The organism is Chimaeribacter arupi, assembly GCF_002858805.1.
Taxonomy (GTDB): domain Bacteria; phylum Pseudomonadota; class Gammaproteobacteria; order Enterobacterales; family Enterobacteriaceae; genus Chimaeribacter; species Chimaeribacter arupi.
In genome coordinates, this window is the sequence record NZ_PJZI01000036.1 from 1 (window position 1) to 54,746 (window position 54,746).

Below are 54,746 nucleotides of genomic sequence, written 5' to 3' on the forward strand. Positions count from 1 at the left end.
ATGGAGAAATGGTCGAGCAGCAGGCCGCCCAGCGCACCGCCCAGCATAATGGCAAGCTGGATACAGGCGACCATCAGCCCGCCGCCGCTTTCCGGTTCGTCACGCAGGGCGCGGGACAGCCAGGTAGACCAGCAGACCGGGATCGCGGCATTAATGCCGCCCCAGAGGATCATCATCACCGCCACGCCCGGCACAAAATGCCCCATCAGCAACAGGCCCGCGGTGGCCAGCGCCAGCAGCACCGGCAAACCGCGCAGCAGTTGCAACAGGTGATCCCGCGCCAGTAACTGCCCGGCAATATAGGTGCCGGCGAATCCGGCAGCGCCCAGCCCCAGCAGCAGCAGGGAGAGCTGTTCCGGCGCGGCACCGGTTTCTGTTTCCAGGAAAGGCCGCAGGTAAGTGAACGAGGCAAACGCCCCGGCGAAGGTCAGCATAATCGCCAGCATGCCAAACCCGACATGGCGGCGTTTCAGCAGGCTGAATACCCGTGACAGCGGAATGCCGGCGCGCGGCGGCATCGCCGGCAGGCTGACCCACTGCCACAGCAGGTTCGCCACCACCATCGGCACCAGCCCCCAGAATACTGCGCGCCAGCCGATCACCGCCCCCAGATAGGCCCCGGCCGGGGCGGCGAATGCCGTCGCCACCGCATTGCCCATATAGATCATGCCCAGTGCTTTCGGCACCAGCGGTTCAGGCACCAGTTGCAACACCGTGGCGGTCGAGAGCGCCCAGAAACCGCCTACCGCCATCCCGAGAAAGGCGCGTGCCGCCATCAGCACCCCAAAACTGGGGGCCAGGGCGATCAGCACCAGCGAGGCCATCATCAGTAAGGTCATCAGCATCAGGATGTGGCGGCGATCAAACCGCCCGGCAAGCGGCGCGATCAGCAGGCTGGTCAGCACGGCAAACAACCCGGATACCGAAATCGCCTGCCCGGCCATGCCCTGTGTGGCATGGAGATCCCGGGCAATCGGCGTCAGCAGGCTCACCGGCATAAATTCAGAGGCAATAAGCATGGCAACACAGAGCGTCATCGCCCCGACGGCGCTCCACATCTGGCGCGGGCGCGTCGCCTCAGTTGTGACTGACATCGTCATCATTCTCCTGGAATAAACATCGCCGGACGCAGGCAAGCCGCGCCGGCCAACATAATGGATATAAGAGGCATAGTGTAGTCAGGGGTGACTCAGCAGAATATAGCGATAATTTGCTGGCAGTTATGAAGTAAGCGCATGAATCGGGGCGTGTTATCGGTTTTATTCATAACAGTTATCACGATCCGCCCCTTCTCTGGCCCGTCGCTGCCCGATACCCTCCCTGTAAGGCTGCGCAGAACGTTCCCACGTTCAGCACCCGACTGCCCACCTTTTCCATGCTGAAACAGGAGATGCCTTGATGATGCGTTTTACCCCTGCCGCCGTGCCCCTGATGCTGGCCTTTGCCCTGCCTGCCCAGGCCGTGGAGACCGAAGCGACCCAGATGCGCCTGACAAAAAGTGAAGACCGCGCCTCTGTCCCAGGGCCAGCGGCGAATTTTACCGGCCGTGTCTGGGTTGATCCGCTGTTCACTTCGCCGGTGCCGCCGCAGCGCGCCACCGGCGCGTATGTCACCTTTGAGCCGGGCGCGCGTTCGGCGTGGCATACCCACCCGCTCGGGCAAACGCTGGTCGTCACTTCCGGCACCGGCTGGGTGCAGGCATGGGGTGGTGAGAAAAAGACCCTTCGCGCGGGGGATGTGGTGCACTGCCCGCCGGGCGTGAAACACTGGCACGGCGCGACAGACAAAACAGGCATGGTGCATCTGGCGATCCAGGAGGCAACGCCGGAAGGAGAGGCCGTGGCCTGGCTGGAAAAGGTGAGTGACGCACAGTACACCCAGTAACCCAGCGTGTGCTGAGGCCGTTAACCGGCGCGATGCCGGTTAATGTACAAGGCGTTACTGGTAGAAGCGCAACGCATTCAGCAGCAGGCTGAAGGCTTTTGAGGGCTGGCGGCGGCTCGGGTAATAGAGGTAATAGCCGTCCCAATAGGGGCACCAGTCCTCCAGCACGCTGACCAGTTCCCCGCGGGCAATGTAGGGTTCGGCGATGTCACGCGGCACATGCGCCAGCCCGAACCCCTCCAGCGCGGCAGACAGGTTCTGGTAAATCCGGCTGAACACCAGTTGGCCTTCCACTTTCACATTGACGCTTTTGCCGTCTTTTTCAAACTCCCAGACATACAGATTGCCGTGGGTAGGAAAGCGCAGATTAATGCAGGTATGTTGCAGCAGATCGTTAGGGTGTTCAGGCACCGGGTGCTGCGTGAAATAGCCGGGCGCGCCGACCACCGCAAAGCGGACATCCGGCCCGATTTTCACCGACACCATGCCGTTGGTAATTTGCTCGCCCAGCCGCGTACCGGCATCAAACCGGTTGGAGACAATATCGGTCAGCGCATAGTCATCAATCAGCTCCAGATGGATCTCCGGGTAGTCGCGCAATAACCCCCGCACTTTCGGCCAGATCACGGTATTGATGGCGTAATCAGAAGTGGAGATGCGGATGGTGCCGGACGGTGTGCCGTTGAGATCCTTAAGCGACTGCAAGGTGTCCTGGATGCCGTCAATGTACGGCCCCAGATCGTTCAGCAGATGTTCACCGGCATCCGTCAGCGACACGCTGCGGGTAGTACGGGTCAGCAACCGGATGCCCAACCGCGTTTCCAGGGTACGCAGGCTGTGGCTTAACGCCGACTGCGAGACCCCCAGTTGCGCGGCGGCCCGGGTAAAACTCTTCTCACGGGCGAGGGTGACAAAGGCTGTCAGATCGTTAAGGTTTTCCCGCGCCAATCGCGTCCTCCTGGGTGATAAGGGTTACCGGGAAAAAAGGCTTATTGACCACCGTATTGTTCATCGGTGACTTTTTCCAGCCACTCCACTGCCTTGCCGTCCTGCGCTTCCTGTAGCGCGATGTGGGTCAGGGCCGTGGTGGCCGAGGCACCGTGCCAGTGCTTCTCATGCGGCGGGATGCAGACCACATCCCCAGGGCGGATTTCGCGGGCCGGCTCGCCCCAGGTCTGCACATAGCCAAACCCGGCGGTGACAATCAGCGTCTGGCCCAGCGGGTGGGTGTGCCAGGCGGTACGCGCGCCGGGTTCAAAGGTGACGCTGCCGCCGCTGGTGCGCGCCGGTTCCTCAGCGGCAAACAGCGGGTCAACCCGCACGGTGCCGGTAAACCACTCTTCCGGCCCGGCATACGAGGCCTGGGAACCCGCCTGATAAATTTTCGTCATGATGAATCTCCTGTCAGCAGAATAAGCAGAGTGTTTAGCTGAACAAAAGCATAGGAAAAACACCGGCAAAGCGTAAGTGCCGGAAGAAGAATGGTGTCATGAGAAAATTTCATTAATCGGCGTGGATTACCGCTACCTGTTGCCGGGCCAGGGCGGCCTCCATCTCTGGTTCCAGCTCAGTATCCACCACTAACGTAGCGGCCAACGCGAGATCCCCGATGGCGAACGGGGAGGCGGAATTGATTTTTTCCTGTGAGGCCATCACCACCGTTTCGGCGGCCCGCCCGGAAAGCGCCCGTTTGATGCCCGCCTCCTCGTAGTTCCCGGTGGTGAACCCGGCCGTTTTGTGCACGCCGGTGACACCCATAAAGAACAGATCGGCATTTATCCGGCGGGTAGCCTCCAGCACAGATGCCCCCATCGTCACCACCGAATGTTTAAACAGCGTTCCGCCGATAAGGATCACCTCAACTGACGGGTGGCTGACCAGCCCGACGGCAATACTTGGGCTGTGGGTGACCACCGTAATGGCGAGATCCGGCGGCAGGAAAGTGATCATCTCTTCCGTGGTGGTACCGCCATCCATCAGCACCACCTGGCCCGGCTGAATCAGGCTGGCGGCCCTTTTCGCCACTGCACGTTTTGAGTTTATCTGCACGCTTTTTCTTACATCGAACGGTGCCAGGGCGGCAGACACCGGCAGCGCGCCGCCGTGCACCCGCTGCACCAGCCCTTCGGCTGCCAATTCCCTGAGATCACGGCGGATAGAGTCCTCAGACAGCCCAAATCGTTGGCTAAGTTCTGAGGAGAGCACCTGTTTTTCTTCGGCGAGAATCTGCAAAATCTGTTGTTTCCGTTGGCTGGCGAGCATCATTTATCCTTCACGAATTTTCTTGATATTGCACGATTGTGCATGATAGCGTGTTTTTTGTCACCCCTTATGAGGCCTGCACTATGGAAAAAGATTGTCAGCGCGTTCGTCACATCCGGGAAACCCTGTTATCTGACAACTGGTACACCCTGAAAACCTACACATTCGACTTTTTGCGCCGCGACGGCACCTGGCAGACGCAGAGCCGGGAAGCGTATGACCGCGGCAACGGCGCGGTGATCCTGTTATACAACAAGGCCCAACGCACTGTGGTGCTGACCCGGCAGTTCCGTTTTCCGGTGTATATCAACGGCCATTCCGGCTTTTTGATTGAGGCGGCGGCTGGGCTGCTGGATAACGCCTCGCCGGAAGCGCGGGTAATGGCGGAGGCGGAAGAGGAGACCGGTTTTCAAATCACAAAGGTCGAGAAAGTGTTCGAGGCCTATATGAGCCCCGGCTCCGTGACGGAAAAGCTCTACTTTTTCATCGGCGAATACACGGCGCGCCATCGCCGCGGGGAGGGCGGCGGCGTGATAGAGGAGGGCGAAGACATCGAGGTGCTGGAGTGGCCGTTTGAACGCGCCCTGAAGGCGATCGACACCGGCGACATCATGGATGCCAAAACCATCATGTTGCTTCACTACCTTGCAATTCATGCGAAGCTCTAGGAGATGATAATGAAAAGAATGATGATCCTGATTGCCGGCCCGGTCAGAAGCGGCACTGACGGTTCGCTCGCGCAGATTAACGAAAACCTGGCGAAACTGGCGCAGGCGGCGCTGGCGGTTTACCAACGCGGGCATACGCCGGTGATTGGCGAATGGCTGGCGCTGCCGCTGGCGCAGACGGCCGGGTCAACCCGGATTGGGGATGAGATCAGCGAAGCGTTCCTCTACCCGGTGGCGCACCGGTTGATCGGCCATTGTGATGCGATCCTGCGCCTCCCCGGCGCATCAGCGGGGGCAGATAAGGATGTGCGCCTCGGGCAATCACTGGGGCTGACCCTGTTTACCCGGATTGAGGAAATCCCGCAGTTCAGTGAGGGGTAAGCGGTCAACACGGCCCGGCTGGCGCTGGATACTGCTGGCATCATGCCGGGCGGATTTTATGGCTCATCCTTAAACACCATCCCGGCATACGGCGACTGACGGCAGGCCGCCAGTCGTTGGGCCAGGCTGCCGACATGGATTTCCAGTTTATGACCATCGGGGTCGAGGAAATAAAAGGACTCCCCTTCACTGCGGTTTTCTTTCCAGATGACTACCCCGGCAGTGCGCAGACGTTCAGTGAAAGGCGTGAAATCCTGTTCCGCTATCGTAAACGCGTAGTGGGTATAATCGCTGTTTCCCGCAGCGACCGGACGGCGGGCCGCATCATAAGAGAGACACAACCATAACGGACCGCAACTCAGGTAAGCGCCGTTCTCCCAGTGCGCCTGAATCTCCAGGCCTAACAGCCCGTGGTAAAAACGCATACTGGCAGCCAGATCTGAAACGGCCAGCGTAAGGTGGTTCAGCCCCTGAAGCACGGTTCCTCCTCTGACGCCACCCCGGCACCCATAATCCGGTTACGGCCGGCGCGTTTGGCCTGATAGAGCGCGGCATCGGCCGCCCGTTTCAGCTCATCGGCGCTGCCGCCGGGGTGGGCGGTGCTGACGCCGCCGCTCAGGGTGACGATTTTTTCCGGCAACGGGCTGGCGCTGTGCGGCAGGGCCGCCCGGCGCAGGGCCGCCAGTGCGCGTTTCGCCACCTGTCTGGCTTCATCGGCGCCGGTGCCCGGCAGGATCAGCGCGAACTCTTCGCCGCCGTAGCGGGTTACCCGGTCGGCACCGCGGCGCGGCAGGTGGTCGAGGATCTCCGCGACCTGCCTCAGGCATTCGTCACCGGCAACATGGCCAAAGGCATCGTTGTAGTTTTTGAAAAAGTCGATGTCCAGCATCACCAGCGACACCGGCAACCCGGACCCTTTCGCACGCAGCAGGCACTGCTCCAGATAAAAATCGAACTGGCGGCGGTTGCCGATGCCGGTCAGGCCGTCCACCAGCGCCAGATCCTGCAAGGTATGGTTGACCCGCGTCAGCTCGTCACGCACTTCCAGCAGCTCACGCTGTTTACGCAAGGTGGTGTTGAACTGCCTCAACCCCAGCAGGCCCAGCACGATCACCAGCAACAGCAGCAGGCCGTTCAGGATGATGATCACCGCATTATTGCTGAACCAGGTGCGCTGTAAGGCATTACGGTCATAACCGGCCACCGCCACCAGTGGGTAGCGCTCCAGCCGGGCATAGCCCGTCAGGCGCGTTACGCCGTCCACCCGGTTTTTCCAGGTGCGGGTGCCGGTGAGCGCACTTTTCAGCAGGCGGGTAAACAGCGGGCTGTGCGCCAGGCTGCGGTTAATCACGCTGTCCGGGAAGGGGCGCATATAAAGGATGGTGCCGTCAGCGTGCAGCAGCCCGAGCAGATCGTTCGGCCCCTGCTCATACCAGCCATAAAAGTGGCGGAAAAAATCGACCCTCACCGTGCCCAGCACCACGCCGCGGAACGCCCCCTGCGCATCATTCAGACGCAGAGACACCGGGATGATCAGCTCCCCACTGGAGCGGCTGCGGATCACATGCCCGACGTGGATCAGCGCGTCGTTATGCTCACGGTGCCAGATAAAATATTCCCGGTCAGCATTATTGGCCCGCGGCGGCACGTGTTTCGCGGTCGTGGTGACCCAGCGCCCCTGCGCGTCATAGACGAACAGCCCATTCAGCTGCGGCAGTTTGCTCTTCTGCATGGCCAGCAGCCCGCCCGGCCCGGCAAAATGGGACGGCGCGGCAAACATCGCGTCTGCGTTGCGCGCCAGCTCCTCCAGGGTGAGTTCCACCTGTAAAAAGGTATCCTGCGCCTGCCGCGAGAGCGACAGCGACTGGTTTTTCGCGTCCTTCTCGGCATCCTGCACGGTGCCGTGCCAGGAGTGCCAGAGCGACCAGGTGCCGGTGAACAGCACCGCCGCGCTGATAATCATCAAACACGCGCGCATGATGCGTTCAGGGGACCGGTTACGGAATAGGGCCAACATTGTCTCCGGAAAGATAATTTGTGTTAAAGGAGGCGTATCCCCCAGCATAACGCGTTCCGGCAAAAACCGTTACGCAGGCATCACCGGCCCGGCGCACATGCACAAAAAAGCGGCCACCTGACAGGGTGGCCGCGTTGTCACGCAGACAAGCTACCGATCCGGTTGCCGGTTACGCAGGCTGGGCCGACAACCGGAACTGCTCTACTGTCTGGGCGAGCTGTTGCGCCTGCGCCTCCAGCGAGCTGGCTGCGGCAGACATCTCCTGCACCAGGGCGGCGTTTTGCTGGGTGGTGCCGTCCATCTCGTTGACCGCCAGCGTCACCTGGCTGATGCCCTTGGCCTGTTCGTCCGAGGCGGTGGCGATCTCGTTGATAATGCTCTGCATGGACGTGACGGCCTGGGTCATCTCCTGCATGGTGTTGCCGGTATCGTGCACCAGTTGCACCCCGCTGCCGACGCGGCGGCCGGACTCTTCAATCAGCGCGGCGATCTCGGTGGCGGCGGTGGCGCTGCGTTGCGCCAGGTTGCGTACTTCAGAGGCCACCACGGCGAAGCCGCGCCCCTGTTCACCGGCCCGTGCGGCCTCCACCGCAGCGTTCAGCGCCAGGATATTGGTCTGGAACGCGATGCTGTTGATGATCGCCGTGATGTCGCCGATTTTCCGGGCGCTGTCATCAATCTGCGTCATCGTCTCCACCACCTGGTTCACCAGCAGCTCGCCGCGCCCGGCGATGCGGGTGGCGTTCTCCGTCAATACCGTGGCCTGGTGCGTGTTCGCGGCGTTATGTTTCACGGTGGCAGTGATCTGCTCCATGCTGGCGGCGGTCTCCTCCAGCGCGGCGGCCTGCTGTTCCGTGCGGGAGGCGAGATCCAGGTTGCCGCCGGCAATCTCGCCTGCGCCCTGGCGCACCGAGTCGCTGGCCTCTTTCAGCTGGCCGACAATACCGCGCAACTGCGCCTGCATGGTGTGCAGGGCAAAAAACAGGCTGCTGCGGTCACCGGCACTGACCGGGATGGCGTTATCCAGCTTGCCTTCCGCAACCGCCAGCGCAATGGTGGCAGCCTGCAACGGCTCGCCGCCGATCGGCCGCAGCACTTTGCGGCTGAAAATTACCCCAAGCAGCGCGCTCACCAGCAGGATGCTCACCACCATCAGGATCACGGCATTGGTTAACTGCCGGTTGGCGGCCGCCATCACCTGGCTGACCGGCACCACCACGCCGAGGTACCACGGCTGGTCGCTGTTGCCGATGGTGACCGGTTGCCAGGTCACCATCACCTCTTCGTCCAGCCGCGCGTCATGTTGTTGCACGATGTCCGCGGTGAAGTTATCGGCCCGGCCGGGCCAGACTTTACCCGCTAACGTTTTATCCGGGTGGGAGACCACTTTGCCGCCATGCGAAAGCAGCATGGCGTAGCCGCTGCCTTCCCAGGGTTTTATCTGATCGACTTTTTTCTGCAACGACGCCAGCGAGATGTCGGAGGCGACCACCGCCCAGAGTTTGCCGTCACTGACGATCGGCGACGAAACGGAAGTCAGCAGCGTCGGCACACCGTTATAGGCGTAGGTGTAGGGTTCGGTGAGGGTATCTTTGCGGCTCTTTTGCGGCACCAGATAGTAGTCGCCCTGGCCGGGCGTGGCATAGGAGAGCAGCGGGTGCATCGCGTACTGGCCCGCCTGGTTTTTGTCGACAAACCAGGCGTAGCGGCCGTTCGGTGCCTGGCCGGGCAGGGCGGCGAACTCGGCGTCGCGCCCGTCGAAGGCATCCTGTTCGAAAATCACGGACATCGACAGGTAATCAGGGTTATCCCGCAGGGCGTATTCCGTCAGCTTATCGGCGGCGGCGCGCTCTTTTATCCCGGCGGCGGGCAGGGCGATCAGGCTCTGGCCCAGGTTGTGCGCCACATCCCTGGCATAGCTCAGCTCCTGCTGGATTTGCAGGGCGCTGGACTGGGCGATCTGTTGCAGGTACTGCCCGGCCAGCAATTTTTGCTCGCGGCCTGACTGCCAGCTCAGCACACCAATGGTGACCACAAACCCAAGGGTGATGGTTAACGCGCCCGTGAGCAGCATCTGTGTGCGGGTACTCATGGGGTGTTTCTGTCGTACTTTTCCGGCCATTATGGCACTCCCGGCGTTGCGCTATCACATAGGCGACATCCTGTACATAAACGTCCTGCTGGTAAGTTATCGGTGGGTTTTTGCCGAAACTTTAGCCAGCGGGAAAAAGAAGCCGGCGGGCTGAAAAAAGCCCCCGCCAAAGGGCAGAGGCATGGCCGGGGCGGAAAGCCGGGCGGGGCGGCTCTCAGGCTTTGCTCGCCCGGCCGCTGGGCACCCGCACATCATGGCGGCTGTGGAACAGCGGGTAGGCGATGCTGGTCACCACCAGGCTGATAATCCAGGAGATATCCACCCCTGGGATCAGGTTGGCATAGGGGCCGGTGAAAAAGGCGTTCTCCACAAACGGCACCTGCACCACAATCCCACCGAAATAGACCAGCAAGGCGCGGGTGTTGACCCGCCCGTAACGCCCGCCGTCCGCGCTGAAAATCGAGGGGATGTCATAGCGCTGTTTATTGATCAGGTAGAAATCGATCAGGTTAATCACGCTCCACGGGATAAGCACGGCGATCAACGCCAGGATCAGGTTCAGGAAAAAGGTGACGAAGTGGGCGGAAGCCGCCAGGGCCGTCAGCACCGAGCCTGCCAGCACCAGCGTGGAGAACAGCACCCGGACACGCGCATCCGGCGTCCAGTGCGGGCGGAACGTCTGGACGGCGGTAATCAGCGAGAGCACCGCGCCATACAGGTTCATGGAGTTATGGCAGATGATGTTGACCAAAAACAGCCCCATCAGCACCGGCCCGAGCCAGCCGGTCGCCTGCCGGACGGAGGCCATTGCATCGCTGCCGGGCACCAGGTTAACCGCCACCAGCCCGAACACAAACGCCAGGATAGTGCCGCAGCACGCCCCCAGATAGGTGCAGAGGAACGGCCGCGCAATGCCGGCGCTGGCCGGCAGGTAGCGTGAATAGTCAGAGGTGTAGGGCGAAAAGCTGATTTGCCACACCGCGCCGATGCAGAAGGTGGCAAACCAGCCGCCGGGGGTGACGCTGCCGCGCTGCCAGAAATCGGCCGGCAGCGGCTGGGTCAGCATCAGCAAAAGCCCGCCCAGCAGCGCCGCGCCCATCACCCAGGCACCTACCTTGTTGATATGGTGGATAAAGTGGTACCCCACCACGCCAATCAGCGTCGCGACCACTGCCCCGGTGAGCGTGGCGGCCGGGAGCGGCAACGCCGGGATGACATTGTTAATCACCCGCCCGGACAGGGAAATATTGGAGATAAAGAAGCCGAGGTAAATCACGGTGGCGAAGATAATCACCAGCAGCGAACCGTAACGGCCGAACTGCGCCCGGCTCTGTACCATTTGCGGAATGCCCACCTGCGGCCCCTGTGCCGACGTCAGGGCCAGGAAAATCCCGCCGAACAGGTGCCCGGCGATAATCGCCGTCAGCGCCGAGGCAATACTGAGGTGGAACGTCTGGCTGGCCATCGCCCCGGTGACCACCGCCAGCGGTGCAATGTTGGTGCAGAACCAGAGCGTAAAGAGGCTGCGTGAGCGGCCGTGGCGCTCTGACGCCGGGACGTAATCAACAGACTTGTTTTCAATTAACCGTTTCTGGTCTGGCTGGGCACTCATTCTAACCTCCGGGAAATCAGGATTTCAGCGTGTAAACAGCGGGTGTAAGGCGGTATTCCCTGAAAAAAGCCCACAGCCATCCTGACAACCGGCGAGGGTTGCCTTAACAGGTGATGACGTCAGAAACAGGCTGGCGGTGTCGTCCTGAAACGCATAACGCGGGCGGCGGGGGCGCGCCGCCCTGCGCACTGGGTCAGCGCATCACAAACGGGTCATCTATCGGCGCATCACTGGTGCGTAACCAGACGGTTTTGGTGGTGGTGTACTCCAGCGCCGCGTCCATGCCGCCTTCACGGCCAAAGCCCGATTTGCCGTAGCCGCCAAAGGGGGCCAGCGGGGAGACCGCCCGGTAGGTGTTGAGCCACACCACGCCGGTGCGCAGCCGGCGCGTCACGCGGTGGGCGCGGGTCAGGTTCTGGGTAAACACCCCGGCCGCCAGCCCATACCCGGTGTCATTCGCCAGGCGCACCGCTTCGGCCTCATCACGGAAGGTCAGCACCGAGAGTACCGGGCCGAACAGTTCCTCCGTCACGCACACGGCCTGCGGCTGGGCCGAGCAGTCGAGGATGGTTGGCGGGTAGTAATAACCGGGGCGATCCAGGTCGTAATGGCCGGTGACCAGCCGCGCGCCCTGTTCCAGTGACTGCGTGACCCGCTGGTGGATGCGCGTTTTTTGCTGGGGGGTGCAGAGCGGGCCGAACTGGGTCTCCGGCTGCTGCGGGCAGCCAATCACAATGTTGCGCACCTTCTGCGTCAGCGCCTCGAGAAACGCGTCTTTGATGCTTTCTGCCACCAGCAGCCGGGAGCCGGCCACGCAGCTCTGGCCCGAGGCGGAGAAGATCGCCGCGACCTGCGCATTGGCGGCGCTCTCCAGGTCAGCATCCTCAAACACGATAAACGGTGATTTGCCGCCCAGCTCCAGCGAGGTGCGCGCCAGGTTTTCCGCACTGTTGCGGATGATGCTTTTTGCCGTTTCCGGGCCGCCGGTAAAGGCGATGTGGTCCACCAGCGGGTGGGTGGTCAGCACCGTGCCGCACGTCGCGGCGAAGCCGGTAATGATGTTACAGACGCCGGGCGGGAACCCGGCTTCGTCGATCAGGCGCGCAAACGCCAGCAGCGGGGCCGGGGCGGTTTCCGCGGCCTTGACCACCAGCGTGCAGCCGGCGGCGATCGCCGGGCCGATTTTCACGGCCGATAAAAACAGCTGGCTGTTCCAGGGGATGATCGCCGCGACCACGCCCACGGGTTCACGCGTGACCCAGGTTTCCATGTCCGGTTTGTCGATGCTGAGGGTGCGCCCCTCCATCTTGTCCGCCAGCCCGGCGTAATAGCGGTAATACTCCGCGACATACGCCACCTGGGCGCGGGTTTCCCGGATGATTTTGCCGGTGTCGAGCGTCTCCAGCCGCGCCAGTTCCCCGGCGTTCTGCTCCAGCAGATCCGCCAGCCGCAGCAGCAATTTGCCGCGCGCACCGGCGGTGAGGCCGCGCCAGCGTTCGTCATGGAAAGCGCGGTGCGCGGCGGCCACCGCCCGGTTGACGTCCTCTGCCTGCGCTTCGGCAATCTCCGCCCAGGGCTGCTCCGTGGCCGGGTTCAGCGAGGTGAAACAGGCGCTGCCCGCCTCAAAGCGGCCGTCGATATAGAGTTTGAACGATTCCATCAGGGTTCCTCAGTGAAATTCGGGCAGCACGCCGTGAATAAAACGCTCCAGTGACGCTTTTTTGCGGGCAAACGGCATCCCGCTGTCGATCCACAACGCGAACTCGTCATAGCCCAGCGCCTCATAATGTTTCAGGCGGGCGATCAGGTCATTGGCGGTGCCGATGGCGAGGTTGGTGCGCATGGCCTCGGCGGAGTAGTAACGGTTGGCCGCAATCTCCTCGTCGGTCAGCGGCTGGATCAGCCCCTGCGTGACCGGGCGCTCATTCTTGAACCAGGCACCGAAATAGTTGTAGAAGCGGTTAAATTCGGTGGCGGCCTGCTGCGCGTCGGCCTCATCCTCCGCCACATAGCCATGTTGCAGCAGCATGATTTTCAGCGGGGCAGGCGGTGGGAATGCCCGGCAGGCCTCTTTGAAGCAGGTCACCAGCCGGACAATCTCCTCCTCGCCCTGATGCAGCGGCGTCACCTGTACGTTGCAGTTATTTTTCACGGCAAACTCATGGCTGTTCGGGTCACGCGCTGCCACCCAGATCGGCGGTGCGGCGTCTTTGGCCGGTTGCGGCGCGGACGTGGTCGACGGGAATGACCAGAACTCCCCCTGGTGGGCGTAATCGCCCTGCCACAGCTTCTGCACCGCCGGGATCAGCTCACGCATCCGCTGGCCCGCCTCCCAGGCCGTCAGCCCCGGCATCAGGCGTTCATATTCGAAGCTGTACGCACCGCGTGCGATGCCCAGCTCCAGCCGCCCGCCGGTGATAAGGTCAGTCATCGCCGCTTCCCCGGCCAGCCGGATCGGGTGGTTGAAGGGGGCGACCACGGTGCCGGTGCCCAGGCGAACCCGGGATGTCCGGTGGGCGATGTCCACCAGGTTGATAAACGGGTTGGGGGCGATGGTGAAATTCATGCCGTGGTGCTCACCCGTCCAGATAGCGTGCATACCGCCGCGATCCGCGATTTCACACAGCGTCATCATCTCGTTGTAGAGCGTTTCCTGCGGCTCATCGGGGGAAATTCTTTCCATATGAACGAATAAAGAGAGTTTCATGGTTGCGTCCTCACGGCGTTCAGCCGGCGAAATGTTTAAGGCTGCCGCGTTGTTCATCGCCGTAATAGATGGCGTAATTACCCACCGCATGTTCCCTGACAAAACGGTTCATCAGCGATTTCAGGGCGGAGTCGGCAATCGGCAAACCGGCCAGATTGCTCAGGGGATACCACTCGGCCTGGTGCAGCGGCGGCTGTGCCTCTGCGGCATCGGTCGGCAGGGCGCACAGGAACACGATGTGCTGGCGGTTTTTGGGGCGCTCGTCGTAAATCGAATAGACAAAGCCGGGGCTGGCGTTCAGAGACAGATCGCGGGTCAGTGCGGCCAGGGTGTCACTGACGCCCTGGCCGCCGACGGTGCGGGCGGGCAGGGCGTAGCCGCCATCCTGCTGTCTGACCATCACCGCCCGGCCGTTGGATTCAATCAGCGCGCTGACCACCACTTCCGGGTTGGTGATCAGGGATTCGGCATTATGGAACGGGGTGAAATAGGCACCGCGGTAGTAACCCAGCCCGGCGGTGCCGCTGGAGCCGAACGCCCCGACTTCCCCGATCAAAATGGCGTGGTCACCGGCATCCACCACCTGATGCAGGCGGCAGTCAAACCAGGCGGAGCTGCCGTCAATCAGCGGCGCACCGGAGGCAGCCGGGTGCCAGTCGATCAGCGCGAAGCGATCCTCAATTTTCTGCGCAAAAATGTTTGAGGTCTCTTTCTGCTGCTCGGCGAGCACATTGATGGCGAAGTGGCCGCAGCCGGTAAACTGGGCAAAATTGGCCGAACGCTTGTCAATGCTGACCAGCAGCAACGGCGGCTCCAGCGACACCGAGGAGAAGGAATTGGCGGTAAAGCCAAGCGGTTGGCCGTGATCACCCGTGGTGGTCACGACGGTGACGCCGGTCATAAAAGCGCCGAAAGCGTCACGTAATTGTCTGCGTTTATCTGCGTCCATCTGTCACTCCTTCTCGTGTGGTCTGCCGGGCAACCGGTGCAGGGGCAGGGCGGAGAAACGCCAGAAGTTCCGCGTTGACCCGCTCTGCGTCTGTCAGGGTGACCATGTGCCGGGCGTTTTCAATAATCACCGCCTGCCCGTGGGGGGCGGCCTGGGCCATCTGCCGGGCCATTGCCGGGCTGGAGTTGGCATCCTGTTCGCCGGTCAGCACCAGTACCGGGCACTGGATCGCCTGCCAGCGGTCGGCGTAGAGCTGGTCGCCCCCGGCAAACGCCTGATAGGCGCAGGCGTAGCCTTGCCGGTCAACCCGGTGCAGCCAGTCGCCCACCTGGCGGCGCAGTGGCTGTTCGCCGGGCGCGTCACTGAACCAGCGCGCCAGCGGCGAGTCGATCTCTCCCTGCCCGGCGGCGAGTTCAGCGGCGCGCTGCACGACGGCGGCGCGGGCCGCGTCACTGCGGCGGAACACCCCGCTCATCACTACCGCGTGGCTCACCAGCGCCGGGCAGTCGATCGCCAGCCCGGCAGTGATCAGCGCGCCCATCGAGTGACCCGCCACGGCAAAACGCGCCTCCGGCTGGGTACGCAGGAACGCGGCCAGCCACGCGACGTACTCGTTCAGGGCGGCGGGGTGGCGGAAGCCCTCGCTTTCACCGTGCCCCGGCATGTCCACCGCCAGCACCCGGAAGTGGCGGCTCAGCGCCGCCATCTGCGGATACCAGGATTCCGCGTTCATCCCGACCCCGTGGATCAGCACCAGCGGCGCGCCCTGGCCCGCTTCCAGATAGCTGACCCGGAGGTTTATCTCAGACAGCTGCTGGGTTTTTCGGATCATGGCCTAACTCTTTCAGGTCAAGGTAACGGTTGCCGATACGGTGGTGTGGCCTGCCGCCCAGCGCAGCGCCCAACGCAATGACGATTTCGTCACTGAAAGGGGCATCATTGATGTTGAACTGGAACGTCAGGTAGTGTTCGCGGCTGCCCTCGTCGTTTTTGCCCATCATCGGGATCAGGATCGGGGAGTTGGCCGGGCCGCGGGTGTTGTTGAACGCCAGGTAACTTTTCCCCTCGACTGCCGAGCGGTAATGGTTGCCGAAGTGCAGGGTGTGGATAAGCGCGGAGGCGTGTTCCAGTTCGCCGTCCAGCCCCACCACGGCACTTTTGCCGAACGCCTGAACCTGCTCGCCCGACCCGGCCTCTTTGATGATCAACGCCGTCAGCAGCTCGCCAAGCACCGGGGCCATCTCGCGGATTTTTGGCGCCAGATCTTCAACGAAGCCTTGCCCGGCCCACGGGTTTTTCACCACGGCTGCGGCCGCGATCATTACCAGCGGCTGGCCGGCTGCCTTGCCGCCGTCGGAATAGATCGTCTCAGTGGAAACCAGTGTCTTACGGATATCCGGATGCATGGAACAACCTCCAAAAGTAAATGAAATGTTAACTCTCTGTGGCGTGAGACGAGGTATAGCACCGGGTTTCGTTGTATGTCAAAAGTTGGTATACCATCATACGGAATACTTAAAATTTTCTGAAAAGGGCGGCGTCTACAGCTGGCAAACCCCGGCAGCAGGCGGGTTTAACCCGCCAACGCTGTTTCAGAAATACCGGTTTACCGGGCTGACGGGTGCAGGAGGGGAAAGGTGAAAAAATAGGCAGAGTGTAAAATAATTGTCGATATTTATCAGATGTATATCTTACATGGCCGGGCTGGCTGGGTGGTGATAATTTGCGCATTCCGGCGAAATAACAGATTTGTGAACTGGCGCGGATTTCCGGCAGTTTCCCGTCAGGTGCCGGTAAAGACGCCATGCAGTTAATCGGATGGCATATGGCATACCAGGATTGCCAAAGCAGGCGAAACAGTGCTAATAGTTAACCGGCAGGCGGTCAGGACGAGGCGGACGCCCGCCCTTATTGTTACGCATACGTTAAAAATTCCGCTCATCAAAGAGAAGCCCATGCTGCCAAACCATTCATTAAAAATAGAGAATACCCCGCAAACCCTGCGTGAACTGGCGCTGACCAAAGTGCGCCAGGCGATTATCGCCGGGTATTTTGAAGCGGGTGACCGGCTGGTGGAGCGGACACTCAGTGAAGAGCTGGGCGTCAGCCGCAGCGTGGTGCGGGAGGTGATCCGCTACCTGGAAGCCGAAGGGCTGATTGAGAACCTGCCGAAAAAGGGGCCGATAGTGGCGGTGCTGACCTGGCAGGTGGCGGAGCAGATTTACGCCATCCGGATGCTGTTGGAGCAGGAGGCGGCGCACGACTGCGCCCGGCTGGCGCAACCGCATGACAAACAGGTGCTGCACCAGAAACTGATGCAGATCGCCGAGGCCTCCAACGAGCATGATGACATCCGGCGGGTTGAGGCCTCCCAGGCGTTTTACGAAACCATTTTCCAGGTTGCCAACCACACCATCGCCTGGGAAATTGTGCAGCGGCTTAACAGCCGCATCAGCCGCCTGCGCGCCCTGACGCTGAAAAGCCATGAGCGCCGTGTCGCGGGCTTTGAGCGCATGTCACGCATCTATGATGCGATTGATAAAAATGACGCCGATCTGGCGCGCAACGAGGTGCTGGCCCACCTCACGGAAGCCGCTGAACTGGCGAAACGCATTTTAACTGAGCAGGAGTAACCCGATGCCCGCCTACTGGATTGCCCATGTCACTGTTCATGATCCCGCACAGTATCAGCACTATATGGCGCTGGCCCCCGACGCATTCCGCCAGTTTAACGCCCGCTTCCTGGCGCGGGGCGGCCAGGCTGAAACGCTGGAAGGGGCAGCCTTCATCAAACATGTGGTGATTGAATTTGACGATTACCCCACGGCGCTGGCCTGTTACCACTCAGAGGCGTACCAGCAGGCACGGGCCAGGCGCGCCGGCGTCGCTGACGCGATGATCACCATTGTGGATGGCCTCTGACCGCGCGCCCTGCGCGGAAACCGCCCTTTTCCGCGCCCACCTTTCGTGTTTCCCCCCCTCGCCCTGCCTTTTTTCCTGCCCTTTGCACAGGGGATCACTCTGATTTTTCTTATAGATACGCTATCGATTGCGGTAATCGTTTACACTGTTAGCGGCACGTTGCCGGTTTGTTTTCATCATTGTTGCTGTCATTTAATTTAATGTTACGGAGTTGTACATGAGTGAAATCACCAGTCTGACCGTTAAGATACCGATTGAGTTAAAAGAGAAGCTCAAAACAGAGGCAGAAGAGAAAAGCCTCAGCCTGAGCCAGTTAACGGCCGCCCTGCTGGACGAGGCGCTCAGCGGCACCGCACCGAGCGCTGATGAGGTGGACGGCACCGAATATCAGGACAACGTGGAAGAGACCATTGAGGCGGGCAGCGCCCCGGCGGAGAACACCTCTGCTGAGCCACCACTCTCTGCCAAAGAACTGCGGGGGCTGAGAAAGTTGCTCAGGAAGAAAAAATGACAGAACTGAAGACTTCAGGGAATGGCGCATCGGCCGAGGGTGTCAATGAAGCACTTGAGATGCTGCATTCCGGGCAACACCGCTATATCCGGCTCGACTGGAATATTGGCAGTGATGAATTTTTCCGGCTCGCCTCTGCCTGTGCAGATGCCGGCGCGGAAGTGAAGAAAGAAACCGGGGCATTCGTGATCGTGACGGAAGAGGCGTAAGCCGTGGCCTGCCGGGCCATGACGACCTTTTCTGTCGATGGGGCAGCCGCGCCGGTGTTGGCGCTTCTGCCCCTGTTTTTTTGCAGGGTACGCGTTCAGCGCGCTGAGCAGGCCGGTCAGTGCTGGTTTTCGGGCGTCACCAGCCGAAAGTCAACATTGCCGGTGACATAGGTGTCCGGGGCGTCACCGGTTTCCAGGTAACGCAACAGGATATCCGTCGCCAGTTGGGCATGTTGGCGCGCATTCTGGTCAATGGTCAGCGTTAATACGTCCTGCGCCAGCAGCGTGCGGGTCAGGCTATACAGCTCATGGGTGATGTAGAGGCAGTGGCCCGCCAGCCGGTGCCGCACCAGCGCCCGGCTGACCTCGGTGTTGCCCATCCCGGTGTTATACAGCCCGACCACGTTATCCGCCCCGGCCAGATGGCGCTCCAGCAGGTCGCTGATGATCGCCCGCTCATCCTGCCCAGCCAGTGCCTCGCGCAGGTGCAGGTGCGGGAAGCGCTGCTGCATCACCTGGCGGAACCCCTCAATGCGCTGCCGGTGCGCCCGGTAATCCCTCCGCCCGCTGACCATGATCACTTCCCCCGGCGTCGCCAGCATTTTCCCCATCATCAGCCCCGCCGTGCGCCCGGCCTGAAGCTGGTTGATGCCGACATGGCAGAGCCGCGGCGCGTCCGGCAAGTCGGTGACCAGGGTGATCACCGGCACGCCGCGCGCCCGGCAGTGCGCCAGCGCCTCATGGATCGCCGGGTCATCGTGCGCGAACACCATGATGCCGTCACGGGTGCGGCTGCACGCCTCAAGGTGGCGCGCCAGCGTCTCCGGCTGGGATTCGGGGATAAAGGTGCGGTGCAACGTCAGGCGGCGGTAGCCCAGCCGGTCGGCGATGTGGCTGAAGTCCGCCGCCAGTTGACGGAAGAAGAAAGAGCCGTTGGCGCTGAGAATCACCTCAATCTGCCACGGGTGGTTATAGGCCTCCGGCAATACCCGTTTCAGCCCGCTTTCGCGCGCTGCCTGCAACACCTTTCTGGCCGTTGCCGGTGAAACGCCGCCCCGTTCATTGAGCACCCGGTCAACAGTGGCGACGCCGACATCCGCCATTTTGGCGAGCATCTCAAGGGTAAGCTTTTTCATGCCCCATCCATAAAAAACCGGCCCTGATCCCGGCCGGCATGTAAAAAATATGATTTATTATGCGGGTGAAAATGTTAACTGAATGGAACTAATTGTTGCTAAACGATTCGCGGTTCACGCTCCTCGTTGAACACGATGCCTAACTGGCGGCGTACCTCATCCATCACCCCTAACGTCATGAGGGAGGTCGCCAGCGGGCGGATCGGCGATTCGGTCAACCCTTGCCCTACGCACCAGGCGACATGCTCCGCCTCATAGCGAAGCTGGGCGTAATGGTGGCCCTCGTCCTGCCAGTGCAGCGTGTTATTGCCCTGGTTGGCCGTCAGGCTGAAGTTGCCGGGCGCATAGAAATGCCCCTCCAGCACCAGCCGCGCCTTGCGCCCGGCAATCACTGCCGTGCCCGGCGTGCTGCTGAACAGCGTGGTGTTCAGTACCGAATGCAGCCCATTGGCATGGGTAAACAGCATCGACGCCTGCCCGTTGACGCCGCCGGGCGCGGCCTGGCCGCGGGCATAAAGGGTGTCGGGCGCGCCGTTCCCCACCTTCACGCTGAACGCCACCAGATAACTGCCGAGATCCAGCATCGGCCCGCCCGCCAGGTCGGGGTTAAAGATACGGTGATCGGGGGTGAAAAACTCCCCGTGATCGGCAATCAGGGTATGCAGCTCGCCCAGCTCGCCCTGTTCCAGCAACTGGCTCAGCACATCATATTTGGGCGTAAAGTCGCACCACATCGCCTCCATGCAGAAGCGCTGTTGCGCCTGCGCCTCCGCCTGCAACGCCCGGCCCTCTTGCGCATTCAGCGCCAGCGGCTTTTCAATCAGCACATGTTTGCCCGCCCGCAGGGCGTGTATCGCATCCGGGAAATGGTGGTTATGTGGGGTGGCAATATAGACCGCGTCCACCTGTTCCAGCGCCAGCAGCGCGGTGATGTCATCACACACCTGCGGGATCGCCCATTTTTGCGCAAACTTCGCGGCTTTTTCGCGGGTGCGCCCCGCCACGGCCACCACCTGCTGCTGGGTATGGCGGCACAATGCCTCGGTAAAGCGCTCGGCTATCCAGCCGGGGCCGATGATCCCCCAGCGCAGAACCGGCAACGGGCCGGGGGCAACCGGGCGGGGGCGGGGCAGAGAGGTTGGAAACATCGTCACTCCTTGTGGGGGCGGAAATCGGGTCGCGCTTTCGCGATGGGTTAACCCCGCGGCATCAGCCGGTTACGCAGGGGCAGGGTTCACTATAGAAAGGGCAGGCAGGAAAGAGATACCCCACCGTTGATGGAAAACCATCAACGGAAAAGTACCCAGGATCGGCGTAAAAATTTAAGATAACTGTAATGTTATATTTTTATTAACAAAATGACTTAGATGTAAAAACAAACACCTGTTCCCACGTCCCGCGCGGTTTTCTCCCCCTGAGAACAGTGGGTGTCGTGCTGAAAACAGCGTGTCCGGCAGTGGAGGCCTTGCCCTCCCGCTTCTCCGGCCACGCTTTTTTAATGATGAAAAAGTAAACCGATTTACCTGCGGCGGCTGACGGCTGCCCGTTATATAAGAGCGCGCCATCACAGGCGCCGTGAACATGTTGAGCAATCTATTCAGTAGCAGGGAAATTGTATGAAACGCAGAGAGTTCCTCACCTCGCTGGCCGCCGTCGGGCTGGCCACCACGCTGCCCGGCGCGAAGGCCGAAGAGATAAGCGGCGGGCAACCCTGGGAGACCGGGAAGATCAATACCCCGCCCCCACCGCCACGCACCGGCGGGTTGCAGTACCTGACCGCCCACGAATTCGACACCGTGGGCGCGATTGCCGAGCGCTTTATCCCGGCGGATGAAATGAGCCTGAGCGGCAAAGAGGCGGGCTGTGCGGTGTTTATTGACCGCCAGCTCGCCGGGGATTACGGCAACGCGGCAGCGATATACCGCCTCGGGCGTTTTGTAAAAGGCACGCCGGAGCAGGGCAACCAGTCCCCGCTGACCCCCGCCCAGCGCTACCGCCAGGGGCTGGCGGCGCTGGATGCCTTCACCCAAAAGCGGTTCGGCAAGCCGTTCGTCCAGCTCAGCGGTGACCAGCAGGATCAGCTGCTGCACGCAATGGAAGCGGACACGCTGGATCTGGGCGCTGACGTGGAAACCAAGGTCTTCTTTGAACTGCTGCTGCAAAACGTCCGGGAAGGGTTCCTGGCCGACCCGATTTACGGCGGCAACAAAGACATGACCAGCTGGAAGATGATCGGCTTCCCCGGCGCACGCTATGACTTCCGCGATCTGCTGGCCAAAAAAGGCCAGAAGCTGAACATCATCCCGACCAGCCTGATTGATAACACCCTGTGAGCAGGCTCTTTTTTACGTCGTACGGTATTTAAAACAATGAAAAATGTTCGTCCAAACGCTGATGTAGTGATTGTCGGCCTGGGGTGGTGCGGCTCCCTGATTGCCGAGGAGCTGACCCGTGCCGGGTTGAATGTGGTGGCTATTGAGCGCGGCCCCTGGTTTGAGACCGCCACCGATTTCCCACCCTCGATTGACACCGATGAGCTGCGCTGGGACACGCGCCGCAGCATGTTGCTGCCGCCCGCCGTGGAGACCACCACTTTCCGCAACACGATCCAGCAGAAAGCGCTGCCTTCCCGTGATTGGAACCTGAACGAGCTGGGCTACAACGTCGGCGGCTCCGGCACCCACTGGGCCGGGATGGCGTGGCGCTTTACGCCGTTTGACTTCGAACCCTACAGCCAGACCGTGGCGCGCTACGGCAAAAAACAGATCGCCGACGGCTTGATCCTCCAGGACTGGGGCGTGACCTATGACGAGCTGGAGCCATTCTACGACCGGTTCGAGAAGATCGCCGGGGTCTCCGGCAAGGCCGGTAAACTCAACGGCAAAACCATCGAAGACGGCAACCCGTTTGAGGGCAACCGCAGCAGCGAATACCCCCTGCCGCCGCTGGAGGGGATGCGCCTGACCGATCTCTTCCGCGACGCCGCCAAATCCCTGGGCCAGCACCCGTTTATGGTGCCCGCCGGGCAGGCTTCCCGCGCTTACGTCAACCCACTCGGCGTGCGCATGGGGCCGTGCACCTATTGCGGCTACTGCCTTTACTACGGCTGCGGCAACTTCTCCAAGTCCAGCCCGAACGCCTGTGTGATCCCGGCGCTGATGCAGCGCGGCAACTTCACGGTGCTGACCGACTCCGCCGTGGTGCGGGTCAACAAAGCGGCGGACGGCAAAACCGCCACCGGCGTGACCTACATCGACCGCAACAAGCAGGAATGGGAACAACCGGCAAAGATCGTGATCCTCTCGGCGTTCCAGATGCAGAACGTGCGCTTGCTGCTGCTGTCGAAAATCGGCCGCCCGTACGATCCGGTCACCAAAAAAGGGGTGGTGGGCCGCGCCTACAGCTTCCAGACTGTCTCCGGCGCCAGCCTGTTCTTCGAGGATGAGAACCTTAACCAGTTCATCGGCGCGGGGGCGCTCTCCCAGCAGGTGGATGACTTCAACGGCGACAATTTCGACCACACCGGCATGGGCTTTATCGGTGGCGCAGGCATTCTGGTGGTAGCGCGCGGCGCGCGGCCTATCGGCAACGCCGATGCCCTGCCGCCCGGCTCACCGCGCTGGGGCAAAGGCTGGAAAGCGGCCTACACCCACGCCTTCCAGAACGCGACCTTTATCTTTGGGCAGGGCACCAGCTTCTCCCACGAAGACTACTACCTGGATCTCGACCCGGAATACGTGGACGACAACGGCAACCCGCTGCTGCGGGTCACCTTCGACTACAACGAGAATGACCGCCGCTCGGCCAAATTCATTGAAGAGAAGAGCGTGGAACTGGGCAAGGCGATGGGCGCAAAAACCGTGATCGGCACCAACTCCGCCTCGGGCCACTACTCGCCCTATAACTTCGCCAGTGACCACACCATCGGCGGCGCGGTAATGGGCACCGACCCGGAAACCAGCGTGCTGAACCGCTACCAGCAGAGCTGGGACATGCACAACCTGTTTGTGCTGGGCGCGTCCTCGTTCCCGAATAACGCCGGGTACAACCCGACCGGCACCATCGGCGCGCTGAGCCTGTGGACGGCGAAAGCGATTATCGAACAGTACCTCAACAACCCCGGCCCGCTGGTGAAGGTGTAACATGAAAAAATTCAGATTAGCCGGCGGCATCGTGGTCGCCGTCGCCGTGGCAGCGGGCGTGATGCTCTGGATGAACAGCTCCACTGCCGCGGATGACGTGGCTGATGGCCAGACGCGCATGGACGCGCCACTGACCGACGCCGATGCAGCGGCGGTGGCGCGCGGCCACTATGTGGCGCTGGCGGGGGACTGCGTCGCCTGCCATACCGCGCCGGAGAGCAAACAGGCGTACTCCGGCGGGTACGCCATCAGTACGCCGTTCGGCGGTATTTTCGCCAGCAACATCACCCCGGATGCAGAGACCGGTATCGGCGCCTGGACAGAGCGTGACTTCTTCCGCGCCGTGCGCCACGGCAAAGGCAAAGAGGGGGAAAACCTCTACCCGGCGATGCCGTACAACGCTTACGTGAAAGTCAGCGATCAGGACATGCACGACCTGTGGATGTACATGCGCTCCGTGAAGCCGGTGCATAACGCGGTGCCGGAGACCAACCTGCCGTTCCCGTACAATCTCCGTCTGGCGATGATGGGCTGGAACCTGTTGTTCTTCAAAAACGCGCCGTTCAAACCGGATCTCACCCAGAACGCCGAGTGGAACCGCGGTGCGTATCTGGTGGAGGGGCTGGAGCACTGCGCCGCCTGCCACACGGCGAAAAACCTGATTGGCGGCGACACCAGCGCCTATTTGCAGGGGAGTAACCTCAGCGAATGGTATGCGCCGGAAATCACCAGCAACAAGGTGACCGGCATCGGCAGCTGGACGCCGGAGCAGATAGTGCAGTACCTGAAGCTGGGCAGTAACCATGTGGCGGTGGCGTCGGGGCCGATGGCCGAAGCGGTGACCAACTCCACCCAATACCTGACCGATGCCGATCTCCATGCGATTGCCGTCTACCTGAAATCACAGCCGGGCTCGGATCGCCGCAAACCGCTGGCGCTGCCGGCTGATGACCCGCAGATGAAGATGGGCGCTAACCTGTATGAGGTGAACTGTACCGCCTGCCACAGCAGCGACGGCACCGGCATTCCGCATCTGGCGGCCAGCCTGGCCAATAACCCGGCGATCATCGGGCCGGACGCCTCCTCCCTGATCTCCACGGTGTTGCAGGGCGGGCGCGGTGCCGTGACCCACGGCAATCCCACCAGCGGGGCGATGCCGAGCTTTGCCTGGAAATTCACCGATGAGCAGGTCGCGGCCGTTACCACTTACATCCGCAATGCCTGGGGCAACGCGGCATCTCCGGTGAAAGCGAGCGAAGTGGCCGGTAAACGCGACGTCCTGAAACTGCCGCCGCAAATGCCTGCACAGAGCGGCGACTCCCGGTAACGCCTGACCCGGCCACCCCCTGTGGCCGGGCTTTTACGCGTCCCGCACCCGCTGATAAACCCAGTCATCATAGGTCTGCCCCCGCAGGGTGTAGCTGGCTTTCAGCACCGCCACACGCCGGAACCCATTTTTCTCCAGTACCCTGGCCGAGGCCGCGTTTTCCGCCACGATCACCGCTTTCAGGGTACGGATGCCCACCTGCCGGAAGGCAAAGTCACACACTGCCTGCAATGCCTCACCGGCAATGCCGCGCCCCTGGGCAGCCACTGCGACCGTATACCCGACTTCCGCGACGTGCGGCCCCTCATCACCGTGACGTAGCCCAATATTCCCCAGCGGCGTGTCACTGCCGTGCGCCCGGATAATAAAATCCAGCGGGTGCGGCGCGCCCGGTGCCCAGGGCTGCAAACGTTGTTCAAATAACGCTCGTGTTTCCGCCTCCGGAATAATCTCTGCCATATAACGCATGATCGCGCTGTCCTGCCGCAGTTGCAGGAAAAAAGGCCAGTCATGTTCAGCCAGCCGGGTCAGGGTAAAACGGGGTGTCAGCAACGTGTCCATGTGCAGCGTTCCATGGTCTGAAGGGGTTCCCACCCTAACCGGTTTGCCCGCCCGGCTCAATCTCCCACGGCAAAGTGGCCCACTGAAATCCCTGCAAAGTGGCTCTGACGCTGTGCCGTCAGGCGCGCCAGAATGGCAGCGAGGCACAGGACATTTTCATTGACGGCGTGGGGAACGGTATGGCGGATAACGCAGCACGGGTGGCGCAGGGGTGGCTGTATGGTTTCATCGGGATGCTGATCTTCAGCGGGTCGCTGCCGGCCACGCGGCTGGCGGTGCTGGCGTTTGACCCGCTGTTCCTGACGGCCGCCAGGGCGGTGATTGCCGCACTGCTGGCCGGCCCGGCGCTGCTGCTGTTGCGCCAGCGCGCGCCGCAGCGGGCGCAATGGCTGCCGCTGGCCACGGTCGCCGCCGGGGTGGTGGTGGGGTTTCCGCTGCTGACGGCATTGGCACTGCAACACACCACCTCGGCCCATTCACTGGTCTACATCGGCCTGCTGCCGCTGGCCACTGCCCTGTTTGGCGTGCTGCGCGGCGGTGAGCGGCCGCGCCCGGCGTTCTGGCTCTTCTCCGCGCTGGGGGCGGCGCTGGTGACGGGCTTTGCGCTGCGTCAGGGTGTGGGCGGGCTGTCATCAGGGGATCTGCTGATGGTGGCGGCGATAGTGCTGTGCGGCCTGGGCTACGCCGAAGGGGCGGTGTTGTCGCGCACGCTCGGCGGCTGGCAGGTGATCTCCTGGGCGCTGGTGTTCGCCCTGCCGTTTGCCTTATTGCTGATGCTGGTGACCGCGCCCGCCGGCTGGCCCCCGGCGGGGGGTGAAGCCTGGGCAGCGCTGGGTTATGTGTCGCTGTTCAGCATGTGGATAGGCTTTATTTTCTGGTATCGCGGGCTGGCGCAGGGCGGGATTGCCGCCGTCGGCCAGTTGCAGTTGCTGCAACCCTTCTTCGGGCTGGTGCTGGCCGGGTGGTTGCTGCACGAGGCGGTTGAACCGGCGATGATCGCGGTAATGGCCGGGGTGATGGCCTGCGTGCTCACCGCCAGACGCTGCTCAGGCTGACGGTTTGTTCCGTGTCGCGAGCAATATGCGGTTCAGCGTGCGGGCGGCGGCGTCCACCTGCTCACGCGAATACCCGCCCAGCCCGAGCAGCAGCCCACTGCGGCCGCGGCCGTCAGCGTACATCGGCGAGATGGCGCGCACCGCCACCCCGGCCGCCAGCGCCCGCGGCAGCACCTCGCGGTCATCGCTTTCCCGCAGCCACAGCACCCGGTGCATGCCCTGATCGCAGGGCTGGAGCCAGGCCAGCGCCGGGTCAATCTGTTCCGCCACCGCGCGGTTCAGGTCATGATGCTTCTCCGCATACAGCGTGCGTAAACGGCGGATATGGCGCGCCAGATGCCCCTCTGCCATAAACGCCGCCAGCAGCGTCTGGTCTGCCCCCGGCGGGTGCCGGTCCATCAGCAGCCGTGCGCCGCAAAAGGCATCAATCAGCGCATCCGGCACCACGGCATACCCAAGGCGCAGCGATGGGAACAGGATTTTGCTGAAGGTGCCGAGGTAAATCACCTGTGACGGCGCAAGCCCCTGCAACGCGGGGAACGGGTGGCCGGTGTAGCGGAATTCGCTGTCGTAATCATCTTCCACAATCCACGCCTGTTGCGCCCTGGCCCAGCTAATCAGGGCGTTGCGGCGCGACATGCTCATCGGCATACCCAGCGGGTACTGGTGTGACGGTGTCACGAAGGCTGCCCGTGCATGTGGGGCGAGCGCCTGACCGGCCTGCACATCCAGCCCTTCGGCATCCACCGGCACGCGGACCATCCGGCGGTCACGGCAGGCGCTCTCAAACAGGGCGGTGATGCCTGGGTAACCCGGATCCTCCACCCAGGCCGCGTCACCGGCGTCCAGCAGGATCTGGGCAGACAGCGCCAGCCCTTGCTGGATCCCGGCGGTGATGATCACCTGTTCCGGCGAGCACTGAACCGACCGGGAGGTGCGCACGTACTCCGCCACCGCCTGACGCAACGGCCACGCGCCATGTGGGGCAGCGTAACCGGCGGGCGCGCCCGCGCCCCGGCTGCGCAGGCGGTTGCCCAGTGTGCGCCAGACCTCATCCGGCGCGGCGGCCCCGACCGGCTCAGAGACGGCAAACGGCGCAGCGGGCAGGGTGACGATGCGTCCGGCGGCCTGGGCAAAGGCGTGCGCCTGGGCAGACAGGGGCGGGGCGGCGCAAGGCGGAACACAGGCGGGCGGCGGCGCGGCCTGCTGAAGCGGGGTGACGCAGGTGCCTGAGCCACGGCGCGACACCAGAAACCCCTCCGCCACCAGTTGCTCATACGCCTCGGTGACGGTGCCGCGCGCCAGTTGCAGCGCCTGCGCCAGCCTGCGTGTGGAGGGCAGCATCTCGCCGGGTTGCAGGCTGCCGTTGTGGATGGCCTGCCGCAGGGCTTGCGTTAACTGGCGGCTGAGTTGCCCGGCCTGCCGATCCAGCGCGCCCAGCGCCGGCACCTCGCTCCGTGTTGCTTTTCTGGTCACCCGCCGTGCTCCCTCCGTGATCTGGTCAGGTATCGTAGCCGATCCGGCGGCTGTTACCGAGAGTTAACCTGCTGATAACCTGCTTATTGGGCGAAACCGCCGGGCGGTGATGTGGCTTTTCCATCTGGTTTTCCATCGCACAACGAAACAATTATCAGGCTAGGAATAATAGTAGGGTGACGGGCAAGACACCGTGGAGAGTACTATGAATTCCGTTATTGACACCCTGACCCGCCATCGCAGTGAAAGAAGTTTCCTCGACACTGCCATTTCTGACGAGATCCTGGATGCGATTATTGCGTCCGCATACCGTGCACCGACCTCGGTGAACTCCCAGCAGGTGTCGGTGATTGTGACGCGTGACAGCGCCCGCCGCCGCCAGATTGCCGGGATCGCCGGTGGCCAGCCGTGGATTGCCCAGGCGCCGGTGTTTCTCACCTTTGTGCTGGATATGCATAAAAGTGAACAGGCGATTGCCATGAACGGCGAGACGCAGATCGCCCACCAGAGCATCGAGAGCCTGGTGTCCGGTTGCACCGACATCGGTATTGCGCTGGCCTCCGCGATGACGGCCGCCCGCTCAGCGGGGCTGGGCGTGGTGCCGATTGGCGGTATCCGCCGCAGCCCGGACGAGATGATTGACCTGCTGGCGCTGCCGTCCCTGACCTTCCCGGTGGTCGGCCTGGCGCTGGGCTACGTCGATGAACCGGCGCACCAGAAGCCACGCCTGCCGATGGAGACCTTCCGCCATGAAGAGACCTATCAGAAAGAGGGTATGCCGGCATTGATCGCCCGTTATAACCAGGAAATCCAGCAGCATTGGGCAACCATTGGCCGCACAGACGGCGACAGCTGGAGTGAGAGCGTGGGTGGGTATTATAAACATATCTATTTCCCGAACGTGCTGCCGGCTGTGATCAAACAGGGCTTCGGCACCGAGAAATAAGCGTAGCGCGGCAGAAGGGCGACCTTTTGCCGCGATTTCTTTCCCCTTTACCTTCCCCCCTTCACCTTTCCCTCGTCCTTTTCCTGCGGTGCTTCCCCCCGCGTCTACCCCCTCTTGAGTGTTAAAAAAATGTTGCGCCTGCGCTATACTGCGTCGCCGTCAGGGCATCCGCCCGCACGGGGTTCACACGGGATTATTAACAGGAGGGAGCCATGTCAGGCATCAGGGTATCACCCGCGACCCGCGTTTCCGATGAGGTCTTCCGGGGCGTGGTGGCCGCGCTGCCGGTGATGATCGGCATCTTGCCGTTCGGGCTGCTGCTCGGCGCGCAGGCCGCGCAAAAAGGGTTCACGGCGGCCGGGCTGTCGCTGTTGACCGGGCTGAACTTCGCCGGTGGCTCGGAGTTTGCCGCCATTGCGCTCTGGGCGTCACCGCCGCCGCTGTTGACGATTGTGCTGGTGAGCCTGTTGGTCAACAGCCGCCACTTGCTGATGGGGGCGTCGCTCGCGCCCTACCTGCACCATCTTCCCGCCCGGAAGGCTCTGCCTGCGCTGTTTTTCATGTGTGATGAGTGCTGGGCGATGGGTATGGCGGACGCCCTGGATCGCCGCGCCCGCGGGCTGGCCCCGGCGCTGAGCATGGGCTTTTACGCCGGGGTGGCGGGTGCGCTCTGGCTGCTCTGGGTTTTCTCTACCGGGGCGGGGGTGCTGGTCGGCCCGCTGCTGGGGGACATCACCCGCTTCGGGTTTGATATGGCGTTCCCGGCGGTGTTTCTGGTGCTGCTCAAAGGCATGTGGCGCGGCACCCGTGCGGCGCTGCCGTGGCTGGTCAGCCTGGTGAGCGCCGGGATCACCTGGCACCTCTTTCCCGGTACGGCCTACTATGTGCCGGCCGGGGCGCTCAGCGGCATCGCCGCCATTCTGCTGGTGGGGAAAAAAGCATGAGCACCACGACGATTCTGACCATCCTGCTGATGGCTGTCAGCACCTACCTGACGCGGATTGGCGGCTACCTGCTGCTGCGTGACCGTACGCTTGGCCCGCGCACCCGCGCCGTGATGGAAGCCGCGCCGGGCTGCGTGCTGATCACGGTGATCGCCCCGCATTTCGTCACCCGCGAGCCTGCTGAGATCCTGGCGCTGGCGATCACCCTGCTGGCCGCAATGCGCTTTTCGCTGCTGCCGGTGGTGGTCATCAGCGTGGTGGCCACCGGGCTGCTGCGCCACCTGATGTAGGGGCGTCAGGCGTTCTGGTAGAGATCCCAGCGGTTGCCGTAGAGATCTTCAAACACCACCACCAGGCCATACGCCTCCTCGCGCGGTTCCTCGCAGAAGTGTACGCCGTTCGCCTTCATGGCATGGTAGTCGCGCCAGAAGTCATCGGTCTGAAGGAACAGGAACACCCGCCCGCCGCACTGATCGCCGATAAAGCCCGCCTGGCGTTCATTTGAGGCGCGCGCCAGCAGCAGATGACAGTCGCTGTCCGGGTTGGGCGTCACCACCACCCAGCGCTTGCCCGGCTGGGGCGTGTCTTCCACCAGTGTAAAGCCCAGTTTTTCGGTGTAGTAGGCGATGGCGCGGTCGTAATCATCCACCACGATCGCCACATAGCCCATGCATCGCTTTTGGGTTCTCAACTTATGACTCCTTGTCTGGACGGTGCAGGGCGGCCGCGGCGCGTTCCGTGACGGCGCGGCGTTTTGCCACAAAGGCCGCGCTCTGTGCACGGGCGGCGTCCAGCAGGGCCGGGGAGGCGCTGCGCGGGGAACCGGCGGAGAAGGGCGGGGCCGGGTCATACTCCATATGCAGCTGGATCAGCTGGGCCACTTCCGCGCCATAGATTTCCGCCACCACATGCAGCGCAAAATCGATGCCGGAAGTCACGCCTGCGCCGGTGATGCGGTTGCGGTCATGCACCACGCGTTCCGCCACCGGCTCGGCCCCCAGCAGCGCGAGCTGGTCCAGCGACGCCCAGTGGCTGGTGGCGCGGTAGCCCTGCAACAGTCCGGCCGCGCCCAGCACCAGCGAGCCGGTACAGACCGAGGTAATCAGCCGCACCTGTTGCGCTTTCCGGCGCAGGAAGGCGAGCGTCTCCTCATCCTCCATCAGGTCAATCTGCCCCGGCCCGCCGGGCACGCAGAGCACGTCCAGATCCGGGCAGTCCGCAAAGGTGGTGGTCGGCAGCAGGCCCAGGCCGCGGTCTGCCGTGACCGGGTCACGGGTTTTCCAGATCAGGTGCACGCGGGTATGCGGCGCACGCACAAACACCTCATACGGCCCGGTCAGGTCAAGCTGGGTAAGGCGGGGGAACAGCAAAAAGCCAATCGAAAGCGGGGCAGACATGGGCGTCTCCTTGCAAAAACGGGGGCTTTATCTTTCGCTGGTTTTTGGGCAGGTTGCAAGCTGGTTGGCGCATAAGCAGGCCTTTTCAGACTCAGCCCGCTTTGTCACTCAGCGCCCCGGCCGGGAACCCCCCGGCGAGGCAGTCGATAAACGCCCGCACTGCCGGGGGCAGCCCGCGGCGGGTGGTAAACACCAGATGCACCCGCCCGGCCTGGCTGTGCCAGTCGGGCCAGAGGCGGATCAGCCCGCCCTGCGCCAGTGCCTCACGGCAGCTGTGATCCGGCAGAAACGCCACGCCCAGCCCCTGAATGGCCGCCGCACGCACTGCCGCGAAATCACTGCAGGTCATGCGCGGGGCATGGCGCAGGGTGTGCGTATCGCCTGCCGTGGATTCCAGTTCCCACACCACCTCGCCCGGCTCATCCTGGGTGGCGAGGGTCGGCAGGCCGGTGAGGGCGCTGATCGGCTTGCCGGCGTGGTTCGCCCACTGTCGCCCGGCCACCAGAATACGGCGTGATTCCCCGAGCGACCGCATGATCAGCTCGGCATCGCTGGTCAGCGCGATGCGGATGCGCAGCGCCACATCCACCCGCTCCTCAATCAAATCCACGGCACGATCCAGCGCGAGCAGTTGCAGCCTGACTTTGGGGTAACGGTGCAGAAAGGCCGTGATAAGCGGTGACACCACCTCCACCATGCCGGTCGGGCAACTGAACCGCACCACGCCGTGCGGCTCGGCCTGGGTTTCGGCAATCACCGCGTCGGCCTGTTCCGCCTCCAGCAACATCGCCCGGCAGCGCAGGTAAAACGCCTGCCCCACCTCGGTTACCCGGAAACGGCGGCTGGTACGTTCAATCAGCCGTATTCCGAGGCGCGTCTCCAGGTTGGCGATGCGGCGGCTGAGTTTGGATTTCGGCTCCTGCAACGCCCGCCCGGCGGCGGCGAACCCGCCGTGCGCCACCACCTCCGCAAAGTAGCGGTAGTCATTCAGATCATTGCGCACCCACCCTCCCAGTGTTCCATAAACAGAACGATACAACCCATTTTTGCCGACTTTTTGCCCTGTCGTGGCGGTGATAGTCTCATTTTCAACAACCCAACGGATAGCGGAGAAATACGATGAAAACGACATTTGCTCAAAAAGTGGTCGTGGTGACCGGTGCCACCAGCGGTATCGGCCTGGCCACCGCGAAAGCCTTTGCTGACCAGGGCGCAGCGGTGTTTATCACCGGCCGCCGTGAGGAAACGCTGGCCGCCGCGGTGAAAACCATCGGCGGTAATGTGACCGGGGTGCAAGGGGATGTCAGCCAGCTCGCCGACCTTGACCGGTTATATGACGCAGTGCAGCAGAAACATCACTCTATCGATGTGCTGGTGGCGAACGCCGGGGGCGGGGAATTTGCGCCGCTGGGGGCGATTACCGAAGCGCACTATCAGCAGACATTCGATACCAATGTGAAAGGGGTACTGTTTACGGTGCAAAAGGCGCTGCCGCTGTTGCGTGACGGCGGGGCAGTGGTGCTGACCTCGTCAACCACCAGCATCGCCGGCACCCCGGCCTTCAGCGTCTACTCGGCCACCAAGGCGGCAGTGCGCAACTTCGCCCGCAGCTGGATCCTCGACCTCAAGGCACGCCGCATCCGGGTCAACGTGATAAGCCCCGGCGTGACGGACACCAGCGGGCTGGACACCTTGTTCGGCAGCGGTGGGGAGGCTGCAGAGATCAAAGCGCAGATGGTGGAGGCGATCCCGGCCGGGCGCGTCGGCCAGCCGGCTGAGATCGCCAACGCGGTGCTGTTTTTGGCCTCTGATGACGCCAGCTACATTAACGGGGCTGAACTGTTTGTGGATGGCGGCCTGGTACAGATTTAAGGTTTTTTGAGGTTTCCAACCTGCTGACAGGCCGGCACTCCGCCGGCCTGACGTTAGCCGTTTTTATGCGTGATCCCTGTCACACTCCCTTCCTCATTCTTTTCTCCTGCATGATCGCTGTCACCTTTTTTTGTTAAAAAAAGTTTGCACGAAAAAACATTGCTACGCTGCAAAGAGGTTAACTCAATATAAACAAGGGGTTAACCGTAAACCAATGCCGATAAAATGACCGATCACAAGGTTATTTACAAACATTTTCATAACATCGCGGCTGCGCCCCGTTTCGTTGCCCATTTCGCCACTGATAAGAGGAACTGATTTTGCTGACGATACTTGGTTTTTCGATGGTGACCTGCTTTATGTATCTCATCATGACAAAACGGATGTCAGCGCTGATTGCGCTGATTATTGTGCCGACCCTGTTTGCACTGGCGGGTGGGTTCTATAGCGGGCTGGGCGAGATGATGCTGAACGGCGTCAAGGCGCTGGCGCCGACCGGCGTGATGCTGACGTTCTCCATTCTCTATTTTGGTTTGATGATTGATGCCGGGTTATTTGACCCGCTGGTACGTGCCATTTTGCGGGTAGTGCGCGGTGACCCGCTGAAAGTGCTGATGGGCACCGCCATTTTAACCCTGCTGGTCTCCCTCGACGGCGACAGCTCCACCACCTATATGATCGCCGTGGCGGCGTTTTTACCGCTTTACCGCAAACTCGGCATGAATGTGCTGGCGATGACCTGTTTGATTAACCTGGCCAGCGGCATCATGAACCTCTCGCCGTGGGGCGGGCCGACGGCCCGCGCGGCGGCAGCGCTGAACATTGACGCGCTGGATATTTTCATCCCGATGCTGCCGGCGATCCTCCTGGGCTGCGTCACGCTGGTGGGGCTGGCGATGCTGTTCGGCGTAAGTGAGCGCAAACGGCTGGGGGTGATGCGCCTCGACAGCCAGCATTTGGAAAATATCGATCTGGGCTTTGGGGATGCCGAAGAGAACGAGGCCAACCGCCGCCCGCGGATGTTCTGGCCGAACTTCGTCCTGACCACGGTGCTGCTGGTGCTGCTGGTGGTCGGGCTGCTGCCGATCCAGATCCTGTTTATGCTGGCGTTCGCGATTGCGGTGATGCTGAACTACCCCTCCCTGGCGCAGCAAAAAGCGCGGATCAGTGCCCATGCCGGGAATGTGCTGGCCGTCACCTCACTGATTTTCGCCGCCGGGGTGTTTACCGGTATCCTCTCCGGCACCGGCATGGTGGACGCGATGGCCAAAAGCCTGCTGGCGATCATCCCCCACAGTTTCGGCCCCTATCTGGCGGTGTTTACCGCGCTGGTCAGCCTGCCGTTCACTTTCTTTATGTCGAATGACGCCTTCTATTTCGGCATCCTGCCGGTGATCGCGCAGACGGCCGCCAGCTACGGCATTACCCCGGAACAGATCGCCCGCGCCTCGATTATCGGCCAGCCGTTCCACTTGCTCAGCCCGCTGGTGCCGTCGGTTTACCTGCTGGTGGGGCTGGCGAAAGTGGACATCGGTGACCACCAGCGGTTCGCCATCAAGTGGGGGATCCTGGTCAGCCTGGCGCTGATGGCCGGTGGCCTGCTGTTCGGCGCGTTCCCGCTTTACCAGGCGGGGTAAGGGCAGGCCCTGGGTCAGATTCCTCCGGAAAACGGCGCGGGTTTGCCGCACCAACCGGCTGAAGGGGTAAATCTTTGCTACGTTTAACACTCTTCGTCATAACCAGGAGTAAGGCATGGGACTTTTTGATTTTGTGAAAGATGCGGGTGAAAAACTGTGGGATGCGGTAAAAGGCAACGAATCGCAGGCCAGTGATGCCCTGAAAAAACACATCAACGAACTGAATCTGCCGGGCAGTGACAAAGTGGATGTGAAAGTGGACGGCAATAAAGCGGTAGTGACCGGCGACGGCCTGACCCAGGAGCAGAAAGAGAAGATCCTGGTGGCAGCCGGTAACGTGCACGGCATCAGCGAGGTAGAAGACCAGGTGACCAGCGCCGCGGCTGAACCGGCGTCGCAATTTTATAATGTGGTGTCCGGCGATACGCTGAGCAAAATCTCGCAGAAAATGTACGGTGATGCCAACCAGTACAACAAGATTTTCGAAGCCAACAAGCCGATGCTTTCCAGCCCCGATAAAATCTATCCAGGCCAGAAACTGCGTATCCCGGCGTAAGGGACGGTGCCCCGGTGTTGCCGGGGCAATATCCCCGTTTACGTGTTGCTCCATAGTTACAACATACTTTTAACATTAACCTCAGGCATCCTGCCTTTAACACTGGCGTTTAACAAATTTGCCGGGCAGAAAAAAAGGCGATGGCACCTTTTGCCGCCATGGGCAAAAGCGGGGGCAGGGATAACGCGCCGCGCAGTTATTTTCAGGCAGTATAAAAAGTCTTTAATAAATAGCGCTTGCTAATGCCTGTTAATTATGTGTAAATAGCGTTCTCGGTTTGTAGTACAGATTTTTGAAAGCAATTTGAGTCAAGCGATTCTCCGTCTTAGCGATATCTTCAGATACCCCTTCTTCAGCGAAATTTCTTCTTTTAGCGCCCCATAATTTCTCACTAAAAAAACAGACCTCTTTCGCCATTATGGCGGCCTAAAAAAACAGAAAGGAAATTTCTATGTCTACTAAAATGACAGGTTCAGTAAAATGGTTCGACGCGGGTAAAGGTTTTGGTTTTATTTCTCCGGCTGACGGCAGCAAAGACGTGTTCGTGCACTTCTCTGCCATCCAGAGCAATGATTTCAAAACCCTGGAAGAAAACCAGCAGGTTGAATTCAGCATCGAACAAGGGATGAAAGGCCCATCAGCCGCGAACGTCGTCGCGCTGTAAGCTAAAATACCGGGCAGGGTAACGTGCAACAGCGATGATGGGTTTCCCGGAGCAGATACGTTTTCCCGCCTGGTGTTGATGACCCCGGCCCGTTATTTAATTAACAGCGGCCGGGGTAAAGAAAATACGTCATTAGCTCAGTTGGAAGAACGGCAATTTCAGCAAGAAGTTGGCAGTCCGGGGTTCGATCCCTCGATGGCGTTCCAAATTTTATTCTCTCCATTATTATTTATTGGCCCACAGCAAAGCCTGTTCAGATGTAATGATCCGGGCGCAGATTTTGCTGTGGGAAATACGCCCATAAATAAAAACCCTCGTGTGCTTTTGGCCGTGGGGGTTTTTATTTTTCCGCCAATCAAAAATAAAAAAGCGCTGTGTGCGGCTACATCCAGCCTATCTTCACAAGTGCACTTTTGTAAACCCTCCTCTTTTTGATCACACCCTATACCTAAAACCTGACCTTGATCAGGGCGAGGTCACATACATCGGTATATAAACTACAGGTTATATAATATATACTATGGTTTATAGGAGCAGGCGGGTAAGATGGGAAGATGGATTGTTGATACCACAGCACACTTTGATGAATGGTTGGAAGAGCAAGATACTGACATGATCGAAGATGTGTTGGCAGGCTTAAAGGTGCTTGAGCATTTTGGACCGATGCTGGGCAGGCCGGAGGTTGACCACATCAGGGGGTCAACAATTTCCAACATGAAAGAGCTGAGGGTGCAAAGTAACGGTCGGCCTGTCAGAGCGTTCTTTGTATTTGACCCAAAAAGACAGGCTATTGTGTTATGCGCGGGTGACAAAACTGGCCTTAAAGAAAAACGATTTTACGCAGATATGATAAAAACCGCGGAAGAAGAGTATAGAAAACATCTTGAGGCAATGAAAATCGCCGACGTAAAAAGACACTATCCGGAGTCAGTAAAATGAGTAAACTCAATGAATTAATCGCTAAGCGCTCCCCGGAATCACAGGCGCGCATCCAGCAGAAAGCTGATGCGAAAATCCTTGAGATCCGGCTTCGCCAGCTACGCGAAGAGTTGGAGATGTCCCAAACAGAGTTGGCGAAAAAGATGGGGATTAGCCAGCCTGCGATAGCGGCTATTGAAGCGCGCGGGGAAGAGATTAAACTCGCCAGCCTGAAACGATATATTGAGGCGTTAGGCGGAACCCTGAGCCTCAGTGTTGAAATGCCGACCGGCACAGGCCGTATTTACCGCCTCTGAAGTAACCTGTCTAGGGGCTGAGTCAGCTGGCTCCGCCCCGCCGTAAAACGCTTATCTGCCGCTATTTCAACCCCAGTTTCTTCGCCAGCCGGTGCAGGTTGCCGGGGTCCATCTCCAGGCAACGGGCGCAGGCGGCCCAGTTGTTATGGCTGGCCTCCAGGGCGCGGCGGATGTAACGGCGCTGAAAATCCCGCGTGGCGGCCTGTAAATTTTGCAGCGGCAGCGGGTCTTCCGGTATTTCCTCCTGCGGGGCGTCGCTGTGCGGCGTCAGCGCAATATGGTGGGGCAGCAGCAGCAGGTCAGCCGCGCTGGTTTCCGCCTGCGCGACCACCGTGGCGCGGTAGATGGCGTGTTCCAGCTCGCGGATATTGCCCGGCCAGGCATAGGCGCGCAGCCGGGCGCGGGCGGCGGCGCTGAGGGCCAGATGCCGCAGCCCGAATTTTACCCGGCATTTTTCACAGAAATACCCGGCCAGCAGCACGATGTCATCACCGCGCTCCCGCAACGGCGGCACCTGGAGCGGAAACACGCTCAGCCGGTGGTAGAGGTCAGCACGGAACGCGCCCTGCGCCACTGCCTGCCGCAGATCTTTATTGGTGGCGGCCAGGATGCGCACATCCACCCGCAGCGGCCGGTCTTCCCCGACGCGTTGCAGATCGCCGTACTGCAACACCCGCAGCAGTTTCGCCTGCAACGGCAGCGACAGCTCACCAATCTCATCCAGAAACAGCGTACCGCCGTCGGCCATCTCGAATTTGCCGGTGCGATCGTGGATCGCGCCGGTAAACGCCCCTTTGACGTGGCCGAACAGCTCGCTTTCGGCCACCGACTCCGGCAACGCCGCGCAGTTCAGGTAGATAAGCGGGTTCGCCGCCCGGGCCGAGTGCCGGTGCAGCGCCTGCGCCACCAGCTCTTTGCCGACCCCGGTCTCGCCGGTGATCAGCACCGTCAGATCCGTGGGCGCCACCACCGCCATCTCCCGTTGCAACTGTTGCAGGGCGGCAGAATCGCCCACCATTTCGGTGTCATCCACCTCATGCGGCGCGTCATCCGCGACCGTCAGGCGGCGGCCCGGCTTCTCCAGTTGCGCCATCAGCAGGGCATTGTTGAGCGCCCCGGCCACCAGCGAGGCCACCACGCGCAGCTCCTCATCGCGGTAGGCATCAAATTGCCGCGCGTCCATGCCGTCCAGCGTCAGCGCCCCAATCAGGTTCTGGCCGGAAAACAGCGGCAACCCGACGCAGGCATGAACGTGCAGATCCTGCTGTTCCGGGATCAGCCCGTCATAGGGATCGGGGAGGTCGCTGTCCGCCGGAAAGCGCACCACGTCCCCGGCGCGGGCAATCGCTTCCAGCCGGGGATGGGCCGCCAGCTGAAACCGCCGACCCATCACATCCGGTGCCAGCCCGGCGGTGGCCAGCGGGCGGAAATGTTGCCCCTCAAAGCGCAGCAGCGCGGTGGCATCACACTGCAACAGCTGATGCAGGCTGCCGATCATCCGGTCAAACCGGTCGGGCCGGGACAGCCCGTTCTGCATGTCAACCGCCAGCGCGGCCAGCCCGTTAACGGACATTTTCATCATGTCTTTTCCACAATAACCGTGTCAAAAATACACTATTCCTCCTGTGTCATTTTTACAATGACTTATTTTTATTGATTATATTTCAATAAGATAAAAATTGGCACGCGCTGTGCAATCTCAGGGTAACTGATTACTCTGTAGAGGACATTCCATGAGCATCCACGTCAAAAACAATATCACCTGGGTCGGCCAACGGGATTGGGAAGTGCGTGACTTCCACGGCACCGAATACAAGACGTTGAAAGGCAGCAGCTATAACAGCTACCTGATCCGCGAGGAGAAGAACGTCCTGATCGATACCGTCGACCATAAATTCAGCCGGGATTTTGTGCTGAACCTGATGCAGGAGATTGATCTGGCCACGATCGATTACATCGTGATTAACCATGCGGAAGAGGATCACGCCGGCGCGCTGACGGCGCTGATGGCACACATCCCGGACACGCCCATCTATTGCACTGAAAACGCCATCGATTCAATTAACGGCCACCATCATCACCCGGAGTGGAATTTCCATGTGGTGAAAACCGGCGACACACTGGCGATCGGTAACGGCAAGCAGCTCATCTTTGTCGAGACGCCGATGCTGCACTGGCCGGACAGCATGATGACCTACCTGACCGGCGACGCAGTGCTGTTCAGTAATGACGCCTTCGGCCAGCACTATTGTGATGAGCACCTGTTTAACGATGAAGTCGACCAGAACGAGCTGTTCGAGCAGTGCCTGCGCTACTACGCCAACATCCTGACGCCGTTCAGCCGGCTGGTGACGCCGAAAATTAATGAGATCCTCGGCTTTAACCTGCCGGTCAGCATGATTGCCACCTCGCACGGCGTGGTCTGGCGCGATAACCCCACGCAGATTGTGCAGCACTACCTCAACTGGTCAGCGGATTATCAGGAAGACCGCATCACGCTGCTGTATGACACCATGTCCAACAATACCCGCATGATGGCGGACGCGATCGCCCAGGGCATCATTGAGACTGACCCGCGCGTGGCGGTGAAAATCTATAATGTGTCGCGGCATGACAAAAACGAGATCCTGACGCAGGTGTTCCTCTCAAAAGGGATCCTGGTCGGCTCTTCTACCATGAATAATGTGATGATGCCGAAAGTGGCGGGGATGCTGGAAGAGATGGCGGGCCTGCGTTTCCGCAACAAAAAAGCCTCCGCCTTCGGCAGTTATGGCTGGAACGGCGGGGCGGTTGACCGCATCCAGACCCGGTTGATGGATGCCGGGTTCGACACCACCCTGGCGCTGAAAGCCAAATGGCGGCCGGATGGCGATATGCTGGAAATCTGCCGTGAGCATGGCCGCACCATCGCCCGCCAGTGGGCGCTGTCACCGCTGCCGGTGAAAGCCCCGCCGGTTCAGGCCGCGCAAGCGGTGACGCCCGCCGATCTGGCGGTCAATGCCGCGCCGGAGAGCGAAGGCACGGCCGGCGGCCAGTGTATGCAGTGCAGCGTCTGCCAGTGGGTGTACGACCCGGCGCTCGGTGAACCGCTGCAAAATGTGGCGCCGGGCACGGTGTGGTCTGATGTCCCGGACGATTTTCTCTGCCCGGAGTGTGGGCTGGGCAAATCGGTGTTTGACCCGCTGGAGGGCTGAGCGATGACCGACGACATCATTATCATCGGCGCAGGCTTTGCCGCGCGCCAGCTGGTCAAACACCTGCGGCGGCTGGACAGCCGCCTGAGCCTGCGGTTAATCGCCGCCGACAGCGCGGACGAATACCATAAACCGGAGCTGAGCCAGGTGTTCAGCCAGCGCCAGCGGGCAGAGGACCTTACCCGCCTGCCTGCCCAGGCGTTTGCCGAAAGCCATAACCTGATGCTGCACCCGCATACGCCGGTGACGCGCATCGACCGGGCGACGCAGCGCGTGGTCACCGACGCCGGGACGTTCACCTACCGTCATCTGGTGCTGGCCCTGGGCGCGGAGGCGCGGATACCGCCGATCCCCGGCCGGGAACTGATGCACACCCTAAACAGCCAGCAGGAATACCGCCGGGCAGAGGCAGAGTTGCAGGGCGCGCAGCGGGTGCTGCTGCTGGGGGGCGGGCTGATTGGCACCGAGCTGGCGATGGACCTCAACCGGGCGGGCAAACAGGTGATGCTGGTGGACCGCGCCGCCGCCCTGCTCGCCACGCTGATGCCGCCGGAGGTGAGCGCCCGGCTGCAACACCGGCTGATCGGCAGCGGCGTGCAGATGTATTTCAATGCGGAAGCCGCCGCGCTGGCACGCCAGGATGATCAGATTACCGCGACGCTGGCTGATGGCCGCACGCTGCACGCGGACGTCGTGGTCTGCGCCATCGGCCTGATGCCGAATATCGCGCTGGCGCAGGGTGCCGGGTTGCAGACCCGCCACGGCATCGTGGTGGACGCGCATCTCGCGACCTCCGACCCGGCCATTTTTGCGCTGGGTGACTGTGCCGAAATCCAGGGCAGGCTGTGGCCCTATCTGCAACCGGCACAACTGGCGGCCATGACGCTGGCGAAAAACCTCACCGGCGCACGGGACAGCCTGCGCCTGCCGCCGATGCTGATCAAGGTGAAAACCCCGGACCTGCCGCTGCACCTGGCCGGGGAGGCCACCGCCCCGGATCTGCACTGGGTGGTGGAAGCGGGGCGCGACGGGCTTATCGCCTGCGGCAGGGATGACCAGCAGCAGCTCCAGGCATTTGTGGTCAGCGAAGGCCGGATGAAAGAGGCTTTCCTGTTATTGAAACAGTTACCCGATCCCATGAGGCATGTATGCACGATGTAATTTGCGACACCACCCCGACTTCTGACGACACGCTGGTCTGCTACAAAACCCTGCCGGTGTGGCACCACGATACGCTGCCCACGGCTTTCCAGCAGCCGCACAATACCCAGCCGGGCACCTGGGCGCAGCTGACGATCCTCAACGGCACGCTGGAGTTTGCCCTGCTGACTGAACAGGGCGACGTGACGCAGCGCTTTACCTTTGACCGGGATCACCAGCCGCCGCGCATCGCGCCGCAGCAGTGGCACCGCATTGTGGCGTTCAGCCCGGACATCGCCTGCCGTCTGGCGTTCTACTGCGAACCGGCGGCCTACTACCATAAAAAATATCAGCTGACGCTGCCCCATTCCGAGGTGATCGAGGCCGCCGGGATCATCCCGCCGGGCCGGGCGCTGGATGTGGGCTGCGGCAACGGCCGCAATGTGCTCTATTTGCAGCAACAGGGCTTTACGGTAGAAGGGTGGGACAAACACGCCGAAAGCCTGGCCAGCCTGAACACGATTGTCAGCGTCGAGGGGTTATCCGGCATCACCACCGCGCAGCACGACCTGAACGGCGCGGTGATAACAGGGCACTATGCGTTTATTTTGTCGACGGTAGTGATGATGTTCCTGCAACCGGAAAGCATCGCGCCGCTGTTACAGCAGATGCAACAGGCCACCGTGCCGGGCGGCTATAACCTGATCGTGGCGGCGATGGACAGCGAAGACTACCCCTGTGTGATGCCGTTCCCGTTCACCTTCCGCACCGGGGAATTGCGGGACGCCTACGCAGGCTGGGAGATCCTGAAATATAACGAGAACCCCGGCGCGCTGCATAAAACCAACGCCCAGGGCGAGCGGATTAAAATGCGTTTCGCCACCCTGCTGGCGCGCAAAGGGCGGGGGTAAGGCAGGCAACAGCGAAAGAGGCAAAAGCGCTGGGCCGGCATCAGAACGCTGCCGGCCCGCAGGATTAACGTAATGGCGGCCAGTAGGCTTTATTGGCGTCGATTAAGTCATCCAGGATCGCTTTGGCGACAGAGGCACTCGGCACGGTTTTCGACAGGGTGATGGCCTGCCACAGTTTCAGGTATGACCCCTGCTCCCAGGCATCGACCACCAGTTTTTCCACTGCCACCTGCTGGCTCATCAGCCCTTTCTGGAAGTGCGGAATGTTGCCGACCGTCAGCGGCTCCGGGCCGTTTTTGCCCACCAGACAGGGGATCTCCACCATCGCATCGGCATCAAAATTGGCGATAGCGCCGTTGTTCGGCACGATCAGCAGCATACGCTGTTGCGTGTTGAAGGCGATGGCGGCGGCCAGGTCGACGATATAAGAGGCGTGCTCATCGATTTCCAGCTCACCGGCGGCAGAATGCCCGGCCTCGGTAATGGCGCGGCAGGCGCTGAACACATGCTTCTCCCGGTGATCCATCACCTCATTCGCCCGTGTGCGCTCCGGGTTGGCGTGCGCGACGACATAATCCGGGTAGAGATAATATTTCAGATAGGTGTTGGGCAGCGTATCCGGGTCCAGCGCCTGCACATCCTTCGCTTTCGCGAACGTGTCGTTCCAGCTCGCTTCCGTATGCGCATCATTCGCCGGGGGAATATACCCGTGTTCAGACACGTATCGGCGCAGCGCAGGCATTAAATCGTTCCCTTCCCTGTCCTCTACTGAATGCCACCAGCCAAAGTGGTTCAGCCCGTAATAGCGGGTGATCATCTGTTTGCGGTCTTGCAGGCCGAGGATCTGGGCCATACGCCCCTCAATGCCAATCGGCATATCGCAGATATTGAGGATTTTTGCCGTCGGGCGCAGCCGCCGCGTGGCTTCCGCGACAATCGCCGCCGGGTTGGAGTAGTTCAGCATCCAGGCGTCCGGTGACCAGGTCTGCATATAATCCACCAGCTCCAGCACGCCGCCGATAGAGCGCATCCCGTAGGCAATACCGCCCGGCCCACAGGTTTCCTGGCCGACAACGCCGTGCCGCAGCGGGATCTTCTCATCTTTTTCACGCATCGGGTATTTGCCCACGCGGATATGCGCCATCACAAAATCGACATCGCTGAACGCGGTTTGCGGATCGGTGGTGTAGCAAAAATCGATGTCCGGTGCCTGCTCACGCAGGATGACTTTACAGGCTTCGGCAATCACCTCCTGGCGCGCGCCGTCGTTGTCATAAAATTTCAGTGCCCGTAATGGGAGACGATCCTGATTGGCCAGTAACATCAACACGATGCCGGGGGTAAACGTGCTGCCGCCGCCGGCAATAACGACCGAGAATTTTTTCATGATATGACCTCTTTCATGGGGGAGGGTGGGGTGGATAAAGGGGCTTTCATCAGGCTTTCCAGCTGATCGCGCACCAGGGGAACATGTAGGCCGACAATCACCTGAATGGCGTTGCCGCGCCGCACGACGCCATGTGCGCCCAGGGCTTTGAACACATCGTCGCTTTGGGTTTTCGCCATATCGACCAGCGTGATACGCAAACGCGTGGCGCAGTTATTCACGCTTTCAATATTCGCCGCGCCGCCCAGCGCATGCAGGAAACCGGCGGCCTGCCCTGTTTTAACCGTGGCAGCGGCCTTCGCAGCGGCAGGCGGCAGGCCCTGCGACGCCTTGTAATCGGCTTTGCTGTAGAGTTTGATGTCGCTCTCTTCACGGCCGGGGGTTTTCAGGTTGAAGCGCAGGATCAACGTGCGGAAAACCACAAACCACAGGGCAGTGAAAGCGAGGCCGATGCCGAGCTGAATAAACATCACCGACGCATGGTGATGGAACATCGGCATCCAGTTGAGGGGTAAAAACTCATTGAGCAGACCGCCGCCGAACATCCCGACCACGCCCGCCATATACATGATGGCGGTCATGGTGGCGGCTAACAGCGCGTGAATAACAAACAGGAACGGCGCGATAAATAAGAAGGTGAATTCCAGCGGCTCAGTAATACCGACCAGAATCGCGGTCAGGGTGGCCGGAATTAATAACCCTGCGACTTTCACCCGGTTTTGCGGTGCGGCGGTGTAATAGATCGCCAGGGCAATACCCGGTGCGCCAAAGACTTTGGAATTACCGTGCAGGGCGAAGCCGCCTGCCGGGAAGAGATCTTTTAATGGCTGCGTGCTCTGGCTGAATTCATGGATATGCTGAACCCAGTAGGGCTGTAATCCGCCTTCCACCACCGCCGGGCCAAAAATAAACGGGCCATAGACGAAATGGTGTAAGCCTGTAGGAATTAACAGCCGCTCAAGTAACGTATAGATCCACACACCCAGTGCCCCGGCACCGCTTAAAAAGGTTTGCAGTGACCCAATCGCCACCTGCACTTTTGGCCAGCACAGGAGGGTCAACCATGCGCAGGGCAGCATCACGAAAAAGGCAACAATCACGACAAACGAGGTGCCCTGAAAAATGCCGAGGAAAACCGGCAAGCCCTTGTCATAAAAGCGGTTATGGATGGCCGTCACAAGGCCGGAAATCACAATGGCGCCAATAATGCTGGTATCCAGCGTTTTAATGCCGGCGATCATCGTCAGCCCGCTCCCCGCTACGGGTTCGGTATTAAAATTAACGTGAAAAAAATCTCCCCAGACCATGCCCATCGCGCCAATAAAATAGTTCCAGGTCAGGAAGGAAATTAATACGGCGAGGCAGGCCCGGCCATGCGCCTGTTTTGCCAGGCCCAGCGGCAGGCCCACCGCAAAAATAAGCGGCATATTACGGAATACCGCCCAGCCCCCTTCTTCAATAATCCTGACGATTTGAAAAAATACGTTGTCGGGGCGCGTTAATGCTTCGCCAATAAACAGGGGGTTTTGCAGCATAATGGCAATACCAACAACCATGCCGGCAAACGGAAACAGCAAAACAGGGGTGAACATGGCGCCACCAAAGCGTTGTATTTGACTGAGCATTTTTACATCCTCATAAAACAACAAATGTAGGGTGAATGGTTTTTGTAGTAATCCTGACTGACCTGAAGAATAGAGAGCCGCGGTTCCGGCGACATGGCGCGCCGCTGTGATCCGTGATCGCATTCATGGTTTTATTTCCCGCGCTCAGGTCTACTTTTCTGCAATAAACTGGACATGTTCAACAGCACTATCCCTGTTAACTGGCACAGAGAGATCTACAGATGATCTATAAATCCATTGCAGAACGGTTACGCCTGCGGCTGAATTCGTCGGATTACAATATTGGCAGCCCGCTGCCCGGCGAGAAAACCCTGGCGCAGGAGTTTGGCGTGGCGCGGATGACCATCCGTAAGGCGATTGATTTGCTGGTGGGCGGGGGATTAGTGGTACGCCGTCACGGCAGCGGCACCTTTGTGGCGCGTAAGGATGTCCATCACGAAACCACCAACCTCACCGGTTTTGTGGAGGTGATGCGCCAGCAAGGGAAAAACGTGTCCAGCAAGGTGCTGGCGTTTGAACTGATGCCCGCGCCGCCCGCCATCGCCAGCCAGCTGCGCATCCAGGTTCACGAGCGGATCTACTTTTCGCGCCGTGTACGTTCAGTGGAGGGAAAACCGCTGATGCTGGAGGACAGTTACATGCCGGTGAAGCTGTTCCGGAACCTGTCGCTGGTGCATCTGGAGGGGTCAAAATTCGATTATATTGAGAAGGAGTGCGGCATTACGATCAGCGGCAACTATGAAAGCCTGACGCCGATCCTGGCGGATAAACAGCTCGCCGGCTTTCTCAATGTGCCTGAGCACACACCGCTGCTGCGGATCACGTCACTTTCTTATAGCGACAGCGGCGTGTTTCTTAATTATTCCGTGATGTTCCGTAATACCCGCGATTATCAGGTGGATTACCACCTGCACCGCATCCGCCCGGAGACATTGTTAACCCACTCCCCGGACTCGTTTTCCCCGCAGCGGCGCGGGGAGTATCAAGGGTAAAAGGAAAAAGCGGCTTAGTGCCGCTCATTCTCCCCCGGGTGCTGGCTCTCCTGCCAGTGCTCCTCACAGCGGGTGATGGCGTCACTGACCAGATCGCGCAGCGCGGCGGCGCTGTCACTGTAGCCATAATCCATCACGGAACTCGCTTCCTGTTTTTCCTGTTCAACCGCCAGGCTGATGCGCTCTTCACTCTCCACCCAGCCGCCGCTGCCGGTAGCCTGCCGCTCAAACAACAGCGCGTATTCCGGGGTCTGGCTGTCGGACCCGTAAATCTCATATTTATGGGTCGGGTGTTCATCTTCCCCGATCAGCAGGGTTTCAATCAGACGTACAGATTTCATTCGCGGCTCCTTGGTTAAAGGGTTAAGTGTAGCAACCCTGGAGAAAAAGCCGGTTTCAATAAGGTGACAGCCCCGGCCCGGCATGATCCGCCACCATTTCATATGTGCCATGAATTCCTGTTTTTTATTCATACGAATTTCAATATAAGCCGCGGCAGTGATGATCGGGATCAATTTGTAAGCCGGGTAACAAAGGCATGATGCGCGCCGGAAACGAAGCTGAAATCTTTCATTTAAGAGTGCGTATGAAAAATACCTTTATCGCCATTGCTATGCTTGTAACGAATACTGCCTGCGCTGCGCTGGACTCCCGCCATGCTGAGATAAACACGACGGCCGCGCAGGCGGCCTATAATCACGCAGCTTTCCAGCTTGGCAGTGGCGTGAACGGCAGCGAGGCAGAACAACGCCTGAATGCCGCTGCGGCAGCGCGTGCACAGGCTTATGCCGATGAGCGCGCTGCTGCGCAGTTAACCGCACGGGCAATGAATGCCGTGGGTAAGGGTGCCGTCATCAACGCGACCAGCATGAAACTTGCCGCTGCTATGCAGCAACAGCGCGTCATGGGCGTTATCAATGTGGCGGCTGGCAGCCTGCCGGGGACCACCCCCGTGAGTGCCGCTGTAAATGGGGTTCAGGTGCAGACGACGGCCGCCGCGCTGCCGCCGGGGACGCAAGTCGCTGTGCCGCATATCCCGGCAATTACCATGCCCGTTAACACCGCCCATAACGGCGGGCAGCATCACCAACCGGGCCATGAAACGGCGTCCAGCACCCGGAACAATGGCGCGGCCAATGCGCACGCCGGTGCGATGGGCGGGGGCATGAATGCTGATGGTCACGGACATCATTAATTGCCGGGATTTTTGACATGTTTATCGCTTATTTCCTGCGCGGTTTTGGCTGGACACTTGGCCGCCTCTTTGCCTTTGTCTTCGCCCATCTGTCAGGGGTCGTGATCATGATCGTGATGTTCGGCATCCTCGCGCTATTACGTGGTCGCCGCTGAATAACCTGTAAATAACAACGAGAAAATGACCATGCGTAAAATGATGATGGCTGCCGTTCTGCTGGTGGGATGCGCGCAACAGCATGTGGCAATGGCAAAAGAAGATCCGCAGGCCACACACCACGCCGCAAAGGCGGTTAAAACCTATAAAGGGTTTGGCCGGGTAGTGGTGGTAAAAGATGGCGGTAATTGGGTAACGCTGGATGGGGTGGTGATGGCGATCGATGAGAAGACGCCGCAGGCTACGGTTTACTTTGGCGGGCTAAACCAGGTGATTATTTACCGTTCCGGCAAAGTCGCGTTGATGAAGGAGGGCCAATTGGTCGGATGGATGAAATAGAGCGAGAGCGGGAAAACGAAGCGAAAGAACGCTGCGCCCCTGGGCGCAGCGTGGGACATCAGGCAGGGTGACGCATCAGGCGGAGAGGGACGCCATGTCGATCACGAAACGGTAACGCACGTCAGAACGCTCCATGCGCTCGAACGCTTCGTTGATCTGATCGATGTTGATGATTTCACACTCCGGCAGGATGTTTTTACGGCCGCAGAAATCCAGCATTTCCTGGGTTTCTTTGATGCCGCCAATCAGGGAGCCGGCCAGGCGACGGCGGCCAAACACCATCGGCATGGTGTTCTGCTCGTCGATTGGGCCAATCTGGCCAACCATCACCAGCGTCCCGTCCACATCCAGCAGCGGCATGTATACCGACACGTCGTGGCGCACCGGGATGCTGTCGATGATCACGTCAAAGCTGTTGTACGCTTCCTGCATCGCCTGCTCATCGGTAGAGATCAGGTAGTGGTCAGCACCCAGCGCGCGGGCATCGTCGGCTTTCGCCGCGCTGCGGCCAACAACGGTCACGGTCGCGCCCATACCGGCTGCCAGTTTGACGGCCATATGGCCGAGGCCGCCCAGGCCAACCACCGCGACGCGGCTGCCGGGGCCAACGCCCCAGGTGCGCAGCGGGGAGTAAGTGGTGATCCCGGCGCACAGCAGCGGGGCAACTTTAGAGAGTTCCAGCGTCTCCGGCACGGAGAGCACGAACTCTTCACGCACCACCAGGTGCTTGGAGTAGCCGCCCTGGGTGGTTTCCTGGGTGATGCGATCCTGACCGGCGTAGGTCGGGGTCATGCCTTCGCGGCAGAACTGCTCTTCGCCCTGACGGCACTGGTCACAGGTCTGGCAGGAATCGACCATACAGCCTACGGCCACCAGGTCACCGGCTTTGTAGCGGGTGACGCCCGCGCCGATGTCAGTCACGCGGCCGACGATCTCATGGCCCGGTACCATCGGGTAGCTGCCCATACCCCAGTCATTGCGGGCCTGGTGCAGGTCAGAGTGGCAGACGCCACAGAACAGGATTTCCATGGCGACATCGTTGTCACGCAGTGCACGACGCTCGAAGGAGAAAGGAACCAGCGGTGCGCCCGCTTTCAGTGCTGCATAGCCCTGGGTTTTCATTGTTTACCACCTCTTGATGTAAAAAAGAAAACGGACACCCTCGCGGCGCCCGTATACAGCGTAATGTAAGAATCAGGTTTGTGCGTGCCTGCCCGGTCAGGCAGGCCACGATCACAGCGTATAACCGGGCTTTTTATAGAGTTTATCCGCTGCGCCGACGATTTCAGGGCGATAGACCGTCTCAGCCCATTGATCCATCGGCACCTCTTCAAACGCCACGGAGACTTCATCCTCGGTGGAGCCGAGATGTTGTTGTACGCTCTGGGAGATGGCGTCGGTCAACGCGCGTTTTTGCTCCTCGGTTTTACCGGGTACCAGTTTTACAAGCACATGGGGCATTTTCTCTCTCCTTTAACACAGACTTTGCCAAGTATAGGCAATCGCAGGCTTATCGCTTAGCAGCCTAGCGATAATGCTGTTATGAGGATTATTCATTTATGCGATCCGGGGGCGCGGCACCCCCGGCAACCGGTCAACGGCGGTTTTTCCATACGGTCTGGATGTTGCAGAACTCATGCAGGCCAAAATGGGAAAGCTCCCGGCCAAAGCCGCTTTTCTTCACGCCGCCGAACGCCACGCGCGGGTCACTGGCGCTGTAGCCGTTGATGAACACGCCGCCGCACTCCAGCGCGGCCGCCATCTGTTCTGCGCGCTGCGCATCGGCGGTGTAAATCGTCGCCATCAGGCCGAACTCGCTGTCATTCGCCAGCGCCAGCGCGTGGCCGGCATCCTGCGCCACGCTGATGGCGGCCACCGGGCCGAACAGCTCCTGACGGAATGCGGTCATATCTGGGGTCACGTTGCCCAGCACCGTCGGCAGGTAATAGTTGCCTGCGCCGGCCAGCTTGTCACCGCCGAGCAGCAACGTCGCGCCCTGTGCCAGGGAGTCCTGAACCTGTTGATGCAGCTCGTCACGCAGGTCATAACGCGCCATCGGCCCGACATAGTGCTCAGCCTCGCGCGGGTCGCCCATTTTGATGGCACGTACTGCCGCAACAAATTTCTCCGTGAAGCGCGCGGCGATCCCGGCTTCCACGATAAAGCGCTTGGCCGCCGCACACACCTGACCGCTGTTCTGGTAACGCCCGGCGACGGCGGCTTTCACGGCCTCATCCAGATCGGCATCGTTCAGGACGATAAACGGATCGGAACCGCCCAGCTCCAGCACGCATTTTTTCAGCGCGGCGCCCGCCTGGGCGGCGATGGCGCTGCCGGCCCGGCCGCTGCCGGTCACCATCACCGCCGCAATGCGTGGATGGTTGATGATTTGGCTCACGCCTTCATTGGTGGCGTTCAGTTGGGTAAACAGATGGGCCGGGAACCCGGCATGCAGGAAAATGTTCTCAATCAGTTGCGCGCTGCCGAGCACATTCGGCGCATGTTTCAGCACATAGCTGTTGCCTGCCAGCAGGCTCGGCACCGCGCCGCGCAGCACCTGCCAGAGCGGGAAGTTCCACGGCATCACCGCCAGCAGCGGGCCAAGCGGGCGGTATTCAATCACCGCGTTCTGGTTTTCCACCAGGGTCGGTTCCGTTGCCAGCATCGCCGGGCCATGCTCGGCATACCAGTCACACAGTGCGGCGGATTTCTCCACCTCGGCGCGCGCCTGGTTCACCGGCTTGCCCATCTCCAGCGTTATCATCAGCGCCAGCGGTTCCGCATGGGCGCGCAGTGAGACGGCCAGATCGCGCAGCTTTTGCGCCCGCGCCGCCAGCGGCAGGGCGCGCCATTGCTGGTAAGCGCGGTAGTTATTCTCAACGGCCTGATCGATCTGGTCAGCCGTCACAAACGGATAGGTGGCAATCTTTTCACCGTTGGCGGGGTTAACAGAAAATGCGTGGGTATCGGAGGACATTTGCATGATTCGGCTCGCTGTTTTAAGAATGTGAGCCTACTGTAAAACTGATTATTGTTCTTTTGTAGTGAATAATAATGAATGGGTTGTTCTGTGATGGGGAATGATTGGGGATCAGAAATTCACGCGATGAATTAATAAGCCCGCATAACCGCGGGCTTCTTGCTTAATGCGTCAGTGCATTGTGCGTGTGGGGCGAGGGCACAACCCGCGACAGGTCGAGCACGGCGCGGGCGCGGCTGAGGTCATAGGCGGCCTGCATTGCCAGCCACAAGCGAGCGGCAATGCCTAACCCTGCCTCAAGGCGGAGGGCCATATCGGGACTGATCGCCGTTTTACCTGTCGCGACCTTGCTCAAGGCCGAGGGAGAGACATCCAGGTCACGCGCCAGGGCCCGGAGGCTGACGCCATAGTCTTCCAGGTATTCCGCGATCAAGCCGCCCGGATGGGGGGGGTTAATCATGGTCATCAGTGGTAGTCCCCAAGATTAAGTATATAGGCATCACCCTCTTTGAATTCGAAGGTGATCCGCCAATTGGCGCGGACGGTAATCGCAAAAAGGTTTTGTCTGTCCCCCTTCAGCGAATGAAATTTAAAGCCGGGATAATGCTTAAATTCATCAATGGTTGCCGCCTCATCAAGTACCAGCAAACGGAGTTTAATGCGCTCCACATCTTTTGCCTGGACTCCGCTTGTATCGCCTTTTTCAAAGCGTTTTTGTAAGCCCTTATGTTTCTAACTTTTTATCATGTTGAGAAACAGTCCGGCTATGAAAAACCATAAAATGTTTGTGTGTTATAGCAGAGGTGCCATTGCGAGTGATGCGAAGAGAATGACAACCCCCGCCGCAGCGGGGGAAAAAGAATCGGGGAGATTACCCCAGCCGCTGTTTGATTTTCTCCACCATGCGGGCAGTGGAGATGCCGTATCGGTCGTGCAGGGTCGGCAGGGCGCCGGCATCGAGGAACGCGTCGGGCAGGCCGATGGCATCGAAATCCGCCCAGACTTTATTGCGCATCAGCAGGGCAGCCACCGCCTCGCCCAGCCCGCCTGGCTGGGTGTGGTTTTCGGCCGTCAACACCAGCCGCCCCGGTCTGGCGGCCTGTTCAAGAAGGGTTTTCTCATCGAGCGGCTTGATGGTCGGCACGTGCAGCACCGCCACGCTGACGTTGTCTTTGCGCAGTTTCTCCGCTGCCTCCAGCGCACGCATGGTCATGATGCCGGAGGAGATGATCAGCACATCATTTCCCTCTTCCAGCAGCCGCGCTTTGCCGATTTCAAACCGGTAGTCGTATTTGTCCAGCACCACCGGCACTTTGCCGCGCAGCAAACGCATATAGACCGGCCCGGCATGGGCGGCCATCGCCGGGACGGCCTGCTCAATCTCCAGGGCATCGCACGGGTCGATGATTGTCATGCCCGGGATGCCGCGCATTATCGCCAGATCCTCCGTCGCCTGGTGGCTCGGGCCGTAACCGGTGGTCAGCCCCGGCAGTGCCGCGCAGATTTTGACATTCAGGTGCTCTTCCGCGATCACCTGGTGGATAAAGTCATAAGCGCGGCGGGTGGCAAACACCGCATAAGTGGTGACAAACGGGATAAACCCCTCTTTCGCCATGCCGCCCGCGGCCCCCATCAGCAACTGTTCCGCCATGCCCATCTGGAAAAAACGTTCCGGGTAAGCCTGGGCGAAAATGTGCAGGTCAGTATATTTCGACAGGTCGGCCGTCATGCCGACAATCTCCGGGTGCTGCTTCGCCAGTTGCACCAGCGCATGGCCGAACGGTGCCGCGCGCGTGGCCTGCCCCTCTTCAGCAATCGAGGCAATCATCGCGGAGGTGGTCAGGCGGGGTTTGGTCTGGGTGGTCTGGCTCATAAGTGCGCTCCTGTGGGGGTGTTGGCATCCAGCACCGCGAGGGCTTTTTGCCATTCATCGGCATCAACACGGATAAAGTGGTTCTTGTCGCGGGTTTCGAGGAACGGCACCCCCTTGCCCATCAGGGTGTCGCACAGGATCACCCGCGGCTGGTTTTCCGGGCACTGTTTCGCGTTATCAAACGCCCGGATCACCGCCGGCAGGTCGTTGCCGTTGACGCGCTGCACATACCAGCCAAACGCGGCCCACTTCTCCTCCAGCGGCTCGAAGCCCAGAATTTTGCGTGAGTCGCCGTCCGCCTGCTGGCGGTTGATGTCCACCAGGTTGATAAGGTTATCCAGCCCGTAGTGCGCCGCTGAGAGCGCGGCTTCCCAGACCGCGCCCTCGTCCAGCTCGCCGTCTGACATGGAGTTGATCACCCAGGAGGCACTGCGCTTCTGCTTCAGCCCCAGCGCCATGCCGACCGCGATGGTCAGCCCCTGGCCCAGCGAGCCGCCGGAGATCTCCATGCCGGGGGTGTAGGTCGCCATGCCGGACATCGGCAGGCGGCTGTCATCAAAGCCGTAGGTCTCCAGCTCCGCTTCCGGGATGATGCCCGCCTCAATCAGCGCGGCATAACAGGCGATGGCGTAATGGCCGTGGGAAAGCAGGAAACGGTCGCGCCCCTCCCACGCCGGCTCCTCCGGGCGGTAGGTCATGGCGTGGCTGAAGGCTGCCGCCAGCACATCCGCGTAACCCAGCGCCTGGCCGATATAGCCCTGGCCCTGGACTTCGCCCATCCGCAGGGCGTAACGGCGGATGCGCCACGCGGCGGCGGCCACCGCCTCAATGCCGGTCACGGTGTTTTCGGTATCAATCTGGGACATGGTGCAGCCTCGCTTAGTGGATTAACATGCCGCCGTTCACGTCCAGCGTGATCCCGGTGGAGTAAGAAGAGAGATCGCTGCCGAGGAACAGCGCGGCGCGCGCCACATCCTGTGCATCGCCCAGGCGGTTGAGCGGGATGCCGCTCAGGATGGTCTGTTTCATCTCATCGGAGAGTTTGCCGGCAGTGATGTCGGTCTGAATCAGCCCCGGCGCGATGCAGTTGACCCGGATGTTGTCAGGGCCGAACTCCCGCGCCATGGCGCGCGCCAGCCCCAGCACCCCGGCTTTGGCCGCGCTGTAGTGCGGGCCGCCGAAGATCCCGCCGCCGCGCTGGGCGGACACCGAGGAGATGCAGACGATGCTGCCGCCCTGTTGCGTGCGCATCGCCGGCAGCACCGCCTGGGACATCAGCAGCGTGCCGCGCAGGCTGACATCCAGCACGGCGTCGTAGTTGTCGCGTTTGATGTCCAGGGTTTTGATCGGCTGGGTGATCCCGGCATTGTTCACCAGAATATCGATGCGGCCGTAGCGGCCCAGCACCTGCTCGACGGCCGCGCTCACCTGCGCCTCATCCGCCACGTTGGCCATCAGCCCCAGGTGCGCGTCGCCAAGCGTCGCGGCGGCCTGCCGGCTGGCCGCGGCATCCAGGTCGATAATCACCACGTTGGCACCCTGTTCCGCAAAGAGTCTGGCGGTGGCAAAACCCAGGCCGCGTGGGGAGGCCGCGCCGGTAATAACGGCGACTTTATCTTTTAACAACATAAGTAAGCTCCGGATAAAGAAAGTAAGAACGGGTTATCAGTGACGGTTATTTCGGTTCGTCGAGTGTGCAAATAATCAGCAGGCCGAGGGCGGCGCAGATGCCGAAGTAAATAAAGACCGCGTTGAAGCCGCCGGTGTAGTCCAGCAGGAAACCGGCCGCCAT

The 54,746-nt window shown here is 60.8% G+C and carries 59 protein-coding genes, 1 tRNA gene and 1 pseudogene; 29 read left to right on the top strand and 32 right to left on the bottom strand.

Features of this window, described 5'->3' with window-relative positions:
* The coding region (locus CYR52_RS18145; RefSeq protein WP_206605022.1) for an MFS transporter at positions 1-1,094 on the bottom strand (1,094 nt) is incomplete at its 3' end.
* Between the two features lie 307 nt (positions 1,095-1,401).
* On the opposite strand from CYR52_RS18145, the gene CYR52_RS18150 reads away from it, so the two are divergent.
* A complete protein-coding gene (locus CYR52_RS18150; RefSeq protein WP_206602314.1) occupies positions 1,402-1,884 on the top strand; it encodes a (R)-mandelonitrile lyase in 483 nt (160 codons plus the stop codon).
* 54 nt (positions 1,885-1,938) lie between these two features.
* Here the strand turns inward: CYR52_RS18150 and CYR52_RS18155 are convergent, their stop codons facing one another.
* From CYR52_RS18155 to CYR52_RS18165, 3 genes are all read right to left on the bottom strand, one after another.
* On the bottom strand, positions 1,939-2,832 hold the full coding sequence (locus CYR52_RS18155; RefSeq protein WP_101829118.1) for a LysR family transcriptional regulator: 894 nt from the start codon (positions 2,830-2,832) through the stop codon (positions 1,939-1,941).
* Positions 2,833-2,873: 41 nt separating this feature from the next.
* Positions 2,874-3,275 carry a (R)-mandelonitrile lyase gene (locus tag CYR52_RS18160; protein ID WP_072929547.1) on the bottom strand — a complete coding sequence of 134 codons (402 nt, stop codon included), beginning with the start codon at positions 3,273-3,275 and terminating at the stop codon, positions 2,874-2,876.
* Positions 3,276-3,387: 112 nt separating this feature from the next.
* A complete protein-coding gene (locus CYR52_RS18165; protein WP_072929549.1) occupies positions 3,388-4,146 on the bottom strand; it encodes a DeoR/GlpR family DNA-binding transcription regulator in 759 nt (252 codons plus the stop codon).
* A gap of 83 nt (positions 4,147-4,229) precedes the next feature.
* Here CYR52_RS18165 and CYR52_RS18170 point away from each other — a divergent pair, with 83 nt between their 5' ends.
* Together CYR52_RS18170 and CYR52_RS18175 are read left to right on the top strand one after the other, a co-directional pair.
* Entirely contained in the window at positions 4,230-4,814 is a 585-nt protein-coding gene (locus CYR52_RS18170; protein WP_101829140.1) for an NUDIX hydrolase, read from the top strand.
* 9 nt (positions 4,815-4,823) lie between these two features.
* Complete coding sequence (locus CYR52_RS18175) at positions 4,824-5,195, top strand: NUDIX hydrolase (protein ID WP_101829119.1); 372 nt, start codon at positions 4,824-4,826, stop codon at positions 5,193-5,195.
* A 56-nt stretch (positions 5,196-5,251) separates the two neighbouring features.
* Here the strand turns inward: CYR52_RS18175 and fos are convergent, their stop codons facing one another.
* From fos to CYR52_RS18220, 9 genes are all read right to left on the bottom strand, one after another.
* The gene (gene fos, locus CYR52_RS18180) at positions 5,252-5,674 is read right to left on the bottom strand and encodes a fosfomycin resistance glutathione transferase (protein ID WP_101829120.1); all 423 of its coding nucleotides are present in this window, start codon (positions 5,672-5,674) and stop codon (positions 5,252-5,254) included.
* Positions 5,659-7,158: a GGDEF domain-containing protein gene (locus tag CYR52_RS18185; protein WP_241522430.1), complete on the bottom strand. Its 1,500-nt coding sequence runs from the start codon at positions 7,156-7,158 to the stop codon at positions 5,659-5,661. The genes fos and CYR52_RS18185 overlap by 16 nt, the downstream gene beginning before the upstream one ends.
* Before the next feature lie 223 nt (positions 7,159-7,381).
* On the bottom strand, positions 7,382-9,304 hold the full coding sequence (locus tag CYR52_RS18190) for a methyl-accepting chemotaxis protein (protein ID WP_394853988.1): 1,923 nt from the start codon (positions 9,302-9,304) through the stop codon (positions 7,382-7,384).
* A gap of 214 nt (positions 9,305-9,518) precedes the next feature.
* Positions 9,519-10,916 carry a purine-cytosine permease family protein gene (locus CYR52_RS18195; protein WP_101829122.1) on the bottom strand — a complete coding sequence of 466 codons (1,398 nt, stop codon included), beginning with the start codon at positions 10,914-10,916 and terminating at the stop codon, positions 9,519-9,521.
* A 193-nt stretch (positions 10,917-11,109) separates the two neighbouring features.
* On the bottom strand, positions 11,110-12,576 hold the full coding sequence (locus CYR52_RS18200; RefSeq protein ID WP_101829123.1) for an aldehyde dehydrogenase: 1,467 nt from the start codon (positions 12,574-12,576) through the stop codon (positions 11,110-11,112).
* Positions 12,577-12,585: 9 nt separating this feature from the next.
* On the bottom strand, positions 12,586-13,623 hold the full coding sequence (locus CYR52_RS18205; RefSeq protein WP_072929661.1) for an LLM class flavin-dependent oxidoreductase: 1,038 nt from the start codon (positions 13,621-13,623) through the stop codon (positions 12,586-12,588).
* A 19-nt stretch (positions 13,624-13,642) separates the two neighbouring features.
* Positions 13,643-14,572 carry a flavin reductase gene (locus tag CYR52_RS18210; protein WP_101829124.1) on the bottom strand — a complete coding sequence of 310 codons (930 nt, stop codon included), beginning with the start codon at positions 14,570-14,572 and terminating at the stop codon, positions 13,643-13,645.
* Positions 14,559-15,404 (bottom strand): alpha/beta fold hydrolase, encoded by an 846-nt coding sequence (locus CYR52_RS18215; protein ID WP_101829125.1) that lies wholly within the window; start codon positions 15,402-15,404, stop codon positions 14,559-14,561. Before CYR52_RS18215 ends, CYR52_RS18210 begins: the two co-directional genes overlap by 14 nt.
* On the bottom strand, positions 15,376-15,978 hold the full coding sequence (locus CYR52_RS18220) for an amino acid synthesis family protein (protein ID WP_101829126.1): 603 nt from the start codon (positions 15,976-15,978) through the stop codon (positions 15,376-15,378). Before CYR52_RS18220 ends, CYR52_RS18215 begins: the two co-directional genes overlap by 29 nt.
* A gap of 549 nt (positions 15,979-16,527) precedes the next feature.
* Here CYR52_RS18220 and CYR52_RS18225 point away from each other — a divergent pair.
* The 4 genes from CYR52_RS18225 (at position 16,528) to CYR52_RS18240 (ending at position 18,214) form a co-directional block, all read left to right on the top strand.
* The gene (locus tag CYR52_RS18225) at positions 16,528-17,205 is read left to right on the top strand and encodes a GntR family transcriptional regulator (RefSeq protein WP_072929585.1); all 678 of its coding nucleotides are present in this window, start codon (positions 16,528-16,530) and stop codon (positions 17,203-17,205) included.
* 4 nt (positions 17,206-17,209) lie between these two features.
* Complete coding sequence (locus tag CYR52_RS18230) at positions 17,210-17,494, top strand: DUF1330 domain-containing protein (RefSeq protein ID WP_072929587.1); 285 nt, start codon at positions 17,210-17,212, stop codon at positions 17,492-17,494.
* A 217-nt stretch (positions 17,495-17,711) separates the two neighbouring features.
* Complete coding sequence (locus tag CYR52_RS18235) at positions 17,712-18,005, top strand: hypothetical protein (protein ID WP_072929590.1); 294 nt, start codon at positions 17,712-17,714, stop codon at positions 18,003-18,005.
* A complete protein-coding gene (locus CYR52_RS18240) occupies positions 18,002-18,214 on the top strand; it encodes a hypothetical protein (protein WP_072929592.1) in 213 nt (70 codons plus the stop codon). Before CYR52_RS18235 ends, CYR52_RS18240 begins: the two co-directional genes overlap by 4 nt.
* Before the next feature lie 116 nt (positions 18,215-18,330).
* Here the strand turns inward: CYR52_RS18240 and CYR52_RS18245 are convergent, their stop codons facing one another.
* Together CYR52_RS18245 and CYR52_RS18250 are read right to left on the bottom strand one after the other, a co-directional pair.
* Entirely contained in the window at positions 18,331-19,350 is a 1,020-nt protein-coding gene (locus tag CYR52_RS18245) for a LacI family DNA-binding transcriptional regulator (protein WP_072929594.1), read from the bottom strand.
* 98 nt (positions 19,351-19,448) lie between these two features.
* Positions 19,449-20,498, bottom strand: a complete 1,050-nt coding sequence (locus tag CYR52_RS18250; protein WP_101829127.1) for a Gfo/Idh/MocA family protein — start codon at positions 20,496-20,498, stop codon at positions 19,449-19,451.
* Positions 20,499-20,966: 468 nt separating this feature from the next.
* On the opposite strand from CYR52_RS18250, the gene CYR52_RS18255 reads away from it, so the two are divergent.
* Genes CYR52_RS18255 through CYR52_RS18265 form a run of 3 tightly spaced genes read left to right on the top strand, consistent with a single transcriptional unit; the run spans position 20,967 to position 24,819 of the window.
* Positions 20,967-21,683 carry a gluconate 2-dehydrogenase subunit 3 family protein gene (locus CYR52_RS18255; protein WP_072929123.1) on the top strand — a complete coding sequence of 239 codons (717 nt, stop codon included), beginning with the start codon at positions 20,967-20,969 and terminating at the stop codon, positions 21,681-21,683.
* Positions 21,684-21,719: 36 nt separating this feature from the next.
* Positions 21,720-23,492 (top strand): GMC family oxidoreductase, encoded by a 1,773-nt coding sequence (locus CYR52_RS18260; RefSeq protein ID WP_101829128.1) that lies wholly within the window; start codon positions 21,720-21,722, stop codon positions 23,490-23,492.
* A gap of 1 nt (position 23,493) precedes the next feature.
* Positions 23,494-24,819, top strand: coding sequence for a c-type cytochrome (locus CYR52_RS18265; RefSeq protein ID WP_101829129.1), 1,326 nt, complete (start codon positions 23,494-23,496; stop codon positions 24,817-24,819).
* A 33-nt stretch (positions 24,820-24,852) separates the two neighbouring features.
* Here the strand turns inward: CYR52_RS18265 and CYR52_RS18270 are convergent, their stop codons facing one another.
* Positions 24,853-25,380, bottom strand: coding sequence for a GNAT family N-acetyltransferase (locus tag CYR52_RS18270; protein WP_101829130.1), 528 nt, complete (start codon positions 25,378-25,380; stop codon positions 24,853-24,855).
* Between the two features lie 179 nt (positions 25,381-25,559).
* On the opposite strand from CYR52_RS18270, the gene CYR52_RS18275 reads away from it, so the two are divergent.
* Entirely contained in the window at positions 25,560-26,435 is an 876-nt protein-coding gene (locus CYR52_RS18275) for a DMT family transporter (RefSeq protein WP_101829141.1), read from the top strand.
* On the opposite strand, the gene pdxR is transcribed toward CYR52_RS18275, so the two are convergent.
* A complete protein-coding gene (pdxR, locus tag CYR52_RS18280; protein ID WP_072929131.1) occupies positions 26,427-27,911 on the bottom strand; it encodes a MocR-like pyridoxine biosynthesis transcription factor PdxR in 1,485 nt (494 codons plus the stop codon). The two genes, CYR52_RS18275 and pdxR, sit on opposite strands and share 9 nt — an antisense overlap.
* Before the next feature lie 205 nt (positions 27,912-28,116).
* Between pdxR and CYR52_RS18285 the strand changes: the two genes are divergently transcribed.
* The 3 genes from CYR52_RS18285 to CYR52_RS18295 all read left to right on the top strand — a co-directional run bounded on the left by CYR52_RS18285 (position 28,117) and on the right by CYR52_RS18295 (position 30,091).
* Positions 28,117-28,857 (top strand): NADPH-dependent oxidoreductase, encoded by a 741-nt coding sequence (locus CYR52_RS18285; protein WP_072929133.1) that lies wholly within the window; start codon positions 28,117-28,119, stop codon positions 28,855-28,857.
* Between the two features lie 212 nt (positions 28,858-29,069).
* Positions 29,070-29,801, top strand: a complete 732-nt coding sequence (locus CYR52_RS18290) for an AzlC family ABC transporter permease (RefSeq protein ID WP_101829131.1) — start codon at positions 29,070-29,072, stop codon at positions 29,799-29,801.
* A complete protein-coding gene (locus CYR52_RS18295; protein ID WP_072929138.1) occupies positions 29,798-30,091 on the top strand; it encodes an AzlD family protein in 294 nt (97 codons plus the stop codon). Before CYR52_RS18290 ends, CYR52_RS18295 begins: the two co-directional genes overlap by 4 nt.
* A gap of 5 nt (positions 30,092-30,096) precedes the next feature.
* On the opposite strand, the gene CYR52_RS18300 is transcribed toward CYR52_RS18295, so the two are convergent.
* The 3 genes from CYR52_RS18300 to CYR52_RS18310 all read right to left on the bottom strand — a co-directional run bounded on the left by CYR52_RS18300 (position 30,097) and on the right by CYR52_RS18310 (position 32,201).
* Entirely contained in the window at positions 30,097-30,492 is a 396-nt protein-coding gene (locus tag CYR52_RS18300) for a VOC family protein (RefSeq protein ID WP_072929140.1), read from the bottom strand.
* A 1-nt stretch (position 30,493) separates the two neighbouring features.
* Positions 30,494-31,198 carry a DJ-1/PfpI family protein gene (locus CYR52_RS18305; protein ID WP_101829132.1) on the bottom strand — a complete coding sequence of 235 codons (705 nt, stop codon included), beginning with the start codon at positions 31,196-31,198 and terminating at the stop codon, positions 30,494-30,496.
* Between the two features lie 91 nt (positions 31,199-31,289).
* A complete protein-coding gene (locus CYR52_RS18310) occupies positions 31,290-32,201 on the bottom strand; it encodes a LysR substrate-binding domain-containing protein (protein ID WP_175579000.1) in 912 nt (303 codons plus the stop codon).
* Positions 32,202-32,317: 116 nt separating this feature from the next.
* Between CYR52_RS18310 and CYR52_RS18315 the strand changes: the two genes are divergently transcribed.
* From CYR52_RS18315 to CYR52_RS18345, 8 genes are all read left to right on the top strand, one after another.
* Positions 32,318-33,070 (top strand): SDR family NAD(P)-dependent oxidoreductase, encoded by a 753-nt coding sequence (locus CYR52_RS18315; protein ID WP_101829133.1) that lies wholly within the window; start codon positions 32,318-32,320, stop codon positions 33,068-33,070.
* A 320-nt stretch (positions 33,071-33,390) separates the two neighbouring features.
* Positions 33,391-34,707, top strand: a complete 1,317-nt coding sequence (locus CYR52_RS18320) for a CitMHS family transporter (RefSeq protein ID WP_072929148.1) — start codon at positions 33,391-33,393, stop codon at positions 34,705-34,707.
* 115 nt (positions 34,708-34,822) lie between these two features.
* Positions 34,823-35,263 carry a peptidoglycan-binding protein LysM gene (lysM, locus tag CYR52_RS18325; RefSeq protein WP_072929150.1) on the top strand — a complete coding sequence of 147 codons (441 nt, stop codon included), beginning with the start codon at positions 34,823-34,825 and terminating at the stop codon, positions 35,261-35,263.
* A gap of 451 nt (positions 35,264-35,714) precedes the next feature.
* The gene (cspE, locus tag CYR52_RS18330; protein WP_072929152.1) at positions 35,715-35,927 is read left to right on the top strand and encodes a transcription antiterminator/RNA stability regulator CspE; all 213 of its coding nucleotides are present in this window, start codon (positions 35,715-35,717) and stop codon (positions 35,925-35,927) included.
* A 126-nt stretch (positions 35,928-36,053) separates the two neighbouring features.
* A tRNA-OTHER gene (locus CYR52_RS18335) sits at positions 36,054-36,133 on the top strand.
* Positions 36,123-36,362 (top strand): hypothetical protein, encoded by a 240-nt coding sequence (locus CYR52_RS22475; protein ID WP_146001353.1) that lies wholly within the window; start codon positions 36,123-36,125, stop codon positions 36,360-36,362. Before CYR52_RS18335 ends, CYR52_RS22475 begins: the two co-directional genes overlap by 11 nt.
* A 111-nt stretch (positions 36,363-36,473) precedes the next feature.
* On the top strand, positions 36,474-36,866 hold the full coding sequence (locus tag CYR52_RS18340; RefSeq protein ID WP_072929155.1) for a type II toxin-antitoxin system RelE/ParE family toxin: 393 nt from the start codon (positions 36,474-36,476) through the stop codon (positions 36,864-36,866).
* Positions 36,863-37,162 carry a helix-turn-helix domain-containing protein gene (locus CYR52_RS18345; protein WP_072929157.1) on the top strand — a complete coding sequence of 100 codons (300 nt, stop codon included), beginning with the start codon at positions 36,863-36,865 and terminating at the stop codon, positions 37,160-37,162. The genes CYR52_RS18340 and CYR52_RS18345 overlap by 4 nt, the downstream gene beginning before the upstream one ends.
* A 61-nt stretch (positions 37,163-37,223) precedes the next feature.
* Here CYR52_RS18345 and norR read toward each other — a convergent pair whose 3' ends face one another.
* Positions 37,224-38,741, bottom strand: a complete 1,518-nt coding sequence (gene norR / locus CYR52_RS18350; RefSeq protein ID WP_072929599.1) for a nitric oxide reductase transcriptional regulator NorR — start codon at positions 38,739-38,741, stop codon at positions 37,224-37,226.
* A 154-nt stretch (positions 38,742-38,895) separates the two neighbouring features.
* Here norR and norV point away from each other — a divergent pair, with 154 nt between their 5' ends.
* The 3 genes from norV to tehB are packed head-to-tail and all read left to right on the top strand — an operon-like array spanning position 38,896 to position 42,407.
* Complete coding sequence (gene norV, locus CYR52_RS18355; RefSeq protein WP_072929159.1) at positions 38,896-40,356, top strand: anaerobic nitric oxide reductase flavorubredoxin; 1,461 nt, start codon at positions 38,896-38,898, stop codon at positions 40,354-40,356.
* Between the two features lie 3 nt (positions 40,357-40,359).
* The gene (gene norW, locus CYR52_RS18360; protein ID WP_101829134.1) at positions 40,360-41,517 is read left to right on the top strand and encodes an NADH:flavorubredoxin reductase NorW; all 1,158 of its coding nucleotides are present in this window, start codon (positions 40,360-40,362) and stop codon (positions 41,515-41,517) included.
* Positions 41,505-42,407 carry an SAM-dependent methyltransferase TehB gene (gene tehB, locus CYR52_RS18365; RefSeq protein WP_072929163.1) on the top strand — a complete coding sequence of 301 codons (903 nt, stop codon included), beginning with the start codon at positions 41,505-41,507 and terminating at the stop codon, positions 42,405-42,407. The genes norW and tehB overlap by 13 nt, the downstream gene beginning before the upstream one ends.
* Positions 42,408-42,471: 64 nt before the next feature.
* Here the strand turns inward: tehB and CYR52_RS18370 are convergent, their stop codons facing one another.
* Both CYR52_RS18370 and CYR52_RS18375 read right to left on the bottom strand, forming a co-directional pair.
* Positions 42,472-43,794, bottom strand: a complete 1,323-nt coding sequence (locus CYR52_RS18370) for a 6-phospho-alpha-glucosidase (RefSeq protein ID WP_072929166.1) — start codon at positions 43,792-43,794, stop codon at positions 42,472-42,474.
* Complete coding sequence (locus tag CYR52_RS18375) at positions 43,791-45,419, bottom strand: alpha-glucoside-specific PTS transporter subunit IIBC (RefSeq protein ID WP_101829143.1); 1,629 nt, start codon at positions 45,417-45,419, stop codon at positions 43,791-43,793. The genes CYR52_RS18370 and CYR52_RS18375 overlap by 4 nt, the downstream gene beginning before the upstream one ends.
* A 221-nt stretch (positions 45,420-45,640) precedes the next feature.
* On the opposite strand from CYR52_RS18375, the gene CYR52_RS18380 reads away from it, so the two are divergent.
* Entirely contained in the window at positions 45,641-46,411 is a 771-nt protein-coding gene (locus tag CYR52_RS18380; RefSeq protein WP_072929168.1) for a GntR family transcriptional regulator, read from the top strand.
* A 14-nt stretch (positions 46,412-46,425) separates the two neighbouring features.
* Here the strand turns inward: CYR52_RS18380 and CYR52_RS18385 are convergent, their stop codons facing one another.
* Entirely contained in the window at positions 46,426-46,752 is a 327-nt protein-coding gene (locus CYR52_RS18385; protein ID WP_072929603.1) for a hypothetical protein, read from the bottom strand.
* A 197-nt stretch (positions 46,753-46,949) separates the two neighbouring features.
* Between CYR52_RS18385 and CYR52_RS18390 the strand changes: the two genes are divergently transcribed.
* From CYR52_RS18390 to CYR52_RS18395, 3 genes are read left to right on the top strand one after another with little or no spacing between them, the layout of a single operon-like run.
* Positions 46,950-47,606: a hypothetical protein gene (locus CYR52_RS18390; RefSeq protein WP_146001354.1), complete on the top strand. Its 657-nt coding sequence runs from the start codon at positions 46,950-46,952 to the stop codon at positions 47,604-47,606.
* A 17-nt stretch (positions 47,607-47,623) separates the two neighbouring features.
* Positions 47,624-47,761 (top strand): hypothetical protein, encoded by a 138-nt coding sequence (locus CYR52_RS22720; RefSeq protein ID WP_165698508.1) that lies wholly within the window; start codon positions 47,624-47,626, stop codon positions 47,759-47,761.
* A 25-nt stretch (positions 47,762-47,786) separates the two neighbouring features.
* A complete protein-coding gene (locus CYR52_RS18395; RefSeq protein ID WP_146000858.1) occupies positions 47,787-48,101 on the top strand; it encodes a hypothetical protein in 315 nt (104 codons plus the stop codon).
* Between the two features lie 75 nt (positions 48,102-48,176).
* Here the strand turns inward: CYR52_RS18395 and CYR52_RS18400 are convergent, their stop codons facing one another.
* From CYR52_RS18400 to CYR52_RS18435, 8 genes and pseudogenes are all read right to left on the bottom strand, one after another.
* A complete protein-coding gene (locus CYR52_RS18400) occupies positions 48,177-49,223 on the bottom strand; it encodes an NAD(P)-dependent alcohol dehydrogenase (RefSeq protein ID WP_072929174.1) in 1,047 nt (348 codons plus the stop codon).
* A 111-nt stretch (positions 49,224-49,334) separates the two neighbouring features.
* Complete coding sequence (locus CYR52_RS18405; RefSeq protein WP_072929177.1) at positions 49,335-49,562, bottom strand: tautomerase family protein; 228 nt, start codon at positions 49,560-49,562, stop codon at positions 49,335-49,337.
* Positions 49,563-49,695: 133 nt separating this feature from the next.
* On the bottom strand, positions 49,696-51,087 hold the full coding sequence (locus CYR52_RS18410; RefSeq protein ID WP_420912797.1) for an aldehyde dehydrogenase family protein: 1,392 nt from the start codon (positions 51,085-51,087) through the stop codon (positions 49,696-49,698).
* 157 nt (positions 51,088-51,244) lie between these two features.
* Positions 51,245-51,547: a HigA family addiction module antitoxin gene (locus CYR52_RS18415; protein WP_101829138.1), complete on the bottom strand. Its 303-nt coding sequence runs from the start codon at positions 51,545-51,547 to the stop codon at positions 51,245-51,247.
* Positions 51,547-51,828 (bottom strand): annotated as a pseudogene (locus CYR52_RS18420) (type II toxin-antitoxin system RelE/ParE family toxin). The gene CYR52_RS18415 and the pseudogene CYR52_RS18420 overlap by 1 nt, the downstream one beginning before the upstream one ends.
* Positions 51,829-51,952: 124 nt before the next feature.
* A complete protein-coding gene (locus CYR52_RS18425; RefSeq protein WP_072929183.1) occupies positions 51,953-52,954 on the bottom strand; it encodes a transketolase family protein in 1,002 nt (333 codons plus the stop codon).
* Entirely contained in the window at positions 52,951-53,820 is an 870-nt protein-coding gene (locus CYR52_RS18430; protein ID WP_072929185.1) for a transketolase, read from the bottom strand. The genes CYR52_RS18425 and CYR52_RS18430 overlap by 4 nt, the downstream gene beginning before the upstream one ends.
* A 13-nt stretch (positions 53,821-53,833) precedes the next feature.
* Positions 53,834-54,583: an SDR family NAD(P)-dependent oxidoreductase gene (locus tag CYR52_RS18435; protein WP_072929187.1), complete on the bottom strand. Its 750-nt coding sequence runs from the start codon at positions 54,581-54,583 to the stop codon at positions 53,834-53,836.
* Positions 54,584-54,746 lie beyond the last annotated feature (163 nt).

Bases quoted from the DNA above. Each gene is read 5' to 3' on its own strand.
- CYR52_RS18150 (WP_206602314.1), top strand. From the start codon at position 1,402: ATGCGTTTTACCCCTGCCGCCGTGCCCCTGATGCTGGCCTTTGCCCTG.
- CYR52_RS18160 (WP_072929547.1), bottom strand. From the start codon at position 3,275: ATGACGAAAATTTATCAGGCGGGTTCCCAGGCCTCGTATGCCGGGCCG.
- CYR52_RS18165 (WP_072929549.1), bottom strand. From the start codon at position 4,146: ATGCTCGCCAGCCAACGGAAACAACAGATTTTGCAGATTCTCGCCGAA.
- CYR52_RS18170 (WP_101829140.1), top strand. From the start codon at position 4,230: ATGGAAAAAGATTGTCAGCGCGTTCGTCACATCCGGGAAACCCTGTTA.
- CYR52_RS18175 (WP_101829119.1), top strand. From the start codon at position 4,824: ATGAAAAGAATGATGATCCTGATTGCCGGCCCGGTCAGAAGCGGCACT.
- CYR52_RS18185 (WP_241522430.1), bottom strand. From the start codon at position 7,158: ATGATTATCAGCGCGGCGGTGCTGTTCACCGGCACCTGGTCGCTCTGG.
- CYR52_RS18190 (WP_394853988.1), bottom strand. From the start codon at position 9,304: ATGAGTACCCGCACACAGATGCTGCTCACGGGCGCGTTAACCATCACC.
- CYR52_RS18195 (WP_101829122.1), bottom strand. From the start codon at position 10,916: ATGAGTGCCCAGCCAGACCAGAAACGGTTAATTGAAAACAAGTCTGTT.
- CYR52_RS18200 (WP_101829123.1), bottom strand. From the start codon at position 12,576: ATGGAATCGTTCAAACTCTATATCGACGGCCGCTTTGAGGCGGGCAGC.
- CYR52_RS18205 (WP_072929661.1), bottom strand. From the start codon at position 13,623: ATGAAACTCTCTTTATTCGTTCATATGGAAAGAATTTCCCCCGATGAG.
- CYR52_RS18210 (WP_101829124.1), bottom strand. From the start codon at position 14,572: ATGGACGCAGATAAACGCAGACAATTACGTGACGCTTTCGGCGCTTTT.
- CYR52_RS18215 (WP_101829125.1), bottom strand. From the start codon at position 15,404: ATGATCCGAAAAACCCAGCAGCTGTCTGAGATAAACCTCCGGGTCAGC.
- CYR52_RS18220 (WP_101829126.1), bottom strand. From the start codon at position 15,978: ATGCATCCGGATATCCGTAAGACACTGGTTTCCACTGAGACGATCTAT.
- CYR52_RS18225 (WP_072929585.1), top strand. From the start codon at position 16,528: ATGCTGCCAAACCATTCATTAAAAATAGAGAATACCCCGCAAACCCTG.
- CYR52_RS18230 (WP_072929587.1), top strand. From the start codon at position 17,210: ATGCCCGCCTACTGGATTGCCCATGTCACTGTTCATGATCCCGCACAG.
- CYR52_RS18235 (WP_072929590.1), top strand. From the start codon at position 17,712: ATGAGTGAAATCACCAGTCTGACCGTTAAGATACCGATTGAGTTAAAA.
- CYR52_RS18240 (WP_072929592.1), top strand. From the start codon at position 18,002: ATGACAGAACTGAAGACTTCAGGGAATGGCGCATCGGCCGAGGGTGTC.
- CYR52_RS18245 (WP_072929594.1), bottom strand. From the start codon at position 19,350: ATGAAAAAGCTTACCCTTGAGATGCTCGCCAAAATGGCGGATGTCGGC.
- CYR52_RS18250 (WP_101829127.1), bottom strand. From the start codon at position 20,498: ATGTTTCCAACCTCTCTGCCCCGCCCCCGCCCGGTTGCCCCCGGCCCG.
- CYR52_RS18255 (WP_072929123.1), top strand. From the start codon at position 20,967: ATGAAACGCAGAGAGTTCCTCACCTCGCTGGCCGCCGTCGGGCTGGCC.
- CYR52_RS18260 (WP_101829128.1), top strand. From the start codon at position 21,720: ATGAAAAATGTTCGTCCAAACGCTGATGTAGTGATTGTCGGCCTGGGG.
- CYR52_RS18265 (WP_101829129.1), top strand. From the start codon at position 23,494: ATGAAAAAATTCAGATTAGCCGGCGGCATCGTGGTCGCCGTCGCCGTG.
- CYR52_RS18270 (WP_101829130.1), bottom strand. From the start codon at position 25,380: ATGGACACGTTGCTGACACCCCGTTTTACCCTGACCCGGCTGGCTGAA.
- CYR52_RS18275 (WP_101829141.1), top strand. From the start codon at position 25,560: ATGGCGGATAACGCAGCACGGGTGGCGCAGGGGTGGCTGTATGGTTTC.
- CYR52_RS18285 (WP_072929133.1), top strand. From the start codon at position 28,117: ATGAATTCCGTTATTGACACCCTGACCCGCCATCGCAGTGAAAGAAGT.
- CYR52_RS18290 (WP_101829131.1), top strand. From the start codon at position 29,070: ATGTCAGGCATCAGGGTATCACCCGCGACCCGCGTTTCCGATGAGGTC.
- CYR52_RS18295 (WP_072929138.1), top strand. From the start codon at position 29,798: ATGAGCACCACGACGATTCTGACCATCCTGCTGATGGCTGTCAGCACC.
- CYR52_RS18305 (WP_101829132.1), bottom strand. From the start codon at position 31,198: ATGTCTGCCCCGCTTTCGATTGGCTTTTTGCTGTTCCCCCGCCTTACC.
- CYR52_RS18315 (WP_101829133.1), top strand. From the start codon at position 32,318: ATGAAAACGACATTTGCTCAAAAAGTGGTCGTGGTGACCGGTGCCACC.
- lysM (WP_072929150.1), top strand. From the start codon at position 34,823: ATGGGACTTTTTGATTTTGTGAAAGATGCGGGTGAAAAACTGTGGGAT.
- cspE (WP_072929152.1), top strand. From the start codon at position 35,715: ATGTCTACTAAAATGACAGGTTCAGTAAAATGGTTCGACGCGGGTAAA.
- CYR52_RS22475 (WP_146001353.1), top strand. From the start codon at position 36,123: ATGGCGTTCCAAATTTTATTCTCTCCATTATTATTTATTGGCCCACAG.
- CYR52_RS18340 (WP_072929155.1), top strand. From the start codon at position 36,474: ATGGGAAGATGGATTGTTGATACCACAGCACACTTTGATGAATGGTTG.
- CYR52_RS18345 (WP_072929157.1), top strand. From the start codon at position 36,863: ATGAGTAAACTCAATGAATTAATCGCTAAGCGCTCCCCGGAATCACAG.
- norR (WP_072929599.1), bottom strand. From the start codon at position 38,741: ATGAAAATGTCCGTTAACGGGCTGGCCGCGCTGGCGGTTGACATGCAG.
- norV (WP_072929159.1), top strand. From the start codon at position 38,896: ATGAGCATCCACGTCAAAAACAATATCACCTGGGTCGGCCAACGGGAT.
- norW (WP_101829134.1), top strand. From the start codon at position 40,360: ATGACCGACGACATCATTATCATCGGCGCAGGCTTTGCCGCGCGCCAG.
- tehB (WP_072929163.1), top strand. From the start codon at position 41,505: ATGCACGATGTAATTTGCGACACCACCCCGACTTCTGACGACACGCTG.
- CYR52_RS18370 (WP_072929166.1), bottom strand. From the start codon at position 43,794: ATGAAAAAATTCTCGGTCGTTATTGCCGGCGGCGGCAGCACGTTTACC.
- CYR52_RS18375 (WP_101829143.1), bottom strand. From the start codon at position 45,419: ATGCTCAGTCAAATACAACGCTTTGGTGGCGCCATGTTCACCCCTGTT.
- CYR52_RS18380 (WP_072929168.1), top strand. From the start codon at position 45,641: ATGATCTATAAATCCATTGCAGAACGGTTACGCCTGCGGCTGAATTCG.
- CYR52_RS18385 (WP_072929603.1), bottom strand. From the start codon at position 46,752: ATGAAATCTGTACGTCTGATTGAAACCCTGCTGATCGGGGAAGATGAA.
- CYR52_RS18390 (WP_146001354.1), top strand. From the start codon at position 46,950: ATGATGCGCGCCGGAAACGAAGCTGAAATCTTTCATTTAAGAGTGCGT.
- CYR52_RS22720 (WP_165698508.1), top strand. From the start codon at position 47,624: ATGTTTATCGCTTATTTCCTGCGCGGTTTTGGCTGGACACTTGGCCGC.
- CYR52_RS18395 (WP_146000858.1), top strand. From the start codon at position 47,787: ATGACCATGCGTAAAATGATGATGGCTGCCGTTCTGCTGGTGGGATGC.
- CYR52_RS18400 (WP_072929174.1), bottom strand. From the start codon at position 49,223: ATGAAAACCCAGGGCTATGCAGCACTGAAAGCGGGCGCACCGCTGGTT.
- CYR52_RS18405 (WP_072929177.1), bottom strand. From the start codon at position 49,562: ATGCCCCATGTGCTTGTAAAACTGGTACCCGGTAAAACCGAGGAGCAA.
- CYR52_RS18415 (WP_101829138.1), bottom strand. From the start codon at position 51,547: ATGACCATGATTAACCCCCCCCATCCGGGCGGCTTGATCGCGGAATAC.
- CYR52_RS18425 (WP_072929183.1), bottom strand. From the start codon at position 52,954: ATGAGCCAGACCACCCAGACCAAACCCCGCCTGACCACCTCCGCGATG.
- CYR52_RS18430 (WP_072929185.1), bottom strand. From the start codon at position 53,820: ATGTCCCAGATTGATACCGAAAACACCGTGACCGGCATTGAGGCGGTG.
- CYR52_RS18435 (WP_072929187.1), bottom strand. From the start codon at position 54,583: ATGTTGTTAAAAGATAAAGTCGCCGTTATTACCGGCGCGGCCTCCCCA.